The organism is Castellaniella sp. UC4447_H14 (assembly GCF_052978285.1).
In genome coordinates this window covers 3,104,978-3,161,442 of sequence record NZ_CM129666.1, presented here as the reverse complement: position 1 = coordinate 3,161,442, position 56,465 = coordinate 3,104,978, and the positions used below count along the sequence as shown (strand labels likewise).

51 protein-coding genes (2 of these 51 running past the window's edge) are annotated in these 56,465 nt (G+C 65.6%); 35 read left to right on the top strand and 16 right to left on the bottom strand.

What is annotated here, in order from left to right; all coding sequences use genetic code 11:
* The 4 genes from moaA to ACVCMJ_RS15160 form a co-directional block, all read right to left on the bottom strand.
* Positions 1-922, bottom strand: the 5' portion of a protein-coding gene (gene moaA / locus ACVCMJ_RS15175; RefSeq protein ID WP_447082231.1) for a GTP 3',8-cyclase MoaA. 161 nt of this gene lie to the left of the window's left edge; only the first 922 of its 1,083 coding nucleotides appear in the window; its start codon is at positions 920-922; its stop codon lies beyond the left edge, outside the window.
* Positions 923-977: 55 nt separating this feature from the next.
* The gene (locus ACVCMJ_RS15170; RefSeq protein WP_447082230.1) at positions 978-1,439 is read right to left on the bottom strand and encodes a universal stress protein; all 462 of its coding nucleotides are present in this window, start codon (positions 1,437-1,439) and stop codon (positions 978-980) included.
* A gap of 150 nt (positions 1,440-1,589) precedes the next feature.
* Entirely contained in the window at positions 1,590-1,940 is a 351-nt protein-coding gene (locus ACVCMJ_RS15165) for a TIGR01244 family sulfur transferase (RefSeq protein WP_447082229.1), read from the bottom strand.
* Positions 1,937-2,800, bottom strand: coding sequence for a ChbG/HpnK family deacetylase (locus ACVCMJ_RS15160; protein WP_447082228.1), 864 nt, complete (start codon positions 2,798-2,800; stop codon positions 1,937-1,939). Before ACVCMJ_RS15160 ends, ACVCMJ_RS15165 begins: the two co-directional genes overlap by 4 nt.
* Here ACVCMJ_RS15160 and ACVCMJ_RS15155 point away from each other — a divergent pair.
* Complete coding sequence (locus tag ACVCMJ_RS15155; RefSeq protein WP_447082227.1) at positions 2,799-3,191, top strand: GtrA family protein; 393 nt, start codon at positions 2,799-2,801, stop codon at positions 3,189-3,191. The two genes, ACVCMJ_RS15160 and ACVCMJ_RS15155, sit on opposite strands and share 2 nt — an antisense overlap.
* On the opposite strand, the gene ACVCMJ_RS15150 is transcribed toward ACVCMJ_RS15155, so the two are convergent.
* Together ACVCMJ_RS15150 and ACVCMJ_RS15145 are read right to left on the bottom strand one after the other, a co-directional pair.
* Positions 3,151-4,797 (bottom strand): ArnT family glycosyltransferase, encoded by a 1,647-nt coding sequence (locus ACVCMJ_RS15150; protein ID WP_447082226.1) that lies wholly within the window; start codon positions 4,795-4,797, stop codon positions 3,151-3,153. The genes ACVCMJ_RS15155 and ACVCMJ_RS15150 overlap by 41 nt on opposite strands.
* Positions 4,794-5,762, bottom strand: a complete 969-nt coding sequence (locus ACVCMJ_RS15145; protein WP_447082225.1) for a glycosyltransferase family 2 protein — start codon at positions 5,760-5,762, stop codon at positions 4,794-4,796. Before ACVCMJ_RS15145 ends, ACVCMJ_RS15150 begins: the two co-directional genes overlap by 4 nt.
* Positions 5,763-5,903: 141 nt before the next feature.
* Between ACVCMJ_RS15145 and ACVCMJ_RS15140 the strand changes: the two genes are divergently transcribed.
* The 3 genes from ACVCMJ_RS15140 to ACVCMJ_RS15130 are packed head-to-tail and all read left to right on the top strand — an operon-like array spanning position 5,904 to position 8,037.
* Positions 5,904-6,320 (top strand): group III truncated hemoglobin, encoded by a 417-nt coding sequence (locus ACVCMJ_RS15140; protein ID WP_447082224.1) that lies wholly within the window; start codon positions 5,904-5,906, stop codon positions 6,318-6,320.
* The gene (locus tag ACVCMJ_RS15135) at positions 6,301-7,575 is read left to right on the top strand and encodes an NnrS family protein (RefSeq protein ID WP_447082223.1); all 1,275 of its coding nucleotides are present in this window, start codon (positions 6,301-6,303) and stop codon (positions 7,573-7,575) included. Before ACVCMJ_RS15140 ends, ACVCMJ_RS15135 begins: the two co-directional genes overlap by 20 nt.
* A gap of 12 nt (positions 7,576-7,587) precedes the next feature.
* Positions 7,588-8,037: an RrF2 family transcriptional regulator gene (locus ACVCMJ_RS15130; protein ID WP_447082222.1), complete on the top strand. Its 450-nt coding sequence runs from the start codon at positions 7,588-7,590 to the stop codon at positions 8,035-8,037.
* 25 nt (positions 8,038-8,062) lie between these two features.
* On the opposite strand, the gene serA is transcribed toward ACVCMJ_RS15130, so the two are convergent.
* The gene (serA, locus tag ACVCMJ_RS15125) at positions 8,063-9,262 is read right to left on the bottom strand and encodes a phosphoglycerate dehydrogenase (RefSeq protein WP_447082221.1); all 1,200 of its coding nucleotides are present in this window, start codon (positions 9,260-9,262) and stop codon (positions 8,063-8,065) included.
* A gap of 198 nt (positions 9,263-9,460) precedes the next feature.
* Between serA and ovoA the strand changes: the two genes are divergently transcribed.
* The 12 genes from ovoA to ACVCMJ_RS15065 all read left to right on the top strand — a co-directional run bounded on the left by ovoA (position 9,461) and on the right by ACVCMJ_RS15065 (position 22,130).
* Positions 9,461-11,617 carry a 5-histidylcysteine sulfoxide synthase gene (gene ovoA / locus ACVCMJ_RS15120; RefSeq protein ID WP_447082220.1) on the top strand — a complete coding sequence of 719 codons (2,157 nt, stop codon included), beginning with the start codon at positions 9,461-9,463 and terminating at the stop codon, positions 11,615-11,617.
* Positions 11,618-11,679: 62 nt separating this feature from the next.
* Positions 11,680-12,585 carry a LysR family transcriptional regulator gene (locus ACVCMJ_RS15115; RefSeq protein WP_447082611.1) on the top strand — a complete coding sequence of 302 codons (906 nt, stop codon included), beginning with the start codon at positions 11,680-11,682 and terminating at the stop codon, positions 12,583-12,585.
* Between the two features lie 109 nt (positions 12,586-12,694).
* Complete coding sequence (locus ACVCMJ_RS15110; protein WP_447082219.1) at positions 12,695-13,504, top strand: putative hydro-lyase; 810 nt, start codon at positions 12,695-12,697, stop codon at positions 13,502-13,504.
* A 109-nt stretch (positions 13,505-13,613) separates the two neighbouring features.
* The gene (locus tag ACVCMJ_RS15105) at positions 13,614-14,612 is read left to right on the top strand and encodes a TRAP transporter substrate-binding protein (protein WP_447082610.1); all 999 of its coding nucleotides are present in this window, start codon (positions 13,614-13,616) and stop codon (positions 14,610-14,612) included.
* A gap of 78 nt (positions 14,613-14,690) precedes the next feature.
* On the top strand, positions 14,691-15,311 hold the full coding sequence (locus ACVCMJ_RS15100) for a TRAP transporter small permease subunit (RefSeq protein ID WP_447082218.1): 621 nt from the start codon (positions 14,691-14,693) through the stop codon (positions 15,309-15,311).
* Positions 15,308-16,591 carry a TRAP transporter large permease gene (locus ACVCMJ_RS15095; RefSeq protein ID WP_447082217.1) on the top strand — a complete coding sequence of 428 codons (1,284 nt, stop codon included), beginning with the start codon at positions 15,308-15,310 and terminating at the stop codon, positions 16,589-16,591. The genes ACVCMJ_RS15100 and ACVCMJ_RS15095 overlap by 4 nt, the downstream gene beginning before the upstream one ends.
* A 62-nt stretch (positions 16,592-16,653) precedes the next feature.
* Positions 16,654-17,346: a DUF2848 domain-containing protein gene (locus ACVCMJ_RS15090; protein WP_447082216.1), complete on the top strand. Its 693-nt coding sequence runs from the start codon at positions 16,654-16,656 to the stop codon at positions 17,344-17,346.
* Positions 17,347-17,359: 13 nt separating this feature from the next.
* On the top strand, positions 17,360-18,769 hold the full coding sequence (locus tag ACVCMJ_RS15085) for an amidase (RefSeq protein WP_447082215.1): 1,410 nt from the start codon (positions 17,360-17,362) through the stop codon (positions 18,767-18,769).
* A 95-nt stretch (positions 18,770-18,864) separates the two neighbouring features.
* Entirely contained in the window at positions 18,865-19,710 is an 846-nt protein-coding gene (locus ACVCMJ_RS15080; RefSeq protein WP_447082214.1) for a hypothetical protein, read from the top strand.
* Between the two features lie 152 nt (positions 19,711-19,862).
* Complete coding sequence (locus tag ACVCMJ_RS15075; RefSeq protein WP_447082213.1) at positions 19,863-20,666, top strand: amino acid ABC transporter substrate-binding protein; 804 nt, start codon at positions 19,863-19,865, stop codon at positions 20,664-20,666.
* A gap of 34 nt (positions 20,667-20,700) precedes the next feature.
* A complete protein-coding gene (locus tag ACVCMJ_RS15070; protein ID WP_447082212.1) occupies positions 20,701-21,381 on the top strand; it encodes an amino acid ABC transporter permease in 681 nt (226 codons plus the stop codon).
* Positions 21,378-22,130 carry an amino acid ABC transporter ATP-binding protein gene (locus ACVCMJ_RS15065; RefSeq protein WP_447082211.1) on the top strand — a complete coding sequence of 251 codons (753 nt, stop codon included), beginning with the start codon at positions 21,378-21,380 and terminating at the stop codon, positions 22,128-22,130. Before ACVCMJ_RS15070 ends, ACVCMJ_RS15065 begins: the two co-directional genes overlap by 4 nt.
* A gap of 3 nt (positions 22,131-22,133) precedes the next feature.
* Here the strand turns inward: ACVCMJ_RS15065 and ACVCMJ_RS15060 are convergent, their stop codons facing one another.
* Both ACVCMJ_RS15060 and ACVCMJ_RS15055 read right to left on the bottom strand, forming a co-directional pair.
* Entirely contained in the window at positions 22,134-23,039 is a 906-nt protein-coding gene (locus tag ACVCMJ_RS15060) for a DMT family transporter (RefSeq protein ID WP_447082210.1), read from the bottom strand.
* Between the two features lie 167 nt (positions 23,040-23,206).
* Positions 23,207-24,184: a biotin--[acetyl-CoA-carboxylase] ligase gene (locus ACVCMJ_RS15055; protein WP_447082208.1), complete on the bottom strand. Its 978-nt coding sequence runs from the start codon at positions 24,182-24,184 to the stop codon at positions 23,207-23,209.
* A 179-nt stretch (positions 24,185-24,363) separates the two neighbouring features.
* Between ACVCMJ_RS15055 and ACVCMJ_RS15050 the strand changes: the two genes are divergently transcribed.
* Positions 24,364-24,948, top strand: a complete 585-nt coding sequence (locus tag ACVCMJ_RS15050) for a biotin transporter BioY (RefSeq protein WP_447082207.1) — start codon at positions 24,364-24,366, stop codon at positions 24,946-24,948.
* Positions 24,949-24,993: 45 nt separating this feature from the next.
* Here the strand turns inward: ACVCMJ_RS15050 and ACVCMJ_RS15045 are convergent, their stop codons facing one another.
* Entirely contained in the window at positions 24,994-25,506 is a 513-nt protein-coding gene (locus tag ACVCMJ_RS15045; protein WP_447082206.1) for a DUF6314 family protein, read from the bottom strand.
* A 75-nt stretch (positions 25,507-25,581) separates the two neighbouring features.
* Here ACVCMJ_RS15045 and ACVCMJ_RS15040 point away from each other — a divergent pair, with 75 nt between their 5' ends.
* From ACVCMJ_RS15040 to ACVCMJ_RS15030, 3 genes are read left to right on the top strand one after another with little or no spacing between them, the layout of a single operon-like run.
* Entirely contained in the window at positions 25,582-26,367 is a 786-nt protein-coding gene (locus ACVCMJ_RS15040) for a uracil-DNA glycosylase (RefSeq protein WP_447082205.1), read from the top strand.
* Positions 26,368-26,375: 8 nt separating this feature from the next.
* Positions 26,376-27,062: an AzlC family ABC transporter permease gene (locus ACVCMJ_RS15035; protein ID WP_447082204.1), complete on the top strand. Its 687-nt coding sequence runs from the start codon at positions 26,376-26,378 to the stop codon at positions 27,060-27,062.
* The gene (locus ACVCMJ_RS15030) at positions 27,055-27,384 is read left to right on the top strand and encodes a branched-chain amino acid transporter permease (protein WP_447082203.1); all 330 of its coding nucleotides are present in this window, start codon (positions 27,055-27,057) and stop codon (positions 27,382-27,384) included. The genes ACVCMJ_RS15035 and ACVCMJ_RS15030 overlap by 8 nt, the downstream gene beginning before the upstream one ends.
* 379 nt (positions 27,385-27,763) lie before the next feature.
* Here ACVCMJ_RS15030 and ACVCMJ_RS15025 read toward each other — a convergent pair whose 3' ends face one another.
* Positions 27,764-28,159, bottom strand: a complete 396-nt coding sequence (locus ACVCMJ_RS15025) for a PRC-barrel domain-containing protein (RefSeq protein WP_447082202.1) — start codon at positions 28,157-28,159, stop codon at positions 27,764-27,766.
* Between the two features lie 227 nt (positions 28,160-28,386).
* A complete protein-coding gene (locus ACVCMJ_RS15020; protein WP_447082201.1) occupies positions 28,387-28,947 on the bottom strand; it encodes a ferritin-like domain-containing protein in 561 nt (186 codons plus the stop codon).
* Between the two features lie 489 nt (positions 28,948-29,436).
* Between ACVCMJ_RS15020 and ACVCMJ_RS15015 the strand changes: the two genes are divergently transcribed.
* Positions 29,437-30,030 carry a BPSL1445 family SYLF domain-containing lipoprotein gene (locus ACVCMJ_RS15015; RefSeq protein ID WP_447082200.1) on the top strand — a complete coding sequence of 198 codons (594 nt, stop codon included), beginning with the start codon at positions 29,437-29,439 and terminating at the stop codon, positions 30,028-30,030.
* 49 nt (positions 30,031-30,079) lie between these two features.
* Here ACVCMJ_RS15015 and ACVCMJ_RS15010 read toward each other — a convergent pair whose 3' ends face one another.
* From ACVCMJ_RS15010 to ACVCMJ_RS15000, 3 genes are read right to left on the bottom strand one after another with little or no spacing between them, the layout of a single operon-like run.
* A complete protein-coding gene (locus ACVCMJ_RS15010; protein WP_447082199.1) occupies positions 30,080-31,447 on the bottom strand; it encodes a UDP-glucose dehydrogenase family protein in 1,368 nt (455 codons plus the stop codon).
* A gap of 1 nt (position 31,448) precedes the next feature.
* Positions 31,449-31,814, bottom strand: coding sequence for a four-helix bundle copper-binding protein (locus ACVCMJ_RS15005; protein ID WP_447082198.1), 366 nt, complete (start codon positions 31,812-31,814; stop codon positions 31,449-31,451).
* Positions 31,815-31,825: 11 nt separating this feature from the next.
* Positions 31,826-32,431, bottom strand: coding sequence for a DUF4142 domain-containing protein (locus ACVCMJ_RS15000; RefSeq protein ID WP_447082197.1), 606 nt, complete (start codon positions 32,429-32,431; stop codon positions 31,826-31,828).
* Between the two features lie 236 nt (positions 32,432-32,667).
* On the opposite strand from ACVCMJ_RS15000, the gene ACVCMJ_RS14995 reads away from it, so the two are divergent.
* The 4 genes from ACVCMJ_RS14995 to ACVCMJ_RS14980 all read left to right on the top strand — a co-directional run bounded on the left by ACVCMJ_RS14995 (position 32,668) and on the right by ACVCMJ_RS14980 (position 35,874).
* Positions 32,668-32,883, top strand: a complete 216-nt coding sequence (locus ACVCMJ_RS14995) for a hypothetical protein (protein ID WP_447082196.1) — start codon at positions 32,668-32,670, stop codon at positions 32,881-32,883.
* An 83-nt stretch (positions 32,884-32,966) separates the two neighbouring features.
* Complete coding sequence (locus ACVCMJ_RS14990) at positions 32,967-33,734, top strand: endonuclease/exonuclease/phosphatase family protein (RefSeq protein WP_447082195.1); 768 nt, start codon at positions 32,967-32,969, stop codon at positions 33,732-33,734.
* Positions 33,731-34,903, top strand: a complete 1,173-nt coding sequence (gene clsB, locus ACVCMJ_RS14985) for a cardiolipin synthase ClsB (RefSeq protein ID WP_447082194.1) — start codon at positions 33,731-33,733, stop codon at positions 34,901-34,903. Before ACVCMJ_RS14990 ends, clsB begins: the two co-directional genes overlap by 4 nt.
* A 2-nt stretch (positions 34,904-34,905) precedes the next feature.
* Positions 34,906-35,874 (top strand): lysylphosphatidylglycerol synthase domain-containing protein, encoded by a 969-nt coding sequence (locus ACVCMJ_RS14980; protein ID WP_447082193.1) that lies wholly within the window; start codon positions 34,906-34,908, stop codon positions 35,872-35,874.
* Here the strand turns inward: ACVCMJ_RS14980 and ACVCMJ_RS14975 are convergent.
* Entirely contained in the window at positions 35,789-37,729 is a 1,941-nt protein-coding gene (locus ACVCMJ_RS14975; RefSeq protein ID WP_447082192.1) for a hypothetical protein, read from the bottom strand. The genes ACVCMJ_RS14980 and ACVCMJ_RS14975 overlap by 86 nt on opposite strands.
* 146 nt (positions 37,730-37,875) lie before the next feature.
* Between ACVCMJ_RS14975 and ACVCMJ_RS14970 the strand changes: the two genes are divergently transcribed.
* The 10 genes in view from ACVCMJ_RS14970 to treY are tightly spaced (at most 19 nt apart) and all read left to right on the top strand, a layout consistent with a single transcriptional unit that may run on beyond the window.
* Entirely contained in the window at positions 37,876-38,403 is a 528-nt protein-coding gene (locus tag ACVCMJ_RS14970) for a DUF421 domain-containing protein (protein ID WP_447082191.1), read from the top strand.
* 1 nt (position 38,404) lies between these two features.
* Positions 38,405-39,517, top strand: a complete 1,113-nt coding sequence (locus tag ACVCMJ_RS14965; RefSeq protein ID WP_447082190.1) for a mechanosensitive ion channel domain-containing protein — start codon at positions 38,405-38,407, stop codon at positions 39,515-39,517.
* Between the two features lie 19 nt (positions 39,518-39,536).
* Positions 39,537-41,096: a glycogen synthase GlgA gene (gene glgA, locus ACVCMJ_RS14960; RefSeq protein WP_447082189.1), complete on the top strand. Its 1,560-nt coding sequence runs from the start codon at positions 39,537-39,539 to the stop codon at positions 41,094-41,096.
* A gap of 7 nt (positions 41,097-41,103) precedes the next feature.
* Complete coding sequence (locus ACVCMJ_RS14955; RefSeq protein WP_447082188.1) at positions 41,104-44,217, top strand: maltotransferase domain-containing protein; 3,114 nt, start codon at positions 41,104-41,106, stop codon at positions 44,215-44,217.
* A gap of 13 nt (positions 44,218-44,230) precedes the next feature.
* Positions 44,231-47,623, top strand: coding sequence for a maltose alpha-D-glucosyltransferase (treS, locus tag ACVCMJ_RS14950; RefSeq protein WP_447082187.1), 3,393 nt, complete (start codon positions 44,231-44,233; stop codon positions 47,621-47,623).
* A complete protein-coding gene (gene glgB, locus ACVCMJ_RS14945; RefSeq protein WP_447082186.1) occupies positions 47,620-49,806 on the top strand; it encodes a 1,4-alpha-glucan branching protein GlgB in 2,187 nt (728 codons plus the stop codon). The genes treS and glgB overlap by 4 nt, the downstream gene beginning before the upstream one ends.
* Positions 49,806-51,929: a glycogen debranching protein GlgX gene (gene glgX, locus ACVCMJ_RS14940; protein WP_447082185.1), complete on the top strand. Its 2,124-nt coding sequence runs from the start codon at positions 49,806-49,808 to the stop codon at positions 51,927-51,929. The genes glgB and glgX overlap by 1 nt, the downstream gene beginning before the upstream one ends.
* Complete coding sequence (gene treZ / locus ACVCMJ_RS14935; protein WP_447082184.1) at positions 51,913-53,712, top strand: malto-oligosyltrehalose trehalohydrolase; 1,800 nt, start codon at positions 51,913-51,915, stop codon at positions 53,710-53,712. Before glgX ends, treZ begins: the two co-directional genes overlap by 17 nt.
* Complete coding sequence (malQ, locus tag ACVCMJ_RS14930; protein ID WP_447082183.1) at positions 53,709-55,859, top strand: 4-alpha-glucanotransferase; 2,151 nt, start codon at positions 53,709-53,711, stop codon at positions 55,857-55,859. The genes treZ and malQ overlap by 4 nt, the downstream gene beginning before the upstream one ends.
* Positions 55,856-56,465 carry the 5' portion of a malto-oligosyltrehalose synthase gene (gene treY / locus ACVCMJ_RS14925; protein WP_447082182.1) on the top strand. Its footprint extends 1,937 nt past the window's final position, so only the first 610 of its 2,547 coding nucleotides appear in the window; it begins with the start codon at positions 55,856-55,858; the stop codon falls past the right edge of the window. The genes malQ and treY overlap by 4 nt, the downstream gene beginning before the upstream one ends.

The window sequence follows — 56,465 nt, the reverse complement described above, 5'->3', positions numbered from 1 at the left end:
GATCAGCGAACAGGCACGTGAAAAGCTTGCCTTCCGGCGACAATCGCAGGCGGGTGCAGTCGCCGCAAAAAGGCTGCGAAACGCTGGTGATCAAGCCGATCTCGCCAGCGCCGTCGGCATAGGCCCAGCGGCGGGCGACCTCGCCGCGATAATTCGCCTGCGCGGGCACCAGCGGGAACTCCTCGCTGATGCGCCGTATGATTTCGGCTCCCGTCACCACCTCGTCCATGCGCCAGCCATTGCTGTGACCCACGTCCATGTATTCGATGAAACGCAGCACCTGGCCGGTGTGGCGGAAATGCCGCGCCATGGGCAGGATTTGATCGTCGTTCATGCCGCGCCGCACAACCATATTGACCTTGGGGGGCGGCAGTCCAGCCTGCACCGCCGAGTCCATGGCGGCCAGAATGTCGGCCACCGGAACGCCACTGTCGCTCATGCGCTGGAAGATCGCATCGTCCATGGCGTCCAGGCTGACGGTCACGCGGTTCAATCCCGCCTGGGCGAGCGCCGTTGCATGGCGCGCCAATAGCGCGCCGTTGGTGGTGAGCGTCAGTTCCGGCGCGGTGCCATCGTGTGCCCGTAACGGCGCCAGCATCCCGACCAGGACTTCCAGATGCTTGCGCATCAGCGGTTCGCCCCCGGTCAGCCGGATCTTGCGCACCCCCAGCGTCAACGCAATGCGCACCACGCGGGTGATTTCCTCGAAGGTCAACAGCGCGCTGCGCGGCAGGAATACATGATCGGCCCCATAGACCTCGCGCGGCATGCAGTAGCGGCAGCGGAAATTGCAGCGATCGGTCACGGAAATGCGCAAATCCCGCAACGGACGCCCGTAGCCATCCTGGACGGCCTCGCCCATGGCAAGCCGCGGAACGGGGCGGTCCACCCCGTTCTCTTCATGAAAGATCACTCGACTCATGCAACAGCCCGAATCATGACCGATCCGGGCCACAGCACCGGGTCAGGTCAACCCATCAATCGTTTTCCTTGACGCGATACACCAGCGTGGCGACCTTTGCCAGCCCCAGCACCTTCACTGTGACGCTGCCCAGCAGCAGCCGCGACAGGCCGCTGCGGCCATGGCTGCCGATGAAGATCAGGTCGCAGTTCTCTTCCTTCGCCGCGTGGACGATGCCATCGGCCACGTTGAAGTTGGAGACGACCTTGGATTGGGCCTTCACACCGGCTGTGGCAGCACGATCCAGCACCGCCTGCAGGTACTTTTTGGCCTGCTCGGCCGCCGACCGATCATAGTCCTCGTCGGTGATGGCATAGGCCGCGGCCATCCCGTCGAAGCCCACTGTCGCAGCGAATGGCTGTGTCACATGCAACGCCAGAATCTCGGCGCCTATCGTGCGGGCAAAGCATACGCCCTTGTTGGCGGCCTGCGCCGAAAGCTTGGAGCCGTCTGTAGGGATCAGGATTTTCTTGAACATTTGCAGACCTCCAAAAACTATCCACACTGTTCAGCATAACCGCGCCGGGCGGGAAAGAACACTCGTATCAGCCCTGAGTCCGGTCACCGCTTGACACTCGTCAATCCTGGGGGCCGGCCACAGAACCGCCCCTCGACAGGCCAGGGACGCCTACAGATTCCCCAGCTCGTGGGCCGATTCGAACAGCTTGGTGCACCGCCCGCCGGAACGGCAGAAAGCCAGCACAGGCGCCGGCAAGGTCCGCAGGATGCGGGCAAACTCCGCGACATCCGCTTCGGTGATGGAGCCGCTCACGACCGGCTGATAGCGGGCTTCGAGGCCTGCGTCACGGGCGGCGCGCAGCACATCGGCCGACAACGGCTGCTCGGCCCCACCCTCGCCATCCGGGCGATTGATGATGACCGACTTGAACCCCGCGTCAGCCAGCGCCTGCATGTCGGCGGGCTGGAGCTGGGGAGAGACCGAGAAATCCGGGGTCAGGGTACGATAGGGCAAGCTCATGTGAAAGTCTCCCGAGACGCCGCGCCGCGCAATTCGCCGGCACCGGCCACAATCAAATGATAGTCTTCCAGCCACCGGCCAAAGGGCGCGCCGGACAGGACGGACAGTTCGGCCTGACGCTGCTCCGACAGGGGATCACCGGGATCAGGACCCGATGCCGGGTGACACATGAACACGTCCCCCGCCTGGCACTGCGACAACCAGAGGGCCACCCAGCGCTGATAGGCCGAAACGCCACCCTGGAAATCATACACGCCCAGGAACCCCGGATTGCAGGAATATCCCTGCGCCCGCAGTTGCCGCCGCAAAGCGGATGCGCCCAGTGTGGCGATCACCCGCGCCTTCAGCCGCAAACGCAGCGGCAGACCGGACATCCTGGGTCTCCCCGTATGGCGGACCCACGGCTGGTACCCCGGCGACGCGCCGATCACTTCCAGCAGGGCCTCCCGCACGCCTGGCAATTGGTGGACATGCTGATGACCATCGATGTAATCGGGCAATCGGCCCACCAGCGTCTGGAACCGCGCCATCTGGCGCCGAATGGCGGCCACCAGGGGACGCCGGCGCAACTGCCGCGCATAAGCGGCCGGGATCAAGCGGCGCAACGGCTGACACAGATCGGGCTGCCCGAACGATTCGGTCAGATTCAGATGCAGGCCGAGCTGCAGATGCGTCCGGAGCAGGCCAGGCATGTCGCGCGCGGCCATGGGTCCATCCACCAGCACGCTCGTGGCGGACAGCCGGCGCTGTGCGGCCAGCGCCAGAATCCCGGCATCCACCGCGGCATTCATGCCAAAGTCGTCGGCACACAATACAATGCGCCGGTGTTCATGTGCTGCGGGATGAGAATCAGGATCCATGTTGAAGAAGCTCGCTGCCCAGATCGGCTGGTTCATCATTGTAGGCTGCGCGGCGGCCGCAACTCACTGGGCCGTGGCTGTGGCCTGCGTGGCGGGAGCGGGTCTGCGCCCGCTGGTCGCCAACGTCGTGGGCTGGCTGGTGGCCTTCTGCGTATCCTTCTCAGGGCACTACCGGCTGACCTTCCGGCACCAGCACGCCCCGCTGGTACGAGCGGCCGTGCGCTTTTTCATGGTCTCGGCGTTGGGCTTCGCGGTCAACGAAACCGCCTATGCAGCGCTGCTGAAATGGACCACCATCCGCTACGACATTCTGCTGGCGCTGGTACTCATTGCGATCGCCGGCCTGACCTTCATTTTGGGGCGCTATTGGGCGTTTCGCCACAGCCGCTGACAGCCTCGCCCGCCGCCACGCGCCACAACCCCATCTTGGGGGCGAGCGCCTGGGGAGCCAGCCCGGCAAGCACCGGGAAACGGTGAGCCTCATCCAGGTACCCCACCAGCCACGTCGTGGGGTGATCAGGCGCGCACAGGAAGCTTTGCAGGCGCGCCGGCAGCCAGAGCAAGCGATGGCCCGCGTCCGGTTCAAACTGCGCGGCATCGTAAAGTTCCAGCCGCCAGTCGTCGGCCTGTTTCAGGTTGGGATCATCCCAGTTCGAGACCACGGCAATCGGCGCACGCCAATCGGCGTACATCGGCAGGTCATAGGCGTACTGATCCAGCATCACGAGCTGGTCGCCCGGCCCGGCCTGCTTCGCCAGCACCTGGGCCAGCGGCCGCGTGCTGCGCTGGGGGAACACCAGCAACGCAGCCACGGCGAACCAGCAGACAAGGGCGGCAATGACCACATGGCGCGCGATGGAACGGCCGGTGGCCGGCGAGCCCTGCGCCAGTCGCTGCTCGAAGACCTCCTGGATGAACCAGGCAAACGGCGGAAGCGCCGCGATCACGTAGCCCACGAGCTTGGAGGTGGGAATCGAAAAGAACACCAGCACCACCAGCAGCCAGGACAGCATCAGGCCGCGCAACACCCGGCGATCGACCTGCTCCAGCCGGCGCACCGGCGGGACGAACGACGCATCCAACGGCCCGTGCGGTTGAAACCATCGCCAGACCTGGATCGACCAGGGCAGGGTCAGGCCCAGCACCACCGGCACATAGAACCAGAACGGATGCGGGTTGTTGAATCCAGGTTCCAGAAACCGCTGGAAGTGCTGGACCACGATGTAGTAATGAAAGAAATCGGGGTGGCGCACCTGCATCACCACCATCCAGGGCAGTGTCAGAATCAGGAACAGGAGGATCCCGGGCCACCACAGCAGGCGCGCCATGGCATCGAAGCGGCGCCGGGCCAGCAGCCAGAAGAACAGCACTCCGCCCGGCAAGACCACGCCGATGAGCCCCTTGGCCAGGAACCCGGCGGCGGCGGCCGCGTACATGGCGACCAGCGGCACACGGTCTTCCAGGATCTGATCCCGCCGGAAGACGGCATCGGCCCCGGCCATGATGGTCAGGCACATGAGCGCGGCCACCAGCATGTCAAGATTGGCGTAGTGGGCCGCGCCGAACAGGAACGGTTGGACGGCCAGGATCAGGACGGCCAGGCTGGCGGCCCGCCGGCGCGCGTAGCGCCGGAGAAAAACGTAGAAAAAGGTCACCAGAATCGTCGCGGCCAGCACCGAACAGAGGCGCCCCGCCCAGGCATTTTCGCCAAAGAGATGCAGGGAAGCCGCAGTGAGCCAATAGAACAAGGGCGGTTTGTGGAAGAACGGCAAACCATCCAGGCGCGGCGTGAGATAGTCTCCGGACGCGAGCATGTGCCACGCCACCCCGACATAACGGCCCTCGTCGGGCAGCAGCAGCGGATACATCCAGGTGGTGGTCGCCAGCCAGGCGAACGTCAGCGCGAAGATCCAGATCCACGAACGCCGGGTCGCCAGATGCTCCCCCAGCCTCTGGACGCCGGCCATTCCCCGGCGACCCACCGAACGCAGCCTCATGACGGGGTCCCGTCGGGACCTTCCAGCCCCTGGCCGGTGCGCTCCCGCAGCAGATAAACCGGCCGCGCCTTGACCTCGGTGAAGATGCGGGCGACGTATTCGCCCACCACCCCGAGCGACATCAGGTTCACCCCCGAGAAGAACAGGACGACGGTGATGAGCGTCGCCCAGCCCCGGACCGGGTCACCATACAACCAATGGCTGATGATGATGAAGAGCCCATATACAAAGGCGAGGAACGACACGCAGGCACCCACGAGACTCAGCAGACGCAGCGGCCAGGTCGTGAACGCCGTCAGTCCGTCCACCGCAAAGCGCAGCAACCGCAGGGGTCGGAATTTCGTCACGCCGTGCAGTCGCTGCGGGGGAATGTAGGGCAGCGCCTCGGCTTCGAAGCCCACCCAGGCGAACAACCCCTTCATGAAGCGGTCCCTTTCGGGCAAGCGCAGCAGGGCGTCCACCACCACGCGGTCCATGAGGCGGAAGTCCCCCGCGTTTGGAGGCACTCGCAGCCCCGAGGACGTGCGCATCAGGGCGTAGAACATCTGCGAACCCAGCCGTTTGAACCAGCTCTCGTCGTGGCGTGTGGCGCGCACGGCATAAACCATCTGCACACCGGCCCGCCAGCGAGCCAGCATGGTGCGGATCATCTCCGGGGGGTGCTGCATGTCCGCATCCAGGCATACCACCGCATCCCCGCGCGCCGCTTCCAGGCCGGCCGTCAGCGCGGCTTCCTTGCCGAAATTGCGCGACAGGCGCAGATAGACGATTTCGGGGTGAAGGCTCACCCAATGACGCATGAGTTCCGGCGTGCCATCCGTGCTGCCGTCGTCGACCACGATGACCTCGGCGGCACAGTCCTCGCCGGCCAGCGTCGCCAACAACTGGGGTAGCAGCACACCCAGATTGGCCTGCTCATTCAGGCAGGGGATGATGCAAGACAAGGTGGCGGGCACGGCGGACATTCTCGAAACGACTCGAAGAGCCTGATCATAACTGAAGCCCCGTCCGCGACGCCACGGCGCCGCGGGGGCTTTCGAAGTCGTTAGAAGATACCTATAATATGAACCTTTAAAAAATCACTCCTTACCGACGAGAAGGTCCGCATGCCCGACGCCGACATCTGTACCGAAGCAGAAATCACGACTCTGGTCCACCACTTCTACGGACGCGTGCGCCGGGACAGCGTCCTGGGCCCGATCTTCGAGGCCCACGTCGCCGACTGGGACGAACATCTGGAACGCATGGTGCGCTTCTGGTCCTCGCTGCTGCGCCGCACGGGCACTTACAGCGGCACACCGATGCCGCGCCACGTGGCGCTCCCGGGCCTGGAAGGTCCCATGTTCCTGCGCTGGCTGGATTTGTTCGGCCAGACGCTGGCCGAGTTCGACAATCCGCCGTTCGTCGAACAGGCCGGGGAATTCGCACGGCGGGTGGCGCGCAGTCTGTGGTACGGCTACCAAATCAGCCACCACCCCGATCAACCTCCGATGGAACTGCCTCATGTCTCGCCTGCTCAATAACATTGAGGAGCAATCCGCTCCCGCCCCGGCGCAACCCTCCCTTTCCGCCTTCCTGGGGCTGGGGTTTCGCCCGCTGTACCTGGCCGGCACGGCGTGGGCGCTGATTTCGATCGCCCTGTGGATTTACGCGCCTCAACTCCTCGGGGCCCCGCTGTCGCTGCTGGCGTGGCACGCGCACGAGATGCTGTGGGGCTTCATCATCACCATCGCCGTCGGCTTCCTGCTGACGGCCAGCGCGACCTGGACGGGCTTCAATCCGCTGCACGGTGCGCCGCTGGGCGGGCTCACCTTGCTCTGGCTGATCGCGCGCATGGGTTTCCTGTTTGGCGGCCTCGCAGGGTTCTGGATCGCCACAGTGGCCGAATTGCTGTTTTTCCTGACGGCGGCAGCATGCCTGGCCCGCGTGATCCTGAAAGGCCACAGCCGGCGCAACTATGGACTCCCGCTGCTGGTGCTGGCGCTAGGGGTGGCGGATCTGCTGTATCTGCTCGCTGCGCTGCGGGGCGACTACGTCGTGCTCATGCAGCGCTTTGATCTGGGACTCATCGGCATGGCGACGATCGCGCTCCTGATCGCGCGGCGCGTGATTCCGTTCTTCTCGATGCGCATGGTGCCCGGCCTGAAGATCCCCATGCTGACCCGCTCGGGCCAGGCGCAGATGGTGTTCAGCGTAGCCGCCCTGGTGGCCGGTCTGCTGCACCGGCCCGTCGCCATGGCGGCGGCATTGGCGCTCACCGGCCTGATCAGCCTGGTCCAGCTCGTGAGCTGGAATCCCGCTGCCGTGCGCCACAAGCCCATGCTCTGGATCCTGTACCTGGGGTACACCTTCATCGCACTCGGCCTGCTGGCCGCGGCGGTGCAGATCAGCGGCCTGTTCAATCCCACGCTGATGCACGGCGTCTTCGCCCGCGCGGCCACCCACGTCCACCTGATCGGACTGGCGGGCTTTTGCGTGCTCATCATCGGCATGGTGACGCGGACTGCGCTGGGACACCTGGGGCGCCCGCTGGCCCTGGACCGCAGCATGCTCGCCAGCTATTGGCTGATGATCCTGGCCGTCCTGCTGCGGCTGGCCGCGCTCTGGCCGTCAGTGGCCAGCGTCCACCTGCTGCACCTGGCGGCGGCGGCCTGGATCCTCTGCATGGGTCTGTACCTATGGCGCTTCGTCCCCATGCTCATCCGCCCGCGGCCCGGCAAGCCGGGACCGGCGTCAGGGACCATGAAGCCCATCGTTCCGGCTCCCCAAATCCACTGAACGGATTTCGTCATGCGCCTGACGAACATGAGCGATTACGCGGTGCGCCTGCTGATCTACCTCAGCGGGCACCGCGACCGCCTTTGCACCATCGCCGAGATCGCCCGCGCCTATGGGATCTCGGAGCCGCACTTGATGAAGATCACGAACCGGCTGGCCCAGCGCGGCTGGATTCGGACGGTGCGCGGCAAGAACGGCGGCATGGCGCTGGCTCACGAGCCTGAAGACATCCGCCTGGGAGACTTGATCCGTGACATGGAAAATGACCTGGCGCTGGTGGAATGCATGGGGACGGACAATCGCTGCATCCTGAGCGGACGGTGCGGGCTGACCGCAATCGTGGCCGGAGCCCTGCGAGCCTTCATGGACCACCTGAACGCCCACACACTGGCGGACGTGCTGCCGCTGTACCCGCCCAACGACGAGGCGCCTGCGGTCGTGCATGCACGCCGCAGGGCCTAGCGGAAAGTCCGGGCGCGAGGCCGGATCAGACGCGATCGCAGCGGATCGTGATCGGGTGGTTGCGCAGGCCCTCGATCACCTGATCGGTGATGTCGCCCTCGACATCGGTGACGGCGTAGCCGATCTTCCCGCGGGTCTGGAGCTGCTGGCTGACGATGTTCAATCCGTACTCGCCCATCAGATTGCTCAGCGCACCCATGGCGCCTGGCACGTTCTGGTGAATGTGGATGATCCGCGCCGCGCCCGCCATCTCGTGATAAGGGATCTCGGGGAAGTTCACGGCGCCCTTCGTGGTGCCGCTGCCCACGAAACGCTTCAGCTTTTCCGCGACCTCGCGACCGATGTTCTCCTGGGATTCCTGGGTGCTGCCGCCGATGTGGGGGGTCAGAATCACGTTCTGCAGCCCGCGCAACGGGCTGTCCAGGCCTTCTTCGCGGCTCTTGGGCTCCGTGGGGAACACATCGATGGCGGCCCCGGACAGATGGCCGGACTTCAGGGCACGGTGCAGGGCCGGAATGTCGACCACAGTGCCGCGCGAGGCGTTGATGAGAATGCTGCCCGGCTTCATGGCCGCGATGGCTTCCGCATCCATGAGATTGGCGGTTTCCTTGCCGCCCGGCACATGCAGGGTCACCACGTCCACCTGCGCCAGGAATTTCTTCAGCGAGCTGGTGGCGTGCGCATTGCCGATGGGCAGCTTGGCCTCGATGTCGTGATAGAGCACGCGCATGCCCAGTGACTCTGCCAGAATGCCGACCTGGGAACCGATATTCCCGTATCCGACGATGCCCAGTGTCTTGCCGCGCGCCTCGTAAGCGCCCTCCGCGGTCTTGTCCCAGAAACCCTGGTGCACGCGCGCATTCTTTTCCGGAATGCGGCGCAACAGCAGGATCGTCTCGCCCAGCACCAGTTCGGCCACCGACCGCGTGTTCGAGAAAGGCGCGTTGAAGACGGGAACGCCGCGCAACGCGGCCGTTTCCAGGTCGACCTGATTGGTGCCGATGCAGAAACAGCCGACCGCACGGAGGTCAGGCAGACCGGAGAGCACATTCTGATCGAGATGCGTGCGAGAGCGGATGCCCACCACGTGCGCCCCCTGCATGGCTTCGTGCAGGGCGTCGCCTGTGAGCGCGCCCGGATACGTCACGACTTCGTCGAACCCAGCCGCAACGAAGACTTCCTTGGCACTGGCGTGGATGTTCTCGAACAAAACGATGCGTGTCATCTCGACCCTTTCGGCAAGTAAAAAAAACCCATTGTGCAATACAGCAAAGCGCACATGAATATTAACCATTTTAATAAATTGACGAACGATGGTCCCGCCCCGATCATTCGGCGTGCCCCTACGAAGCGCACACGCTGCACACAGTCGCGGTGCCATCGTGGTAGGCTTGTCGGATTACCGAAAGCCATCATCGACATCATGTCCCCTTCCGCCACGCCCGTCCCTGTCCTCCATCCAGTGGCCACCCCCCAGGAACGCTTTCCCCGCACGCCCGATCTGGCGGACCCGGACACCGATCATCTGCGCGCCACGCTGCGCCAGTATTTCCTGTCGACCTTCGACCGCTACGAATCCCTGTTCCAATGCCTGGCCAATGACGAGGCGTACTATGTCAAGCCCATCGCCCTGCGCCACCCGCTGATTTTCTACTTTGGCCATACGGCGACCTTTTTCGTGAACAAGCTCCTGCTGACGCGCCTGATCGACGAGCGCCTGGATCAGCGGCTGGAATCGGTCTTCGCCGTCGGCGTGGACGAAATGAGCTGGGACGATCTGGATGATGCCCATTACGAGTGGCCGTCCGTGGCCGAGGTCCGAGCCTACCGCGACCGCGTTCGAGCGCTCGTCTGCGACCTGATAGATCATGCCCCGCTGACATCGCCCATCGACTGGCAGAATCCCTGGTGGGCCATCATCATGGGCGTGGAACACGAGCGCATCCACCTGGAAACGTCTTCGGTGCTGATCCGCCAGCACGCACTGAAACATGTCAGGCCCGTGGACGCCTGGGCGCCCCACCTCGATTTCCAGGGCGAAGCGCCCGAAAATGCGCCGGTGCGCGTGCCGGCTGGCACGGTGACGGTGGGCAAGTCGTTCAGCGATCCGCAGTACGGCTGGGACAACGAATACGGCCGGCACAGTGCCAAAATCGAATCCTTTCTCGCCAGCAAGTACCTGGTCAGCAACCAGGAGTTCCTGGACTTCGTCGAAGCCGGCGGTTACCGCAACCATCACAACTGGACCGAAGAAGGCCGTCAATGGCTGGACTTCACGCACGCGGAACACCCGACTTTCTGGGTCAAGAAGACGCAGGGCTGGTCGCTGCGGCTCATGACCCAGGAAATCCCCATGCCCTGGACCTGGCCCGTCGAAGTCAACTACCTCGAGGCCAAGGCCTTCTGCAACTGGAAGGCGTCGGAGACCGGCGAACCCGTGCGCCTGCCGACGGAAGACGAGTGGTATCGCCTGTACGACGCCGCCGGCCTGAAGGATCCGACCGACGCGCCCTGCGCCGCCAATCTGCATCTGGACCACGGCGCCTCGTCCTGCCCGGTCAACACCTACGCGCAAGGCGACTGGTTCGACGTGGTGGGGAACGTCTGGCAATGGACGGAAACCCCCACCTATCCGTTCGACGGGTTCGACGTGCATCCCATCTACGACGATTTCACCACGCCGACCTTCGACGGACGCCACAATCTGATGAAGGGCGGTTCCTGGATCGCCTGCGGCAACGAAGCGGTACGCGCGTCCCGCTATGCCTTCCGCCGCCACTTCTTCCAGCACGCCGGCTTCCGGTACGTCATTTCGCACGCGCCCGCCGAGGCGCCGGCCGCCTACTACGAAACCGACAAACTCATGTCGGAATACGGCGAATTCCATTACGGCGACACCTACTTCGGCGTGCCCAATTTTCCGCAGACACTGGCCAGGCTTGCCGTGGAAGCCATGGGCGAGCGGCCGCGCCGCCGCGCACTGGACCTCGGGTGCGCTTCCGGCCGCGCCACCTTCGAGCTGGCACGCGCCTTTGAACGCGTCACGGGCGTGGACTTCTCGGCGCGCTTCATCAACCAGGCGGTGCAACTGATCCAGACGGGCCAATTGCGCTACACGCTGACCGACGAGGGCGAGCTCATTTCTTACAAGGCGCGCAGCCTGGCCGAACTGGGCTTGAAGGACGCGACCGCCCATGTGGAATTCTTCCAGGGCGATGCCTGCAACCTCAAGCCGCAGTTCACGGACTACGACCTGGTGCTGGCGGCAAACCTGATCGACCGGCTGTACGACCCTTCGCGCTTCCTGGATCAGATTCACGAACGGATCGTGGTCGGCGGCCTGCTGATGATCGCCTCGCCCTACACCTGGCTGGAGGAACACACGCCCCGCGAGGCCTGGGTGGGCGGATTCAAGAAGGACGCGGAGAGCTACACCACGCTGGACGGCCTGAAGGCGCATCTGGGATCCCATTTCCGTCTGGTGTCAGGCCCCACCGACGTGCCTTTCGTCATCCGTGAAACACGGCACAAATTTCAGCACACGCTCTCGGAACTCACAATCTGGGAGCGCCTGGCATGACACCCCGGCACCCGGGCTAGCCGCCACGCGGCATCCCGCCGTCGGGCACCCAGACGAACCGCATCATGGACCTCAAGCAGATCAGTTCGTTTGTATGGGTGGCCGAACTGGGCAGCTTCCGGTCGGCGGCTGAAAAGCTGCACACGACTCAACCCACCATTTCGCAACGCATCGCGGCGCTGGAAACGGCGCTGGGCGTGCGGCTGTTCGATCGCAGCCCGCGCGGCATCCGGCTGTCCGAAAAAGGCCAGGAGCTGCTGCCGCTGGCGCAACGCATGCTGAACACCAGCAGCGACCTGCTGCGCGCCGCGCATGAACGCAACGCCGTACAGGGGACCTTGAGGCTGGGATGCGCGGAAACGCTGGTCCACACCTGGCTGGACCACCTGATCGACATCCTGCACCGGCGCTACCCCGCGCTGACCCTGGACCTCCAGGTCGACACCACGCACGTGCTGCGCGGCCAGCTCGCCGCCCACCAGATCGATCTGGCCTTCGTGGTCGGCCCCAGTCAGGATCCACGCGAATGCAGCCTTCATTTGTGCGACTACGGGTTGGCCTGGATCGCCAGCCCGCGCATGAAACTGAACAACCGGCTCATCACCGTCGCCGAACTGGGCTGCTACCCGGTGATCACGTATCCCGCTGTCAGCCTGCCCTACCAGATCACCAAGGCGCTGCTGCTCGAGGCCGGAGTCAAGTCGCCGCGCCTGTACGGCAGCGCGTCGCTGAGCACCATCGTCCATATGACGCAGCGTGGCATTGGCTCCAGCGTCATTGCGCCGGTGGTCATCGAAGAGGAGATCAAAGAAGGCAAGCTCTGCGTGCTCAACGTGGACCGTACTCCCGGCACGCTGGGGTTCTACGCCTGCTGGGTGGACCGGCCGGACAGCTACACGCCGCGCATGGTCGCGACCATTGCGCAAACCGTCGCCCAGCACGAGGCCGGCAGGACCCTGTCGGGCTGATAAGACTTTCTTATCGGCCCGAATCCAAAATAAGAATTGGACAGGCGCCACGCCATACAGTGGAATAGAAGACCTCAAGCACCGCTTTTCCGGACACGTGGGAGGCCTGATGGCAGAAAACCTCGCTCGAGACCGCGGCACAGCCACGTCGGCGGCACACTGCCGCGCGCAGATCCGAGCCGGCCAGCATCCGCGGCCTACCGCAGGCCTTGCGCCCGGTCATGTCCAGGCCAACCTGATGGTCCTGCCGCGCGACCTCGCCGACGAATTCCTGCTGTTCTGCCAGCGCAATCCAAAACCCTGCCCGCTCCTGGCCGTCACGCAGCCGGGGCAGTACGACGTGCCTGATCTGGGCGACGACATCGATCTGCGGACCGACATTCCGCGCTACCGCGTCTGGCGCGACGGCGAACTGATCGACGAACCGTCCGACGTCAAATCCTGGTGGCGCGACGATCTGGTGTCCTTCCTGATCGGCTGCTCGTTTTCCTTCGAGGAAGCATTGCTGGCCGACGGGCTGGATGTCCGCCATATCAGCCAGGGCCGCAATGTCCCGATGTACCGCACCGATATCGCGACGCGGCCCGCCGGGCGCCTGGAGGGCCCGCTGGTAGTCTCGATGCGCCCCTTCCGCGCGGCGGACGCCATTCGCGCCATCCAGATCACCAGCCGATTTCCGTCCGTCCACGGCGCCCCGATCCACCTCGGCGACCCCTCGCTGATCGGGATCCGCGATCTGGACCAACCGGACTACGGCGAGACCGTCGAGATCCGACCGGGCGAAATCCCGGTCTTCTGGGCCTGTGGCGTGACGCCCCAGTCCATCATCCGGCACGTGCGACCCGAATTCAGCATCACTCACGCGCCGGGTCACATGCTGATCACGGACAACCTGAACAGCCGCCTGGCCACGCTCTGAGCCACTGCATGCGCAGAACGATTTTCACAAGAGGAGACTATCCATGTTCGCCAAACGCCCCCTGTTGATGACCCTTGCCGCCGGCCTTCTCGCCGCCAGCACCTGCGCCATGGCGCAGGAATCCGTGCCCAATCTCCCCAAAACGCAGTTGCAGGTGGTGGGTGGGCTGAACAACCTGACCGCCTACCAGGATTTCGAAAGACCCTTCTGGACGGAGACCATCCCCAAGCTGTCGGACGGACGCGTTACGGCGACCATCAAGGGGTTCCCCGAAATGGGCCTGAAGGGACCGGAAATCATGCGCCTCATCGGCCAGGGTGTCATTCCCATCGGCACGGCCACGCTGGCCTATTTCGCCACTGACAACGCCATCAACGAAGCGATCGACCTGGCCGGCCTTTCGCCCAGCGCAGAGACCGCCCGCAAGGTGACGGACGCCTTCGCCCCGGTCTACGCCAAGTACTACGCCAAGCAAGGGGTAAAGGTCCTGGGCTTCTCCACGTACCCTGCCCAGGTCCTGTTCTGCAATGCGGAAATCCATGGCCTGGCCGACATCAAGGGCAAGAAGGTCCGCACCAGCAGCCGCACGCAGGCTGAATTCGTGCAGGCGCTGGGAGGCACCAGTGTGACGCTGCCTTTTGGCGAAGTCGTCCCGGCCTTGCAGAACGGCGTGGTCAACTGCGCCATCACGGGCTCCATGTCCGGCTATTCGGCCAAATGGTACGAGGTTTCGACACACCTGCTGGCGCTGCCGATCAACTGGAACCAGCAAATCCACGCCGCCAACCTGAACTACTGGAAAAAGCTCGATCCCAAGGTGCAAAAATTCATCGAGGACAATTTCCACCTCATGACGGACGCGATCTGGGCGGACGCCGCCAAGGCGACGCAGGAAGGCTACGACTGCAATAGCGGCGCCGCGGCCTGCCCGCTGAAGGAAAAAGGTCACATGAAAGTGGTCGAACCCACTGATGCCGACAAGGCTCTCCTGAAGAAAATCACGCACGACGTCATCGTTCCGAAGTGGGCCGCGCGCTGCTCGGCCGACTGCGTGAAGGACTTCAACGACACCATCGGCAAGGAACTCGGCGTCGTCGCCCAGAAATAAACCTTCCGTGCCGGTGGGGCCGTCTCCGGACGGCCCCACCCGTTCACGAACACATCCACCCACCATGCGAGGCCGCCCATGAACGCCGACATTCGCGGGAACTCCTCTCCGGGGCGCCTGCTGCAGACTGCCACTACTCTATCGCGATGGGCCATCTGGGCCGCAGGCGCCCTCATGCTCCTCACCGTGCTCTACATCGTCGCCGACATCGTGCTGCGGGCGTTGGGCGGCCGTTCCCTGCACTCCGACGAGCTCTCCGGATACGCCTTCGCCATCAGCGTCTCGTGGGCCCTGTCATTCGCCACCCTGCAACGGGCCAACATCCGGATCGACGCGTTGTACCAGACGCTGCCGGTCCGGATCTGCGCGCTGCTGGACTGGGTCTCCCTGGTGGGGCTGGCCGTCTTCATCGCCTATGTGACACGCTATGCGACCAGCGTGGCGACCACGTCATGGGAGAACGGCTCCACGGCCAACTCCATCCTGGCCACGCCGCTGTGGATCCCGCAATTCATCTGGGTCGCCGGATTCGTATGGTTGTGCATCGTGCTGGCGCTCATGCTGCTGCGGGCAAGCACTGCGCTGGTGCGCGGGGATGCGGCCGGAGTGCAAGCCGTCTGCGGCATCCGCAGCACCCAGGAGGAGGCCGAGGAAGAAGCCTTGGCCGGTGAACAATACGTCCGGGGGAACCAGCCATGATCGCGACCAGCCTCATTCTGCTTCTGGTGCTGCTGGGCATCAGCATCCCGGTCGGTGCCGCCCTGGGCGTCCTGGGTCTCGTTCTGGAGCCGCTGTACTCGATGCTGCCGCTGACGCGGGCCATCGGCGAGATCTCCTGGTCCACCAGCAACGAATTCCTGCTGGTGGCCATTCCGCTGTTCATCATGTTGGGCGAAATCCTGCTGCGCTCCGGCCTGGCCGAGCGCATGTACAGCGCCATGAGCCTGTGGCTATCGTGGCTGCCGGGTGGGCTCATGCACGCCAACATCGGCGCCAGCGCGCTGTTTGCCGCCACCTCCGGTTCCAGCGTAGCCACCGCCGCCACCGTGGGCACGGTGGCCATCCCGCAGATCGCCAAACAGGGCTACAACGAATCGCTGTTCCTCGGTAGCCTGGCGGCCGGCGGCACGCTGGGCATCCTGATTCCACCGTCCATCAATCTCATCATCTACGGCGTGCTGACCGACACGTCGGTACCGAAACTGTACCTGGCCGGCATCATCCCGGGCCTGCTCATGGCGTTGTTCTTCATGATCGCCATCGCGCTGGCCTGCATCATCCGGCCGGCCTGGGGCGGGAGACGGATCAGCGCGACCTGGTCGCGGCGTTTCACGAGCCTGGTGGACCTGATTCCGCCGCTGTTCATCTTCCTGCTGGTCGTGGGGTCCATCTATGCGGGCCTGGCCACCCCCACGGAAGCCGCCGCGCTGGGCGTGGCCGGCGCGCTGCTGCTGGCCGCCTGGCAACGCCGGCTCACCCTGACCATGCTGCGCGACGTGTTCGAAGGCACCATGAAGTCCACGGCCATGATCATGCTGATCATCATCGGCGCCGCCTTCCTGAACTTCGTCATGTCGGGGATCGGGTTGACCACCACACTCACACAGGCCATTTCGGGGCTGCACGTGTCGCCGATGACGATGCTGCTGATCATGGTGATCTTCTACCTGATCCTGGGCTGCTTCATGGAAACCCTGTCCATGATGATCACCACCATCCCGATCGTGGCCCCCATCATGATCGGCTTGGGCTTCGATCCGGTCTGGCTGGGCATCGTCATCATCATCATGGTCGAAACCGCCCTGATCACACCGCCCGTCGGCCTGAACCTGTTCGTCGTGCAGAGCCTGCGCACCAAGGGCAGCATGAACGACGTCATGATCGGCAGCCTGCCGTTCGTCATCATGCTGCTGCTGATGGTGGGCATGCTTTCGCTCGCGCCCGATCTGGCGCTTTGGCTGCCCAAGCTATTCGGTTGATCGATTGTCCGATCAGCCCTGCAACCCCGGGGCCCGAGGGGCCCGGACGGAGAGACTCCACCATGAAACTGTCGTTCACGCTGCCACCCGACCACGCCGCGGCGCCCGCTGCCCCCATCGAGGCCGAGATCACCCACTGCATCATCGCCGGGTGGTCGGGACGTGATCGGGACGCCATCGAGCACCACATCGAGGAACTGGCAGCAATCGGCGTCGCCCGCCCCAGTGCCGTCCCCCTGTTCTACCGCGTCGCCGCCAACCAGCTCTCGCAGGCCGCACAGATCCAAGTGGTGGGCGAGGAGTCCTCCGGCGAGGCCGAGGCCTTCGTCTTCTCGCATGGGGGCGCACTGATGGTGAGCCTGGCCTCTGACCATACCGACCGCAAGCTGGAAGCCTATAGCGTGGCGCTGTCCAAGCAGATCTGCGCCAAGCCGGTGGCGCACGAAGCCTGGACATTCGCCAGCGTGGCGGACCACTGGGACGCGCTGGTGCTGCGATCCTGGATCACGGAAAAGGGCCAGCAGGTCCTGTACCAGGAGGGCACGCTGGATCAACTGCGGACCCCGCAAGACCTGATCGGCAACTGCTTTGGCGCGCCCACCCTGCCGGAAGGCCACGGCATGACGTGTGGTACCGTCACCGTGCGGGGCGGCATCCGGCCGTCCGCCGCTTTCACCATGGAACTTCACGATCCGGTCCTGAACCGCCGCATCCGCCACGCCTACGCGGTCACGAGCCTGCCGGAAGTCGCCTGAACCCCACCCTATCATGTCGTCGACTATTTTCGAACTCCAGGCTGCCCTCGCATCGGGTGCGACCACCTCTCTGACCCTCACACAACAGGCGCTGGACCGCGCGGAGGACCCGGCAGGCCAGGGGAAGACCGTCTTTACCCGGATCTACCACGACCAGGCGCTGGCTGCCGCCCGCGCTTCGGACGCGCTGCGCCAGGCGGGTCTGAGCCGCTCGCCGCTGGAAGGACTGCCAATATCCGTGAAAGACCTGTTCGACGTGGCCGGCGAACCGACCCTGGCAGGATCCACGGTCCTGCGGGATGCGGCCCCGGCCCGCCGACATGCCGTGGTCGTGCAGCGCCTGCTGAATGCGGGGGCGGTGGTCACCGCAAAGACCAACATGGTCGAATTCGCCTTCTCCGGCGTGGGTCTCAACCCCCACTACGGGACGCCGGCCAGCCCTTGGGATCGGGAAACCGGCCGCATCCCGGGCGGGTCCTCGTCGGGCGCCGGCGTGGCGGTGGCCGACGGCCTGTCCGTTGCGTCCATCGGATCCGACACGGGCGGCTCCGTGCGCATCCCGGCCGCCTTTTGCGGCGTGGCCGGCTTCAAGCCGACGGCGCGCAGGGTCCCGACCCAGGGCGCGCTGCCGCTCTCCACGTCGCTGGACTCGCTGGGCGGGCTGGCACCGTCCGTCGCCTGCTGCGCGGTGATCGACGCCGTCCTGTCGGACAGCCTGGACCGCGATCGCTTCAACAATGCCGGCGAGGCCGGTCCCGAGGACGCCTCCTTCGGGATTCTCGCCCCCCTGGCGGCAAACCGGCTGAACCTTGCCGTTCCCGCCAACGGGGTCCTGGACGGCGCCGACGATACCGTGCGCGCGACGTTCGACCGGGCACTCCAATGCCTGCGAGAGGCTGGCGCGGCCGTGAGCACCCTCGCCATCCCGGAATTCGACCGTCTGGCCGACCTCAACACCAGGGGCGGCGTCACGGGCGCCGAGGCCTGGGCCTGGCATCAGTCCCTGGTCACGACGCGCGAGGCGGAATATGACCCGCGGGTCGCCTCGCGCATTCTGCGATGCCGCACCCTGACAGCCGCCGACTACATCGAGCTGATCGCGGCACGTCAGGCCTGGATCGCGGCAGTGGAACGGCGGCTCCGGGGGTATGACGCGCTGCTCATGCCTACCGTTCCGATCGTGGCGCCCGCCATCCAGCCACTGCTGGATTCCGATGAGGCCTACTTCGCCGCCAACCGCCTGATCCTGCGCAATCCGACCTACATCAACTTCCTGGACGGTTGCGCGCTGTCCATTCCATGCCACAGCCGGGGCCACGCTCCGGTGGGACTGATGATTGCGGGACCGGCCATGAACGACCGGCACATCCTGAACGTGGGCTCGGCCATCGAACAGGCGCTGAACGCGGTCCGCCATGCCTGAGGCGCCGTTCGACGCGTCCCGCGGCGGCGGCCCCCCGCCCGGAACAGGGATTCACACGGTCCTGCCCTCCCTCACGGCCTGATGGCCGGATCGCGATGCTGGCCTTCCTGCTCTCCGCCATCCCGATGGAAGAAGCGCTGATTCGCCTGACGGCCACAGCATTGGTGATTATCGTGGTGACCTGGTCGGTCGAACTGTTCGGCCCCATGATCGGGGGTGTCCTCGCGGGGCTTCCCATCACGCTCGGCCCGGGCTTTTACTTCCTGGTCGCCCAGGCCTCTCAGCCTTTCGTGGAACGGGCGGCAAGCTACTCGCTGTGGTCGTTGTGCGCCACGCAGTGCTTCCTGCTCGCCTATGTCCTGCGGGGACGCCACGCCTCGCCGGCAAGCACGCTGACTGGCGCCATCCTTGCCTGGGGAGCGGCCGCCGCCATCCTGCGCGCGATGCCGTCCACGCTCTGGCTGGGTGGCTTGCTGTTCGCGCTCACCACGGCGGCCTGCCTGTGGGCCGGCCGCAGGGCCGTTCGGCCGGCGGCACGCGCCGTGGGCAAGCCGGGTCTGAGGTCGCTGCTCCTGCGCGGCATCCTGGCCGGTGCGCTGGTGGCGGGCGTCACCACCGCCAGCCACCGGCTGGGCGCCGCCCTGTCGGGGTTGCTGCTGTCCTTTCCGATCGGCTACAGCGTGATTTCCGTGACCATCCACCAGCACATGGGCCGGCACACGGCCACCGCCACGCTGTACTCGGCGCTGCTGGGAACCACGAGCCTGGCCGTGTTCTGCGCCGTGCTGGCGCTCGCCATCCCTCACCACGATCCCTACACCGCGCTCGGCCTCGCCCTGGCTTCCTCCGCGATCGTGACCACGGCACTGGCGTTGTGGCGCCGCCGCGGCCAACGAGCGGCTCACCCGACCGGCCAGTCCGGCCGCGCCCGTAAAGCATGACCCGGGATCATCCCCGGGCGACGTCCCATAACGGCTGGCGATAAGCAAAGAATCCGAAAACCTTTGCAGGGAAAGTGCGACGTCGATAGAATGAATTGCAATAAAGCGAGGCGATCATATAACGCCACGCATGAATCAGAAGGCTCTCTATCATGAAGAAAATCCATGCATTGCTTATCGCAGGCTTGCTGCCCCTGATGTCGCTTGCGGCATTCACGCCGGCCGCGGCCGCCACCGACGATCTGGCCGCCATCCAGAAGGCGGGTGTGATCCGCATCGGCACGGAAGGCACCTACGCGCCGTTCTCCTTCCACGAAACCTCGGACAACAAGCTGGTCGGCTTCGACGTTGACATCGGCCGGGCCATTGCCAAGGAGCTTGGCGTAAAAGCCGAATTCGTCGAAGGCAAATGGGATGGGCTGATCGCGGGCCTGAACGTCAATCGTTACGATGCCGTGATCAACAACGTGGGCATCACCCCGGAACGCGAGGCCAAATACACATTCTCCAAGCCGTATGTGTCGTCTGAAGCCGTGCTCATCGTCGGCGGAAACAACACGACGATCCACTCGTTCGACGACCTGAAGGGCAAGACTTCGGCCAATACCATCAGCAGCAATTTCGGGCAGCTCGCCCAACGCCACGGAGCGAAAGTCGTCCCGGTGCAGGGCTTCAACGATGCAATCGCACTGCTCACGTCGGGGCGGGTGGACGCAACGGTCAACGACAACCTGTCCTTCCTGGACTTCAAAAAGCATCAGCCCAAGGCCAAGGTCAAAGTCGTGGCATCCGACAGCAGCGGCGACTTTGGCCGCTCGGGGGTTCTGCTGCGCAAGGACCAGCCGGCGCTGAAGGCGGCCGTGGACAAGGCGATCGATGCCATCATCGCGAATGGCACCTACAAGAAAATTTCCGTGCGCTACTTCGGCGAGGACCTTTCTTCAAAAATCCATTAAGCTTTCAGGCCCGTACTCCTGACCGGACGTCCTTGTGCCTGATTGGCTTCATTTGATGTGGCAATCCCTCGGGCCGTTATTGGTCGGAGGGATCAAGTTCACCGTTCCGCTGGCCATCCTGTCATTCGCGATGGGTCTGGTGCTGGCGTTCCTTGCGGCGGTGGGCCGACTCTTCGGACCGCGGCCGCTGGTGGCGGTCATCCGTTTCTACATCTGGCTGGTGCGGGGCACGCCGCTGCTGGTGCAGCTTTTCGTGATCTTCTACGGGCTGCCCAGCGTCGGCGTCGTGCTGGATCCCATGACAGCCGCGCTGATCGGCTTTTCGCTGAACGTGGGGGCGTACAACGCGGAAGTCATCCGCGGCGCCATCGAAGCCATCCCGAGGGGCCAGTGGGACGCCGCTTATTCGCTGAGCATGACGCGCGCGCAGGCACTGCGCCGGACGGTCCTGCCTCAGGCTGCCCGGGTGGCGGTCCCGCCGCTTTCCAATTCCTTCATCGCGCTGGTCAAGGACACCTCGCTGGCCGCCGTCATCACGGTCCCGGAAATCTTCCAGGCGGCGCAGCGCATTGCCTCCGTAACGTATGAGCCGCTGACGCTGTATGTGGAAGCAGCGCTCATCTATCTGGTGCTGTGTTCGTTCCTCACCTCCGCCCAGGGCCGCCTGGAACGCTATTTCGGTCAGCACGCCGTGTTTACCGAGGGCCAGCGATGATCCAGCTTCAGGACATCCGCAAACACTTCGGCGAGCACGAAGTCCTCAAATCCGTCACCGTGGATATTCCGGTGGGCCAGGTGACCGCGCTGATCGGTCCGTCAGGGAGCGGCAAAAGCACGCTATTGCGCTGCGTGAACCTGCTGGAAACTCCGGATTCCGGGGTGCTGACCTTGGGTAGCGAAACGCTGCATCTGACACCCGGCCACCGTCCAGACCGCGCAGCCGTACAACGCATCCGCCAGCAGACCGGCATGGTGTTCCAGAACTTCCAGCTCTTCCCTCACCAGACGGCCGTGCAGAACATCATGGAGGGCCTGATCACCGTGAAGCGCTGGGACAAGGCGCGCGCCCATGCCCGCGCCTGCGAACTCCTGGACAAGGTCGGCCTGCGGGACAAGGTGGATGCCTGGCCCGCCAGCCTGTCGGGCGGCCAGCAGCAACGCGTGGCTATCGCCCGCGCGCTGGCGCCGGAACCCTCCCTGCTGCTCTGCGATGAACCGACTTCGGCGCTGGACCCGGGCCTGGCGGGCGAGGTCGTCGCCGTGCTCAGTGCCCTGGCGACAGAAGGCATGACCATGCTCATGGCTACGCATGACCTGCGCCTGGCCGCACAGGTCGCACGCCAGACCGTGTTCCTGCTGGATGGCGCCGTCGTGGAATCGGGGCCATCCCAGACGATTTTCAGAAACCCGGCCGATTCTCGCACCCGCCAGTTCGTCGCGACCCTGACGGGCGAAGCAGCCTGAGCGTCAGGAATGCGAGGCGTCCTGCGCCTCGGGTGCCGGCACGGGCGTAGCAGCCGTGTATTTGGCGCCCGCCACGCAGGCCACCACGAGCGCGGTCACCAGCAGCATGGTCGGCGTGACCGCTTCATGCAACAGCCAGGCCGCCAGCATCAGTCCCATGAACGGCTGCAGCAGTTGAAGCTGCCCCACCGCCGCAATCCCGCCCTGGGCCAGACCGCGGTACCAGAACACGAATCCCACCAGCATGCTGAAGATCGTGACGTAGGCCAGCCCGCCCCACGCCAGTGCCGGCACCGATACCGCGTCTGACGGAATCAGAAAGACAGATAGCGGCAGGCTGATGGGGAGGGACAGCACCAGAACCCAGCAAATCACCGGCAATCCGCCCAGGCGCCGTGCCAGGCGCCCGCCCTCGGCGTACCCATAGCCGCAGGATACGATGGCCACCACCATCAGCAGATCCGCACCCAGCGAGCCGGAACCATCCTGGCTGAGCGCGAAGCCCGCGACGGAAGCGGCGCCCAGAACGGCGAATAGCCAGAACGCTTTCGACGGCCGTTCTCCCCCCAGCCAGGTACCGAAGATCGCCGTCGCGATGGGAAGCAGCCCGATGAACACCAGCGAATGTGCCGACGTGATGGTGCGCAGCGCCAGTGCCGAAGACAACGGAAATCCCAGCACCACGCCCAACGCCACCCAGACCAGCGTTCGCCACTCGCGAGCCGTGGGGCGGTGCATGCGCGCCAGCAGGACCAAGGCAAGCGCCATCAGCCCCGCCAGCGATGCGCGCGCCGCCGTCACGAAGAAAGGATCCAGACCCAACACCGCCAGGCGCGTGGCCGGCAGCGAGCCGCTGAACATCGCCACTCCGATGAATCCATTGATCCAGCCCTGTGTCGCTACCTTCATGTGAGCCGCCTTCCCCCCATCGATTGAATCCCATGACTGTACCGCGGACGGACCGTTCGGCCGACGGGCGACGCGGCAGCAACCGCATCGAGGCCCGCAGCCATCGGCGGCAGCACCTCCGGTGCCGCAATGTGCGCCCGGGCTCAAGCCCCTGTATCGTCGCGCGGCTATCCCGACCGGCGCACCGAGACCTCGCCGCTGTATAGGGCGGTCACCGTGCCGTCCATGTCCACCCGCAGGGCACCCATGTCATCGATGCCGAGTCCCACTCCTTGCCGCACACCGCCGGGAGCATGAACCAGCAAGGGTTTCTCATACAAGAAATCCAGCGCGGCGAATTCTTCCCTGAACGGCGCGAGCCCCTGCTTCTCGAAGCAGCGCAGCCCATCCCACAGCGCCCGGATGAGGGCAGCCGCGATGCGGTTGCGATCAGGCGCGATGCCGGAACACAGCATCGACACATCCGCCGCCGGCTGCTCCAGCGCAGCCTGGATCTGCGGCGGCAAGCGCACGTTCAGGCCTATGCCGATACGCGCCACCGTGGGTCCCTCCGCCTCCCCATTCACCTCGATGAGGATGCCGGACAGTTTTCCCTGGTCCGCCAGGATGTCGTTCGGCCACTTGAGGCGCAGACCGTCGATCCCGAGCCGAGCAAGCGCCCGTACCACGCACACGCCCACGGCAATCGGCAGGCCGGACAAAGTTGCCGGCCCCCCGGGAAACCGCTTCAGGCAAGACAGACAGATGTTGAGGGCCGGCGGAGCCAGCCACTGGCGCCCCCGTCGGCCCCGGCCACTGGTCTGCCGCTCGCAGAGCACAACCGACAGATCCGGACGCTCGTCCTGGTGCCGCAACAGCTCATTCTGGGTGGAGTCCAGTTTCCAGTACACGGACACGGGCGCGTGTGGCGGCTGGCCCAATGCCTGCATGATGCTGTCCGGATCCAGCAGCGCGGTAGGCCATGGCAGGCAATAGCCCACGCCGCTGCGCGCCTCGACCGGAAGGCCCGAAGCGCGCAAGTCGGCCACGTGCTTCCAAAGAGCGGCCCGGCTGACGCCCAAGCGCGCGGCCAGCTCGGACCCCGAGACAGGCGCCCCAGCGGCGAGTTCCTTCAAAAGGGCCCGGTCCAGCGGCGATCCTGTCATCGCATCCCCGCCCTACGGCCTCTTTGTGCCATCACGGTAAACATTATTTATTATATAAAGTTGACAACTGGTTCACGCCACCGCAGAATGGGCGGCACAACACGGTGCCCCCGAGGCACGCAGCGCCTTTGCGCCGGCACCGCCCCACCTGCGAAGACGAGCGATTCAAGGAGAAACCCATGTCGTCGGGAAGTTCCACTTTTTCAGTACCCCCGGGGCGCCTGGCTCCCACACGGCTGCGGCAAACGGGCCTGATGCTTGCCGGGACACTGGTCCTCGCCGCATCGGCGCAGATCAGTATACCCATGTGGCCCGTGCCGCTCACCCTCGAGCTCTACGCCGTGCTCCTGGTCGGCGCCTTCTTTGGCTGGCGGCTCGGCGCGGCGACCGTTGCGGCCTGGCTGCTCGAGGGCGCACTGGGTCTGCCCGTCTTTGCACACGGCACTGGAAGCGTCGCCAGCTTCGTGGGTCCGACTGCGGGCTATCTGTTCTCCTTTCCGCTCGTTGCCGCCATCGCCGGCCTGGTCGCGGCGCGCGGCCCACGTACGTTGCGGCCGCTGGCCACCTTCGCCATCCTCTGGTTTGCAGGGACCGTCTGTCTGCTGGCCGGATGGGCATGGCTGAGCACGCTGGTGGGCGCCAAGGCGGCCTGGGCGTCGGGCGTCATGCCCTTTCTGTTCGGCGACGGCGTCAAGGCCGCGTTGGCGACTGCCACACTGGTCGCCTGGCGGTCGCTGAAGCCCTCAGTGTCCCGCCGAGCCTGACCGGCGGCCGTATCGGCGAGCGAAGGGCCGTGCCATGCCACGGCCCTAGGCAGAGGTAGTCCGCATCGTGTAGTGCTGGGACAGCCGTTCGTCCTTGTTCGGCCCCGTGATGACCCAGTCGAGCCTGAACCCACTGGCCGTCAGGCGCAGCGTGGCGCGATACTGGTCCAACGCGCACTGATGCGGCTCGCCGCCCTCCAGTGTCGTGTCGTCGACACGGTCCAGACGAAGCAGGAATACGGGTGCGTCGCGACCAAATCGCTCGTGGGACAGCAGCAAGGACGCTCCATCCCGCTGCCACAGATAGGCGTTGCGGACCGCCACGGCCGTCGCGGAATCTCCCGGCCAGAACTGGCCCGACTCGACAAACCGCCGGCTGTCGGGTGTGCTTTCCACATCGACGCGCGCTTCGCCATGGCCCCGCCACAGAGTGCGGGACGCGCTCCCCGGGGACGCCTGAAACGCAAGCCGCGTAATGGATGGCAGCCGACTCCACACCCGCCCAACGGGGTCGTACTGCGAAGCGGCCTCGGACGGACCCACGAAGTTCATCATCATCCCGAAATGATAGACGACGCCGTTCGAGGACGCTCCTCGGCCCGGGCTCCAAAAAGCGTTATGCTGGGCGCCATCATGCCCAAACCATCACCGGATTCCGAAGTCCTCAACGCCTTCCGGGGCTCACTGCTGGCCCAGGCGGAGGCCCTGCCAGGCCCCTGGAAGACTACGTTGGAGGCGCCCCATGTTCGCGCCATTCTGACGAAGATCGATTCGCTGTTGCGCGAGCGTCTGGACGCGGGCGTGCGGATCTTTCCATTGCGGCCCTTTCGCGCCTTGCTGGAACTGCCTCCCGAAAACGTGCAGGTCATCGTCGTGGGGCAGGACCCCTATCATGGTCCCAATCAGGCCCAGGGTCTGGCTTTCTCCGTTCCCGACTTTTGCCCCACTCCGCCGAGTCTGCGCAATATGTTCAAGGAGCTGGCGCTGGAATATGGCGCACCGGCGCGGACGCCACGCAACAGCCTGGTCCGCTGGGCGCGTCAGGGAGTGCTGCTGCTGAATACTGCCTTGACGGTCGAAGCCCATCAACCGGCCTCACACGCCAGGATAGGGTGGGAGCACGTCACCGACGCTCTCATCATGCGGGTGCTGCGCGAGCCTCGTCCCAAGGTCCTGCTGCTCTGGGGCAGCCACGCCCAGGCTCGCAGAGCCTTGCTGGACCTGCAGCCGCCGGCCGGGCCAGTGGAGGTCCTCACCGCCAATCACCCGTCGCCGCTTTCCGCCCAGCGGCCACCCCGTCCCTTCATCGGCTGCGGCCACTTCCGCCAGGCCAACGAGTGGCTGCAGGCCCACGGACAGCCGGGGATCGACTGGATGCTCGACCATACGCCGGCGGCTGCGGCGGGTTACGGAGGCTGACGCCGGCCATGGCACGCACGCCCCGCAACCCGCTTTCCGTCACCAGCCTGACGGCGCCCGTGGCCATGGGCTACATCCCGCTGGGCGCGGTCTTCGGTTTTCTGTTCGTGCAGGCCGGCGGCTCCGCCTGGCTGGCGCTGGCGTCCAGTTTGCTGATCTACGCGGGCGCGGCCCAGTTCATGATGGTCCCCATGCTGGCTGCCGGATTGCCAGTCAGCGCCATCGCAATGGCCACCCTGGTGATCAATCTGCGGCACGTATTCTATGGTCTGTCATTGCTGTCCAGCATGCCAGCCAACCAGTGGCGGCGAGCCTACAGCATTTTCGCGCTCACGGACGAAAGCTACTCGGTGCTCACAGCGCTGCCTGCCGGCGCACGGAGCCAGCGCATGGCGCTGGTATGCGCCCTCAACCAAGCCTGGTGGGTGCTGGGCACGGCCGTGGGCGTATGGCTGGGGGCCCGGGCGCAGATCGGCATCACCGGCATCGATTTCGTACTCGCGGCCCTGTTTGCCGTGCTGGCGGTGGAACAATGGCGAGCCCGCCGCGACGTGGTGCCGATCTGGATTGCTGTGGTGACCTACGGAATCGCACTGGCCCTGCTGCCCGCGCAGGCTCTGGCCCTCGCCATCGCACTCAGCCTGCTCGCAGCGTTGCTGCGGCCTGCGCGCCCCATCGGGACGGCCCATGAATGACGGCGGATATGTCGGGACGGCCATTCTGCTGATGGCCCTCGTGACGGTGGTGCTGCGGGGCCTGCCCTTCGTCGCCGGACGCTGGCTGCGCCGCCATGCGGTGATACAAAAACTGGGCGACAGCCTGCCGTTGTCCATCATGGTGCTGCTGCTCATCGATACCGCAGCGGGGCAGGCACGCGGGCACACCGGCCCGCCGTGGCCGGAGCTGATCTGCGTGGCGGTCGTGGCAATACTGCAATGGCGCACCCGCCAGACGCTGCTCAGCATCGTGGCGGGTACACTGCTCTATGTGGCGCTGCGCGGCTTCACCGGCGGTTGAGGTGTCGTGGCCGGAGCGACCGGATCGCTCGCGGGGAAAGAATCATCCAGTGCATCATCCAACGCGTCCTCTCGTTCCGGGACAGTCTTCTGATGGCGACGGTCCATGTCGGGCGACGACGTTTTGGTGTCGCGGTCGGACTGTGGAGGCGTCGAGGGCTTCCTTTCCCGGTCGGGGGAGCGGTCGCCGTGCCGTTGGCGATCCGCATGCTCGTCGCGGTTCGCTGGGGCGGCAGACGATGATCGTTCGGTTGAAGTGTCGGTGGGTGTCATGATGCCTCTCCTGCTCAAAGACGGGTGAAGAGGCACACTGCCGCCCACCCGGCGAACAGCGGCGGGCGAAGCCAGTCGCCACCGCCGCCGTCCAACCCCATTAGCGCTTACTTGACGGCGGGCAAAGCCTTGAGCTGCTCTTTGGTATAGCCGCTCAGGATCAGCTTCCCGTTCTGGTTGGAGACCTTGTCGAAGGGAATGGCGACGTCATGCTTGCCCATCCCGAGAAAGCCCCCGGCGCCGATCACATACTGAGTGGCCTTTCCATTCGAGACCACCACGTCCTGGACCTCGCCAATGCTGTCACCGTTTTCGTTGTAGACGGTCTTGCCGACCAAGTCTTCCTTCACCGCCGAGCCATTGACGCCCGTTCCGCTATGCGAGGCACCGTTCATCGATTTGCCTGTGTCGGTCGCGCCCATGCCGGCGGCGCCCGTCCCGGAGCCCGTGCCGTAACTGCCGGTTCCACCGGACGTCCCCGAAGGGGCAGTGCTTCCCCCCATGCTGCCACTGCTTCCCGGAGTGGTGGCCGGAGCCGGCGTGGTGGGGGAAGATGAGGAAGACGACGTTTGCGAAAACGCCACGGGCGCCATCAGGGGGAATATGGCACACACGCTCAAGGCAATAAATTTCTTCATAAAGTGCTCCTAGGAAAATGCCGGAAGTGGCTGTGTGCCTCTCCAAGCAAGCCCCGTGCCTATTGAGCCGGGTTCAGCGCCAGAACGGCGCACTATCCCAGCAAATCGCGCATTTCGTCCGCATGCTCTTCTTCCTTGGCGAGAATCCGGGTGAGCATGAGCGTCGTCGTGGGATCGAGATCCCCGATCTTCGCGATCATCTGCCGGTACGATTCGATTGCCACTCGCTCGGCCACCAGATTGGCGCGGATCATCGACTTGATATCCGTCGACTCGTCGTACTCCGCATGGCTGCGCCCCGCCAGCGTGGCCGGATTGAAGTCGGGCTCGCCATTGAGTTGCACGATGCGCTCGGCAATCTCGTCCGCATGCGCCTGCTCTTCCTGAGCGTGCTCCAGAAATTCGTCCTTGATGGCCGTGTTCGTCAGTCCGACCGCCGTGTGATAGTGCCGCTTGTAGCGCAGCACGCAGAGCAGCTCCGTGGCCAGCGCGCCATCCAGCAGCGCCAGAATCTCCTTGCGGTGCCCCGCGTCTGCCGTCGTGACGGCACCATCGTCCACGTTCTGGGCCAACCGTCGGACGGCGGCCGTGTCGATCGGCGTGCCCAACGAAGAGGTCTGTCCGGACGGCGCGGTGGGAATTTGTTCGGTCATGAGTATCCTCCTGTGATCGCTCACAGGACAGCAATTCCCATGCCCGCACAACCTCAGTGCAGCATATGCCGCCGGCGCCGCGCCCATGGTCCGCGAATGACCTGCTGTCGTGGCGATTCGGGCGGTTCGTCGATTTTCTGGGGCTTTTCCCGCGGGGGAAGGTCGATTTCGTCCGGGCTGCCGGGAGGCCTTTCAGGAGGAATATCCTCGGGGACTCCCGGATCAGGCGGGGTGTCGGGGCCTGGTGGGACACCCCCCGGGGGCGGCACGTCAGGTTCGGGATAGGGAGGCTGCGGCACATGCATTTCCTTGCCACCTCCACCGGGCATCGAAAGCCAGAACATCGTCGATCGGTCCATGTCGCTCTCCTGAGAGTCCAGGGAGGCCGCAATCCCCGTGCCTGCGGCCGGCACAGCACTTTTTGCCATCCTGAGTGAAGCGGGCACATGGCTTGCTTCCGGACCGATACCGAAAATCAAGGAGTCAACCATGAAAAACTCGATTCGCAGTTCAGGGAGCCTGCCTCTGGCGGGCGTGGCCATCGCCCTCGCCAGCCTCACATTTGCCGGCTGCACCACGACGGGGCCCAATAGCCAGCAGACGGCATCCCAGCAACGGGGGAACATCGACCAGAGCGCCAATGAGACGCTGAATCGGCTCTACAAGGCCTCTCCTGACTCGCGCGCCCTCGTGCAGCGCGCCAAGGGTGTGCTGATCTTCCCGAGCGTGGCGCGCGCCGGCTTCATCCTGGGCTTCGAGCATGGCGATGGCGTGCTCCGGGTCAATGGCCACGACGAGGGCTACTACACCACGACGGGCGGTTCCATCGGATGGCAGCTGGGTATCCAGTCGCGGGCGATGGTGCTTCTGTTCATGACCGATGAGGCACTGAACAAGTTCCGCCAGAGCAACGGCTGGACGGCCGGTGCGGACGCGACGGTCGCGCTGGCCAAGGTCGGTGCCAACGGTACGATAGACACCAATACGGCGCAGCAGGGTGTCGTGGGATTTGTCCTCACCAATGCGGGCCTGATGGCGGGCGTCTCGCTGGATGGCACGAAGATCCAGAAGAAGAATCTTTAAGGAGGCTTCCCCGACGCCCGCTCAAGTGCGGGCGTCCCCCCCGCAGGGCTCAGGCGGTACCCCGGGACGGCACGGAAAAAGAATCGTGATGGAGACGGCACTGGCCCACGTCCAGATGCGTCAATCCTTGTTGCCTCAGGCGCTCAGCGTCATAGATCTCACGGCCATCCAGCACAAGAGCCGACGACAGGGACCTCGCCACGCGCGAGAAATCGACCGCCCTGAACTCCTCCCAGTCCGTCATCACGACCAGGAGATCGGCGCCTTCGCATGCCGAGTAGAGATCTGTATGCAGTTCAAAACCGAGGTCCGGAATCAGGGCTCTGGCCGCCGGCCCGGCAACCGGATCGTAGGCCTGAATCCGCAGGCCGGCCTTCAGCAATTGACGCGCCAAAACAAGGCTGGGGGACTCGCGTAGATCGTCGGTGCCTGCCTTGAACGCCAGTCCCCACAGTGCCACGCAGCGACGATCGGAAGTGCCACCCAGCCGCGCCACCACCGTATCGAACAATCGCTGCGCCTGAGCGGCATTGACCACCTCCACACCATGCAACAAGGTTGCCGGTTCCCCCTGGTCGCGGGCCATGGCCATCAGCGCGCGGATATCCTTGGGCAGACATGAACCGCCATAGCCCGCGCCCGGTTCCAGGTAGTGCGGACCGATCCTGGGGTCCGTCTTCAAGACCCGGCACACAGCGCGCATGTCCACATCGAGCGAGCCTGCGATGCAAGCCAGCTCGTTGACCATGGAAATACGCGCCGCCAGCGTCGCATTGCAGGCATATTTCGCGAATTCGGCACTGCGCAGGCTCATCACCAGGGTCCGGTCACCCTGTGGATCGAACGGCTTATAGAGCGCGCGCAGAATGTCGCATGCGCGCGGCTCGTCGCACCCGATGACAATACGTTCGGGATGCTGAAAATCCAGTACGGCACGGGACTCGGCCAGAAATTCCGGATTGGACGCCACCACACAGGTGCGCTCCGCAGCCAAGGCCGCGGGACGATCGAAAAGGCCCTGAATATATTCGCAAGTCCCTACCGGCACAGTCGACTTCACCGCGATGATCGCATCGCGCGTCAGTATGGCCGCCAACTGCTCGGCACACTCCAGCAGAGAAGCCAAGTCCGCCCGTCCATCCTCGCGAGAGGGGGTGCCTATCGTCAGGAAGACGACGTCGGCTTGCCCCAGCCCGGCATCAGCGCCCAGGAACGGTTTGAAAGCCAACGTTCCCCGCCCCAGGCCCCGTGCAATGAGCGCCTCAAGCCCCGGCTCAAAGAAGGGCAGCTTTCCGGCCTGCAACATCCCGATTTTCTGCCGATTCCTGTCGTAGCAGGTGACCCGATGGCCGCTATCGGCCAGACATGCGCCCGTCACCAATCCCACATAGCCCGTCCCGATGACCGCGATATCCATCTCACGCACCCCCTACCGACGTCGCCGCCGCGTCCTGTGCGATCATGTGCCGGCAGGCTTGGGCGCAATCGCGGCACGCCTGCGCGCAGCGCTGGCAATGCTCCATCGCATGCTGCGCGCACTCCTCGGCACAGGCATCGCAGACTTCGGCGCACAGGCGGCAAAAGTCCTTTGAGAAGGGGCTGTGCCGTGCCATCAGGGATGCGGCGACCAGACAGGCCTGCTCGCAGTCCAGATCCAGACGGATACACCGAACCATGGTACGCACGTCCTCTTCCCGCAAACAAGAGGCCGCGCAATGTTCACAAGCCGCCGCGCACGCCCGGCAGGCGGCCATGCAGGACTGGAAGTGTTCGAGTGGCATCATGGCGCCCTCCCTTAATGGCTCTTCCTGGCGCCAGCGGCCAGCTTGCGCTTCAGGTCCTTGCCCAGCGACAGGTGGTGCTGCAACTGCGGCAGTACCTTCTGCGCGAACGCTTTGACGTCCGGCTCCGTCGCCTCATGGGAAGCCTTCTCAAACAGCTTCACGGCATCCTCGTGGGCGGAGACGGCGACTTCGTCGACATACGCCCGCTCAAATCCGCCGCGGCGTTCCTTCAAGATCTTGAGCTCGGCCTTTTGCGGCACCGAAGGCTCGTTCGATACGCGGACCCCATGGCGGTCGGCAAGCGCCCGAAGCTCCTCGGCTACCCGCTCGTGGTCGTCCACCATCCGTTGGGCAAACGTCCGGACATCCAGTGTCGTCTTCCGTTGCAGCGCGAGTTTGCTCGCCTCGATTTCAAACGCGCCCGCATGAGCGGCGTCCTCCATGAACTTGCGGTCCTGGGTGGCCCGCGCCGGGGCGGCATGCGGAGTCCTCATACTGGGCGGCACTACTTCGGCGCCTCGGGGCGCCGCAGGCTGTCCCTGGGCCTGCACAGCCCCGGTCATAGCGCCAGAGCAGGCGGCCACAACGGCAATCAGGAAACGATGGGGCGATTTCATAGACACTCCTGCAGATGGGAGGCGCGGCGTGTTGACGGCGTCCACCCCGGCCCGCGCCCGGCCTGGAGGCACCCCGCCGCAGCACGCCCCATGCCCGCAGCCCTTCCCGAAGCATGGGACGGAGCGGGCAAAGTACTTGCTGCAACCAGCCGTTGCTGCAACCTGAAGATTCCTCACCCGTAGACGCCACAAGCCGGATTTCGCCACAGGGTGAAGTTGCGAGGAGGTGCACTCTCATGAAGCCAAACACCATCATCCTGATTCTCTGCCTGGTCATCTTCGTCATAGCGGCGGCCATTGCGACGTCGGTCTACCGATCCCAGCCGGCCAAGGACTCGTCCATGTCCAGCGTGGGGGCCCAGATGCCCGATGACAAAACGACGCGCGAAAGCACTACGCCCGCACCACCAGCCGCCGACACCACGCAGGACACCCAGGAGGGGGCCCACTGAGACAAGCGGCAGGCGCCGTCGGCCCCAGGTAGGTCGGGCACAGGAATTGCTCTCTTTCCTGTGGACACACTCCTGGAGGCTGCATGCAGCGCGCCCGCGACGGAGTCGGCCGGGCCATCCGGGTACTGACCGTCAATACGCACAAGGGATTCACCAGTTTCAACCGGCGATTCATGCTGCAGGACCTACGGTCGGCGCTGCGGGTCGCCGCACCTGACATCGTCTTCCTGCAGGAAGTGGTGGGCCAACACCGTGGCCGGGCCTCAGCCATTGCCGGGTGGCCGGCCACATCCCAATACGAATATCTCGCCGACACGCTGTGGCGCGACTATGCCTATGGCCAAAATGCGGCCTACCCCGCCGGCCACCATGGCAACGCCATCCTCTCGCGCTTTCCGATCGTCCGGTTCACCAATCACGACGTCAGCGTTTCCGGGCGCGAGCCCCGCGGGCTCCTCGAATGCGCGCTGCGGATTCCCGATCTCGCCGTCTCCCTGCACCTGGTCTGTGTGCACCTCGGGTTGCGCGAATCGCACCGGCGCTACCAGCTTCAGCGGCTCTGCAGCCTGATCCGCGAACACCTCCCGCCAAAGGACCCTGTGGTGATCGCGGGCGACTTCAATGATTGGAGCCTGCGCGCCGACGCCATCCTGGCGCGCTGCGGCGCGCGCGAGATCTACACCCGCCAGTTCGGAAAGCCGGCACGCAGTTTCCCGGCCTTCTGGCCGTGCCTGAGACTCGATCGAATCTACGTGAGAAATGTGCGCGGCTCCCGGCCCGAACCCCTGGCATCGCGCATCTGGGCACATTTGTCCGATCACGTCCCCCTGAGCGCGGAGATCGCGCTATGAGCGCGGACTGGTATGCGGGCAACCACTACGAATTGCTCGAAAACGGGGATGAATTCTTTCCCGCCGTGATAGCGGCCATCCGCGAGGCCAAGCGGGAAGTCCTCGTGGAAAGCTTCATTCTCTTTGATGACCGGGTCGGGCAGCACATCCAGGCCACGCTCGCCGATGCTGCCTCTCGCGGGCTGACCGTGCGATTGACCCTGGACGGCTATGGCAGCGGTGAATTGGCCACCGAATTCCTGAACGAAATGGTCAATGCGGGCGTGCACGTCCACCTTTTTGATCCCCATGCTCGTCTGCTGGGGCTGCGGACCCATCTGTTTCGCCGGCTGCACCGAAAACTGGTCGTGATCGATGAACAGGTGGCGTTTGTCGGAGGCATCAACTATTCCGCCGATCATCTCACCGACGACGGCGCCCAGGCCAAGCAGGACTACTCGGTGCGGATCACCGGGCCGCTCTGCGCGCACATCGGCGCCGCCATGCGGCAGTTGTCGAGCACCGGGCCGCGAACCCGATACCGCCCCACCGGGACGGCGGCTCCCAGCGAAGAAGGCGCCGGCCGGCTCATCGTGCGTGACAACCACCGCCACCGGGATGATATCGAACATGCCTATCGGGCCAGCCTGCGAGCCAGCCAGTCAGACGTCCTGATCGCGAACGCCTACTTCTTCCCGGGCTACAGGCTCATCCGCGACCTCACGCGGGCCGCGCGCCGGGGCGTTCGCGTGCGCCTGATCCTGCAGGGCCAACCCGACATGCGCATTGCGCAGTTCGCCGCGTCCATGATCTACGACTACCTCCTGGAGGCCGGAGTGCAGATCTACGAATATCGCCGTCGCCCCCTGCATGCCAAGGTCGCCTGCTTCGACGACGAATGGGTGACCATAGGATCCAGCAACCTGGACCCTTTCAGCCTCGCGCTGAACCTGGAGGCCAACCTGCTGGCGCGGGATCGTTCGCTCAACCAGGCGCTGCGAGACAGCCTGTCCGGCCTGCTGGCACGGGACTGCCATGAAATCACGCGCTCGGCCGATGTGCTGCGGCCGGTGCGCCGGATGTGGGCAGCCGTCGTGGTGTTTCACGTGCTGCGCTGGCTTCCGGCGTGGGCTGGACGCCTTCCGGCGCACAAGCCCCGGGTGGAGCGCATTCGTCCGGATGAGTCCTGATCATGGATTCCCCCCGATCCGCTCTGGCGAGGCTTTGGCACAACCGGACGCTGCGGACCATCGTCGTCGTGGCGTTCATCGGCCTCGTCTCGTACTTTCTCTACCAGTATGCACGGGACATCGAATGGCACCGGGTCTGGCTCGCGCTACTGGCGATCCCTCCGACCACCATCGCCGAGGCGAGCGCCGTCACGGCGGGCGGTTATCTGGCCTATGCCGCACTGGACCTCCTCAGCCAGCGCTACACCGGCCATAAACTGCCTCGCACCGCGGTCACCGGCATCGCGATGCTGAGCTACGCGCTGAACCTCAATCTCGGCGTGCTGATCGGGGGCCTGGGAACCCGCTTGCGCCTCTACTCGCGCATGGGCTGCGACAAGGAAGTGCCTGCGAGCGTCACGCTATTCTCGGGTCTTTCCAACTGGATCGGATTCTGCTGGCTGGGCGGCATCCTGTTCCTCACCGTCTCCGTTCCGCTCCCCCCCGCAGCGGCGGAGGGCGCCAGCGCCCTGCGCATCGCCGGGGGAGTCCTGTTGCTGGCGGCCACCGGCTACAGCGTGATCTGCCTTCGCCATGCGGGCTCCAGCCGGATGTTGAGCGGCATCCTCTTCAAGCTGCCCACTTTCCGCATGGCGCTGGCTCAAGGGGCCGTCGCGGCACTCTCGTGGGCCCTGATGGGCCTGACGCTCCATTTGCTGCTGCAGGGGCGCGCCCCCTACGTCGCCGTCCTGGGCATCCTGCTCTATTCCGGCGTCGCGGCGCTCGTCACCCGCATACCGGGTGGCCTCGGCACGACGGAGGCGCTGTTTGTCGCCGCTTTGGCCGGACAGGTGCCACCCTTCGAAACACTGGGCGCGGTACTCGCATACCGCGCGGTGTACTTCGTCATGCCTCTGATGCTGTCGCTGGTGGCGTTCGCAGCGACCGAGGCTGGGCTGGCCTGGCGGAATCACCGCGCCGCGAGCCGATAAGCCCGCGCGATCCCGACGGCCGCACCTCCGCACGGACACGGCGCACCAGCGGCGGCTGCTCTGAAGTCGCCGCGGACTCCAGGGCGGATCGCAGCAGGTCCGCGAGATCGCGCAAGCCCTGCGTCAAGGTCCCGGTGAACTCCACCGACAGGCAGGGCCGTCCCCGCGATCGAAGCTCCAGCAGATCCGCGCGGGCCTCTGCCGCATGGCACCGGGACAGCTCATCCAGCGTCCGGGTGTTTCCCGTATCCTGACTGCTCATCCGGAGAAACAGATAGGCTCCGCAGGCGGGTCCGCCCTTGTGCAGCTGGCCACAGGAGTGAAGATAGCGGGGACCGAAGCCGGCCACTACGGCGCCCCCACCCAGCCGGCGCAGCCGACGCTGCCACTGCCGCAGCCACGATTCGGTCTGACGTGTCCTGGGAAGATAACCCAGTATTGCGTGATAGCTGATCCGCGGGTCGGACAGCCAGGCCCGAATGATCCGCTCGGGACTCGCGGCCCCCTCTGCGGGATCGCTGCCCATGTCCAGCACCAGGCTGTAACGCCGTTTCGCCCTCCCGGCCAGCGCTGCTTCGGCCGCCGGCGACCGTGCGTCCGGCGCCTTCAGCAACTGGCGCGCGCGGACCTTCGTTGCTTCCACATCCGGCTGGTCAAAGGGATGGACGCCCAGCAGAGTGCCGGCCACGGCGGTCGCATATTCCCACCGATAGAACTCCTGGCCGAGGCTGCGCGGCGAGGCCACGTCGATGATCACGACGGGATGCCCGGCGCGGGCCAATGCGCGTCCTTCCTTCAGCCATAGACCGGACTCCGCCTGGGGACCGCGCAGCAGCACGAAGACCCGGTCCTGGCGGTACTCGCTCATCAGATCGAGCTGTTCGCCACAAACCGGCACCAGCGCGCGCCCGTCCTTGCCCGTGGACTCGGCCAATAGCTGCTCCAGCCACTCGCCCAGGGATGCAAGATCGGCGCTGGCGCACAACGTGATTTTGTCTCGACCCGCGATCGCGGCCTCTCCCAGCAGCGTGCCGAGCCACAGGGCGTCGTTGGGCTCGCTGCCGCCACCGGGGCCGCACCGTCGGCTCATCCATTCCGCATCGTTCAGGAGCGCCAGCGGATCATGCCCCATCAAGGCGAGGGGCACCATGCCAAACGGAGAAAGCACGGAATAACGGCCGCCGATGGAAGGGTCGGCGCTGAAGACGGCCGCGTACCCTTCTTCCAGGGCTCGCCGGTGCAGAGCGGTCCCGGGGTCCGTAATGGCGCAAAAACGGCGGCTGGCTTGCGGTCCATCGAACGCCGCCGCCCGGCTTCGGAAATGCTGCTCCAGCAATGAGGACTCCAGCGTGGTGCCCGACTTGCTGGCGACGATGAACAGGGTGCGGGCCAAGGGCACGCAGGCCTCCAGTTCGCGCACCTGTCCAGGATCGGTCGAATCCAGCACATGCAGTCGCAGGCCGCCGTTCTGTGGACCCAGCACCTCGCTGAGCACGTAGGCGCCCAAGCTCGCCCCGCCCATTCCCATGAGCACGGCGTCGGTCCAGCCCGCCTCGCGCAACGCGGCGCATTTCGGGGCCATGCGGCGCGCCACGGTCTTCTGCCTCGCGGGATTCAGCCAGCCCAGCCATTGGGCCTCGTCGCGTCCGGTCCACAACGAGGCATCGTGCCGCCACAGCCGCTTGCTCCATCCCATGGCGCAGAGCTGCGCCAACCGGTTGATGACCTGTTCCCGCAGTCCTGGCGGGACCAGCACATGCTGCACATTGGCGACTGCCGAACGACGTCCCGCGACGGCTGGATGCCTGGCGGCGGCGACGGGCCGGTCGGCTTGGGCAATTGGGGCAAGCTGCATGGGGGCCTCTCCGTAACTGATTCAGGGGCCGATGAGCAAGCCACATGCCCGGGGAAGCGCTCCCTCCGGCGGCCATTCCGGCTCGGCGTCCCAGCGGCACGCAAATTGCTCCTTCGCCTCCGACTCAACATCCGCAGAGGTCCCCCATGAGCTTTGCCAGCAGCCCCGACTGGGCAGGCATGTTTTCGTTTTCGATGTCGCCGCTGGAACTCATCATTCGCGGCTCGCTGATGTACTGGTTCATCTTTTTCCTGTTGCGCGCAGGCGGACGGCGAGACGTGGGATCCCTGGGCGTGGCCGACATGCTGGTCCTGGTCCTCATCGCCGACGCCGCCCAGAACGGAATGGCGGGCAGCTACGACTCGGTGCTCGACGGGATGATATTGGTGGCGACGCTGGTCGGCTGGACCGCCGCCGTCGACCGGATCGTATTTCATTTCCCGGCGCTGGCCCGGCTGCTGACGGCCAAACGCGTCTGCCTCATCCAGAACGGAACCATTGCCAAACGCAACATGCGCCGGGAATTCATCACGGAAGAGGAGCTCATGAGCGAGCTGCGTCAACAAGGATTCGAGGACGTCGCGCAGGTCGGCCGCGCCTATATCGAGCCCGACGGCAACATCAGCGTGATTCCCATGAACGGTGTCCGTCCCGACGTCGGGAGGAAGCATTGAGATGATCGGCGATTTCTTCGACCGCTATGAATCGGCATGGGGTGCGTGGGTCATCGCCATCGGCCTGGCGCTGATCCTTTACTTTGCCTTCACGACCATCCTGCACTGGGTGCACCGGCGGGTCGTTCGCTTCGCCGCCGGTGACAAGCATCCCTACGCACAGGCCCTCGTCGCCGTACTGGGGCGCAGCAACCGGCTGATCTTCGCGCTCGTCGCCTTGCTGGTGGCCGTTCGCGTCAGCGCCGTGGTCTTCCCCGGCGCGGCGTGGGCCGACGCTCACCTGTGGTTTGCGCTGCTGGTGATCCAGTTTGCCCTGTGGCTGGACAAGGCCTGCAGTTCCACGCTGACCATCGTCGCGACCCGCACGCGCGCCAGCCGGATCACCACCACCCTGCTGGCCTACCTGCTGCGTACCCTGCTCTGGACCGTGACGCTGCTCGCCATGCTGGACAACCTGGGCGTCAACATCACGGCTTTCATCGCCAGCCTGGGGATCGGCGGCGTGGCCGTCGCGCTGGCCGTGCAGACGATCCTGGCGGATCTGTTTGCGTCCATCGCCATTGGCCTGGACAAGCCCTTCGAGGTGGACGATTTCATCGTGTTCGGCCAGGTGGCCGGCAGCATCGAATACATCGGCCTGAAGACCACGCGTATCCGGAGCCTGGGGGGCGAGCAGATCGTGTGCTCGAACACGGAGCTGCTCAAGCAGACCATCCAGAACTACAAGCGCATGGAACAGCGCCGCGTCGTCTTCACGCTGCGCGTTCCCTACGGCACGGCGACCGACACACTGGCCCAATTGCCGGAGGATGTCAGCGCCCAGATCAAGGCCCAGCCCGATACCCGGTTCGACAGGGCCCATATCGCGCGGTTCGGCGACTGGGCGGTGGAGATCGAGGCGGTCTACTACGTCATGAGCGCCGACTATAACCGGTTCATGGACATCCAGCAGGAGATCAATCTGGGCATCCTGCGAGCGTTCGAGGCGCGCGGCGTGGATCTGCAGCCCGTGGAGCGGGCCGTCCATTTGCTGCGTCCTCCTCGCCCCAAAGCCGCCTCCGAGCGGGAGGCCCTAGCGCCGGGCATGAAACTTGCTCCCCTCAGACCTGGATGACAGGAATGAGAGACCCAGCATGATGCAGACCGGCAGAAGTTGTCCTTCACTGATCGTGGCGGCGGAAGCCTATCCACTGGCAAAGACCGGCGGCCTGGCCGACGCGGTCGGAGGTTTGGCGCAGGCGCTGCGCCGCGAAGGCCTGCCGCTGCACGTCCTTCTTCCCGCGTATCGAGGCGTGCTGGAGCGGGTCACCGCCGAGCGTCACTGGGTGCTTGGGTCCCTCCCCGGAGGGCCGGCGCGGCTGGTGGAAGCCCGGTGCCGCGCGAGCGGCCTGCCCTGCCTGCTGCTGGACAATCCGGCGCTCTTCGACCGGGGCGGCATCTATGTCGACGAAGACGGCCGGGACTACCCCGACAACGCCGTGCGCTACGCGGCACTCGCACACGCGGCCGCAGCCATCGCCGCAGGGCTCCCCGACCTGCCGGTCCCCGGCATCGTCCACGCCCACGACTGGCATGCGGGCCTCGTACCGATGCTCGTGAGACATGTCGCGCCCGCGACCAGCACGGTGCTCACGATCCACAATCTGTCCTTCCAGGGCAGCTTTCCGCCGGACGCCCTTCCGCTGCTCGACTTGCCGGCTGGCACTGCCGCCTCCGCCCTGTTCGCGTGGGACAGGCTCAATTTTCTGAAGGCGGGCATCGTGCACGCCCACTGTGTGACCACCGTGAGCCGCAACTACGCGCGCGAGATCATCACCCCGGAAGGAGGATGCGGCTTGCACGACGTCTTGAGGTCGCGCGCCGAGGATTTCGTAGCCCTGCCCAACGGCATCGATACTTCCGTCTGGAGCCCATCGCGCGACGCATACCTCGCGGATTTGCCCTATGACGTCGACACGCCCGAGCGCAAGGCTTACTGGAAATCCCGCGTCCAGTCCGACTTCGGGCTGGACATCGACAAAGAGGCGTTCCTGGTGATCTCCTGCAGCCGATTGACGGAACAGAAGATGGCGGATGTGACCCTGCAGGCAATGCCCCAGGCGCTGGAAACGCTTCCGCGTCTGCAACTTGCGGTCCTGGGCAAAGGCGAGGCGCGCTTCGAAAACGGCTTCGCTGCACTGGCGCGTCAGTTCCCCGGGCGTTGCGCCACCCACATCGGTTATGACGAGCGCGCGGCCCACCGGCTGCAGGCGGCCGCGGACGCCTTGTGGCATCCCAGCCGCTTCGAGCCCTTCGGACTGACGCCGCTCTACGCCATGCGATACGGCGCCCTCCCGATCGCAACGGCGGTCGGAGGAATGGTCGACACGATTCACGACCCCGGCCTCGGTGCCGGCCGCGCTGCCTTGAAGACCGCCAATGGCGTGCTGCTGGACGGTGCCGGCGCAGGCGCCATGATCGCCGCCCTGCATAGAGTGATGGAGTTGCGCGACCACCATACCGTCTGGCGCACCATGCAGCGCAACGCGATGCGGGAGGATCATGGCTGGCCCAGCGCGGTGCAGGCCTACCTGCAACTTTTCGCGGGGATGCGGGGGCACGCGGTGGTAGGTCCCCATCGCATGCGAACCCGGTCCGAAAGGCCAGTCGTACGGGCGGGGCGCACGCGCGTGTCCGTGGCTCCCGGGCTTTAACAAGCCCATGGCGAAGCGCGCTTCCGCAGCGATCGGATGGCCGTGCCTGATCCGGACGTCGTTGCGCGATGCCATGGCTCTGGCCGGGTCATGGAAGAGCGCCGGCATCGACGGCGTCCTGCTGCCGGTGCCTTGGCGTTGTGGCAGCGACCCCCACGATCTGGTGCCCCTGGATGCCGACCAAAGCGACAAGCCCGGGCAATCGTCGAACGACCGCATCCGCGAGGCCGCTGCGCACTTGGCGCGGCAGGGTCTGTCCTGCCATCTGGAACTGGTTCTGGACCGCGTCGCAAGAGCGGCGGTGCCGAGCACGGCACGGGCCGAGTGGCTGCGCGAGGAGCGCATCGATCCGGCCATGGATCCGCGGGTGTCGCGCAGTGCGCTGCTGACGCGGCGGCTCATTGACGTTCCGCCGCCCGCCTTCGTGGAGAGCTGGCGACGGCGCCTGGACGGCTGGGCGGAGCGCGGCGTCCAGGGCTTCTGCTTCCAATCGCCGCAGAACCTGGCAAGTCCGGTCTGGGGGAGCCTCTTCGGCGGCCTGCGCCAAACCCGGCCCGGACTCCAGTTCATCGCCTGGACTCCCGGGCTGTCTCCCCAGGCGCTGCGCGAATGCCAGGGCGCCGGGTTCAATTACACGGTATCGTCCCTGGCGTGGTGGGATGGAAAAGCCGACTGGCTGGCCGAAGAAGACGCACGCTTGCGCGAAGTGGCACCGGTACTGGCTTACGTGGGCGGCCGCCACGATCAGCGGTGGCTTGCGGCGGCGGCCGTGAGCGGTGACGGCATCGTGCTCGAGAGCCCCCTGGAGGCCGCAGCGGCACTGATGCCCTTGTCCCGGTGGCGCCGCGCGCTCGCCCTGACGGGGCCGCTGATCACAGTGGGCGGTCATGCCGGGCGCGCCACCACGATCCTGCGACGGCCGCAGGACGGCGATGCCGCCATCCTGACGCTCACCCCCGAGGGCGAGCCCTCATCGACGTTTGATCGCGCGGAACTGGCCGCGCTGCTGCCTTCGCCCATCGCCAAGGCCCGCGGCGCGCCTGCGGGTCTGGCGCCGCGCGGCGATCGCCTGGAAGCGGCCGCGGGCGCGTTGTGGCAGGCGCTGCCGCAACAGCCCGTCACCTCCGCCGTCCCCGCATCCCCGCTGACGGCCCAGACGCGAAACCAGACGCCTCGGATCAGTATCGAAGACATCCAGCCAGTGGTGGATGGCGGCATGTGGCCGGTGAAACGGATCACCCACGAACCGGTGTTCGTGCAAGCGACGGTGTTCATCGATGGCCACGAGAGCCTGTCGGCCGATTTGTGCTGGCGCGCCTGCGACGAACCGGAATGGCAGCGAGTCCCCATGAAGCCGCTGGGCAACGACCGGTGGGCCGCGCAGTTCCAGCCGACGAGAATCGGGTCGCACGAGTATTGCGTGCTGGCCTGGGCAGATATCTGGGCCAGCTTCTGTGCCGAGTGGCGTGCCAAGTGGGGCGCAGGGCAACCGCTGAACCTCAGTCTGGAGGAAGGCGCGCAATGGCTGGCGCACGCGCTTCAGCAACAGCCGGGAACCGCACTGGAGGAAGCGCGCTGGGCTCGCGTGCGCCGCGTCCTGGCCGCGCTACGGGGGCTCGGGCAGGACACTCCGGACGAACACCTGATGCGCGAGCTGTTGTCCCCCACGTTGGCGGCCGTCCTGCGCGATCCCGGAGAACGGCCATTCAGTTGGGCCACCGCACCGCTGGGCCTGTGGGTGGACCGGCCCCAGGCGCGCTACGCAAACTGGTATGAACTGTTTCCGCGCTCGCAATCCGCCGTCGACGGCGTGCACGGGACTTTCGACGACGTGATCAGGCGTCTGCCGGATATCCGGCAAATGGGGTTCGATGTACTGTACATGACGCCGATTCATCCGGTCGGCACGCAGAACCGCAAAGGCCGCAACAACAGCCTGAGCGCAGTTCCCGAGGATGTGGGAAGCCCTTACGCCATCGGCTCGGCCGAGGGAGGCCACGATGCGATCGAACCGCAGCTCGGCACGCTGGCTGATTTCCAGCGCCTGGTGACGGCCGCACGGCGGCAAGGTCTTGAGATCGCGCTGGATTTTGCCATCCAATGTTCACCGGACCACCCCTGGCTGACCCAACATCCCGACTGGTTTTCCTGGCGCGCGGACGGGACGCTGCGCCACGCCGAAAATCCGCCCAAGAAATACGAAGACATCGTGAACGTGACCTTCTACCAGCATGGGAAGCCGTGGCGGCGCAAGGTGGCGCTATGGCGTGCGCTGCGCGACGTGGTGCTCTTCTGGATCGAACAGGGCGTACGCATCTTTCGTGTCGACAACCCCCACACCAAGCCGCTGCCATTCTGGCACTGGCTGATCACCGAGATCCACGCACGCGACGCCGGGGTTGTGTTCCTGTCCGAAGCGTTCACGCGTCCGGCCATGATGTATCGGTTGGCCAAGGCCGGATTCACCCAATCCTATACCTACTTCACCTGGCGTAACGAGCCATGGGAGATCGACGCCTACCTGCGCGAACTCTCGCAACCGCCGGTGGCGGACTTCTTTCGGCCGCATTTCTTCGTCAACACGCCGGACATAAACCCCGTATACCTTCAGCAGCACGGGCGGCCCGGCTTCCTGGTGCGCGCGGCGCTTGCCGCCACGGGTGCCGGCCTGTGGGGAATCTACAGCGGCTTCGAACTTTGCGAGGCTGCCGCCCTCCCGGGGCGCGAAGAATACGCCGACTCTGAAAAATACGAACTCCGCCAGCGGGATTGGCAAGCGGCGGGAAACATTCGCAATGAGATCACGCAGCTGAACGGCATCCGGCGAGCCAACCCCGCCTTGCAGGGCCATCGCGGCTACGAAGGCATTCCGGCGCAGCCGGAGGGCGTACTGGCCTATCTCCGGCACTCGGAGGGCGATTCCAATGTGCTTCTCGTCATGATCAATCTGGATCCCATGCGAACCATGGACGCGGCAGCCCGGGTGGGTGGCATCACCAGGGCGGTGAATTTGCTGACGGGCGCGCGGGAGCACTGGGAGGACCAGGTGGCCCGTGCGCGCCTCGCGCCCGAGGCTCCCTATGCCATCTGGCGGCTGCCCCAGCGGCCAGATGGCCACTGAAGCAGGGTTCACGATGGACACCATCAATACAACCACGCTCGAGACGGACTGGTACAAGGACGCGGTCGTCTATCAACTGCACGTCAAGTCCTTCTTCGACTCGAACAATGACGGAGTGGGAGATCTCCCCGGTCTGATCGCGAAGCTCGACTACATCGCCGGGCTCGGCGTCAACACGATCTGGCTGTTGCCGTTCTATCCATCGCCGCGCCGAGACGACGGCTACGACATCGCCGGCTACCGCGACGTGCATCCCGACTATGGCCGGCTCGCCGATGTACGCCGGCTGATTCGCGCCGCCCATGCGCGCGGCCTGCGCGTGGTGACGGAACTGGTCGTGAACCACACATCGGATCAGCATCCCTGGTTCCAGCGGGCGCGCCTCGCACGTCCCGGGACGGTCGCCCGCAATTATTACGTCTGGTCCGACACGGACCGCACATACGACGGCACGCGCATCATTTTTTGCGACACCGAAAAATCGAACTGGACCTGGGATCCAGTCGCGGGCGCCTACTACTGGCACCGCTTCTATGCGCACCAGCCGGACCTGAACTACGACAACCCGCGCGTGCTCACGGAAATTCTCAACATCATGCGCTTCTGGCTGGGCATGGGGGTGGACGGAATGCGTCTGGACGCAGTGCCCTATTTGATCGAGCGTGAAGGCACGAACAACGAAAACCTGCCCGAAACGCACGCCATCCTGCGCCGCATCCGCGCCGTGCTCGACGACGAATTCCCAGGACGGATGCTGTTGGCCGAGGCCAATCAGTGGCCCGAGGACGCGCAGGAATATTTCGGACGCGGGGACGAGTGCCACATGGCCTTTCATTTTCCGCTGATGCCGCGCATGTACATGGCCATCGCCCAGGAAGACCGATTTCCGATCACCGACATCCTGCGGCAGACACCGGCCATTCCTCCGGCCTGCCAATGGGCCATCTTCCTGCGCAACCACGACGAACTGACGCTGGAGATGGTCACCAGCCGCGAACGGGACTACCTGTGGAAGGTGTACGCGGCAGACCCCATGGCCCGCATCAACCTGGGCATCCGGCGCCGGCTCGCGCCGCTGCTGGAGGGCGACCGGCGCCGCATCGAACTCATGACCAGCCTGTTGCTTTCCATGCCCGGCACCCCCGTCCTGTATTACGGCGACGAACTGGGGATGGGCGACAACATCCAGCTGGGTGACCGCAATGGCGTGCGCACCCCCATGCAATGGACGCCCGACCGCAACGGCGGATTTTCGCGTGCCGACCCGGAAAAACTGGCGGTTCCGGTGCTCATGGGACCGCTTTACGGGTATGAGGTCATCAACGTCGAAGCGCAGCAGCGTAATCCGCACTCGCTGCTGAACTGGACCCGGCGGCTGCTGACCTGCCGCGCCCGCACCCAGGCTTTTGGACGGGGCACACTCAGTTTCCTATATGCAGGCAACCGAAAGATCCTGGCGTATCTGCGTGAATGGGAGGACGTCACCATTCTGTGCGTGGCCAATCTGTCGGCCTCTGCCCAGCCGGTGGAATTGCCCATGCCGTCCCGCTCCGGAGACGTGCCCATCGAAATGCTGGCCGGCACGGCCTTCCCGGCCATTGGCGAACTGCCCTACCTGCTGACCCTGCCCCCCTACGGATTCTATTGGTTCGAGCTGAGCCACGTGGCGCAGCCGCCGGATTGGCATCGGGAAAAGCCGGAGCAGATGCCGGAACTCGTCACGCTGGTGCTGCGCTCGCGCACGCCGGCTGCGCTCAACGATACGGCGCGCCACTTGCTGGAAAGCGAGGCGCTCCCGGCGTATCTGGCACGCCAGCGCTGGTACGCCGGCCGTCCGCACGCTCCCCTGAAACTGGAGGACACGGTACCGTTGACGTCTGGCTGCCAGCCTCGGGATAAGCGGACCGTCCGCCACTATTGGGCGCTCGTGCACCAGAACGATACCGACGAGAACCGCCTCAGCGTCCCGTTTTCCCTGCGGTGGGGAGAGGAACGCGAAGGCGTCTACCCGATGGCGCGCATCCGTTGCGGCTCCGAGCCAGGGTTCCTGGTTGACGCCTTCCAGGAACCCGATTTCCTTCGGGCACTCGTCTGCGGTCTGTGCGAAACGCCGCTTACGGATCAGAAGCAGGATGAAGGCGCCGACACCGGCGGCATCCGCCTTCAATACCTGCGAGTGGCCGAAGACCTGATGCCGCCGCAACCCGACGCTGCCGTGCGCTGGATCGGCGGCGAGCAGAGCAACAGTTCGGCCGTCGTGGACGAACAGGTGATCGTCAAGGTCCTGCGCCAGAACGTCGCCGGCTCCAACGCCGAAGTGGAAATGGGGCGGCTCCTGTCCCAGGTCGGATACCGCAATACACCGGCCCTGCTGGGGGCCCTGGAGCATCGGGATGCGGCCGGGGTGACCCGCACGGTGGCCATCATGCACCGCTATGTGGCGAACGAGGGCGACGCCTGGCGCTGGACGCTGGAGTTCCTCCACCGCACGCTGGCGGCCGCCATGCTGGCGGGGGACGACGCGGATACGTTCGAGGGCAACCTGTCGGGCTATCTCGCCTTCGCACAGCGGATCGGTCAGCGCCTGGCCGAACTGCACGCCGCCCTGGCCCCGGCGTCCGGGCCCGCGGAGGAGCCGGCGGCATCCAGCCCGCCCGCCGCGACCCATGTGGCGACCGCAAGCAGCCAACGAATACTGGAACAGCTCAAGGCCGCGCTGCGCATTCTGACCTACCCGCCGATCGAGTTGGAAGCCGAGGCGCGCGATGCCGCCCTGTTCCTGAGGAAACAGGCCACCTCGCTCAAACACGCCGTCCGGCGCACCTGCCCCCTGGAGGCCGCCGCGTTCCGGTTGCGGGTCCACGGCGATTTTCACTTGGGGCAGGTGCTGGTTTCACAGGCCGACGCGTACCTGATCGACTTCGAAGGCGAGCCGCTAAGCGACAGCAGCAGCCGACGGGCGCTGTCCACAGCCTACAAGGACCTGGGAGGCATGCTGCGGTCCTTCGACTATGCCGCAGCGCTTGCCAAACGCGAGGTGGTGGTCCCCGCACCGGCCGCCGAGCTCGCCACGAATCCGGCCGGTCCGGCGGCGCCAGGGGTCCAGGGCGGCAGCCTGCGCGACACGCCGCCGGCGTCGCTGGACGCGCTGCTGGAACGGTTCCAGACGCGGGCCGGCGCGGCGTTCCTGGCGGGGTACCGCCAGGCGCGCCCGGACAGCCTCGCCCTCGACGAGACCCACGAGTCGGCCCTTCTGGTCCTCGCCCAGTTCGAAAAAGCCGCCTACGAGGTGTGTTACGAAGCCGCGCACCGCCCCGACTGGCTTCCCGTGCCGGTGAAGGCGCTGGCCCGGCTGGCGACGACGCTTCTCGCGGTTTCCCCGGAGAATGTGGAGGAAGAGGCATGAGGCAGGACCGCGATCCCATTGCTGACGGCGACCGCCAGGCGCTGGTCGGCGGTGTCCATGCCGATCCCTTCGCCGTGCTGGGGCCGCACGGCCCGTGGTTGCGCGTATTGGTACCGGGCGCGCTGCGCGTCACGGTCCGCTGCGCGGATGGCCGCTCGGTCGAACTGCGTCCGTTCAACGCTGCGGACGCCCCGTCCGGCTTCTTCTCGGGCCATGTACCGGACCTGGAAGGACGAGGCCCCGGCGCCTACTCGCTGCGGATCCATTGGCCCCAGGCGACTCAGGAAACCGCCGACCCTTATGCGTTCGGGCCGCTGATGGACGAGGCCACACTGACGCGATTCGCGGGCGGCGACTGGCGCGCAGTGGACGCGCTCGCCCCTGAACGCACCCAGATCGACGGCATCTCCGGACTGCGCTGCGCCGTATGGGCGCCCAATGCGCGGCGCGTGGCGCTGGTCGGTGACTTCAACACCTGGGACCCGCGTCGGCATCCCATGCGGCTGCGCCACCGGGCTGGCGTCTGGGAATTCTTCTTGCCCGGCGCGCACGCTGGAGAACGCTACAAATTTGCGGTGCTCGACCGCAACGGCCTCGTGCAGTGGAAGGCGGACCCGCTGGCACGGCGCACCGAGGCGCCGCCGGGGACGGCATCCGTCATCGACGCCCCCGACGCGAACATCTGGACCGACGCCGCGTGGATCGAAAGGCGCGCGATCCGGCACCAGGTTCGCCAGCCCCTGAGCATCTACGAAGTCCACGCGGGCTCCTGGGCCGCGCCGTGGGACGAAGGCAGCCGCTGGGAACAACTGGCCGAGCGCCTGCCCCGCTACGCACACGCGCTGGGATTTACCCACGTCGAACTCATGCCCATCATGGAATACCCCTTTGGGGGGTCCTGGGGCTACCAGCCGCTGAGCCTCTTCGCGCCCACTGCGCGCCACGGAACGCCGGAGGCCTTCGCTCGCTTCGTGGACCGCTGCCACGCATCGGACATCGGAGTCATCCTGGACTGGGTGCCCTCGCATTTTCCGGATGACCCCCATGGGCTGTCCCGGTTCGACGGAACCGCCTTGTACGAATATGCGGATCCGCGAGAAGGCTACCACCCCGACTGGCACAGCTGCATCTACAACCTGGGCCGCAACGAGGTGCGTGCCATGCTTCTTGCGAGCGCGCACCACTGGCTTTCCCATTATCACGTCGACGGACTGCGGGTGGACGCCGTGGCGTCGATGCTATATCGCGACTACAGCCGCGCACCCGGTCAATGGGTGCCCAACCGGTACGGAGGGCGTGAAAATCTCGAATCCATCGCTTTTCTGCGCGAACTCACCGACAGCGTCCATGCCCGACACGATGCGACGCTCACCATTGCCGAAGAGTCCACCGCATGGCCGGGCGTCACGGCTGACACATCGGCCGGCGGCTTGGGGTTCGACTACAAATGGAACATGGGCTGGATGCACGACACGCTGCGCTACGTGCAGCGCGACCCGATCCACCGGCGCCATCACCATGGCGACATGACGTTCGGGCTCGCCTACGCCTTTTCGGAGCATTTCATCCTGCCCCTGTCCCACGATGAGGTCGTCCACGGGAAGAGCGCCCTGGCGGCCAAAATGGGGGGCGACCCGGGCCGGCGGCTCGACACGCTGCGCGCCTATCTGGCATTCATGTGGGCGCATCCGGGCAAGAAGCTGCTGTTCATGGGCGGCGAGATCGGTCAGTGGCGGGAATGGAACCACGATGGGCTCATCGAGTGGAACCTGCTCGATGAGCCCGCGCATGCCGGCGTGCAGAAGCTGGTACGAGCCCTCAACGGGCTGTACGCCGACGAGATCTCTCTTCATGACGGCGACACGGACCCGGCCGGCTTCTCATGGACGATAGGCGACGACACCAGCAATAGCGTCTTCGCTTTCGAACGCCAGGCCTCCGGCTCGAGGCCGGTTCTGGTCCTGTGCAACTTCACGCCGGTGGCACGCAGTGGCTACCGGGTGGGGGCGAGCCAGCATGGTCCCTGGCGCGTGCTGCTGGATTCCAGCATCCCAGGGGGTCTGCCGCCTGCAACCGTTGCGCCGGTGGCCTCGCGCGACGAACCCGCCCATGGACGCCCCTGCAGCCTGGAACTGGACCTGCCGGGCCTCACGACCTTGCTGTTGACCCCCACGGAGAATTGATGGACACCTATCTGCGCGCACCCGTTTCAGCCGGTCAGCCCTATCCCTTGGGGCCGACGAGCGACGGGCTGGGCGTGAATTTCGCAGTGTTTTCGGCCAACGCCACGGGGATGGAACTCTGCCTGTTCGACCCGAAAGGGCGCAAAGAAGTGCGCCGTGTCATGCTGCCCGAATGCACCGATGAAATCTGGCACGGCTATCTGCCTGAAGCGGAGCCTGGGCTGCTCTACGGCTTTCGCGCACACGGCCCCTACGATCCCTCGAACGGCCATCGGTTCAATCCGTACAAATTGCTGCTTGACCCTTACGCCCGCGCCCTGCAAGGCCCACTGCGCTGGGGCGACGCGCTCTTCGGTTACCGCGTCGGTCATGCCAAGGGAGACATCACCGTGGACCGGCGGGACAGTGCGCCGCTGATGCCCAAGTCCGTCGTCACTTCCCCGGAGCCGTTCAACTGGAGCGATTCCCGCCGGCCCGGCACCGACTGGTCGCAGACGGTGATCTACGAGATCCACGTACGCGGCGCTTCCATGGGCCGCGACGACCTGCCATCGATGCAAAGAGGCACGGCCGCGGCGCTCGGTGATCCGCGATTCATCGAGCATCTGCACACACTGGGGGTGACCGCCATTGAACTGCTGCCCGTCCATGCCTTCCTGCAGGATCGCACGCTCATCGAACGAGGACTTCGAAATTACTGGGGCTACAACACTTTGTCGTATTTCGCCCCTGAGCCGGCGTACGCCCCACAGGGCACCGACGGGCTGCGCAAGACCATCCGGCGTCTGCACGCCGCGGGCATCGAAGTCGTGCTCGACGTGGTCTACAACCACACCTGCGAAGGCAACGAATTCGGCCCCACGCTATCGTGGCGAGGGCTGGACAATGCCAGCTACTACCGGCTCATCCCGGGCGACGAGCGCCACTATATCGACGAGACGGGGTGCGGCAACACGGTCAACCTGTCGCACCCCCGAGTGCTTCAGATGGTGATGGACTCGCTGCGGGCCTGGGCGCAGTCCTATCAGATCGACGGATTCCGTTTCGATCTTTGCGCCACGCTCGGGCGGGAAGGCCAGGGCTTCGATCCGGGCGCCGGCTTTTTCGATGCCATCCTGCAGGATCCCGCGATGTCGCGCGTGAAGCTGATCGCGGAACCGTGGGACGTCGGACCAGGCGGCTATCAACTCGGCCAGCATCCCCCCGGCTTTGCGGAATGGAACGGAGCCTTCCGGGACGGGACGCGGCGCTTCTGGCGCGGCGATTCCGATCAGCGCGGCGGCATGGCCGAGGCGTTGAGCGGATCACGGTCTCTCTTTGATCACCGCCATCGGCGTCCGTGGTCCAGCATCAACTTTCTCACCGCGCACGATGGATTCACACTGACCGATCTCGTCTCGTATGCGGAACGGCACAACGAGGCCAATGGAGAAGACGGGCAAGACGGGGCCAGCGAAAACTTCAGTGCCAATTGGGGGGCCGAGGGTCCGAGCGACGATCCCGCCATCCAGGAGACGCGCCGGCGCGTGCGCCGTGCCCTGCTCGCCACGTTGTTTTGTGCGGATGGCACGCCCATGCTGCTCGCAGGCGACGAATTCGGGCACTCCCAAGCCGGCAACAACAACACTTACTGTCAGGACAATGCCATATCCTGGCTCGACTGGTCGCTCGCCAGCACGGAAGCCGGAAAGGCGGAAATCCGCTTCGTGTCGCGCCTGAGCGCTTTGCGGCGCGACCACCCCAGCCTGCGTATCGGGCGCTACGAGGACCTGGCGGAGGAAATCGTTCCCGGCGTGTCACGATCCGCATGCTTCGAGCCCGACGGTACGCCCATCACCCAGGAAGGGTGGGAAGACGGGGGGCGCCTGGCCTTCACGCTGCGCAGGGCGGCGTGGGGGTCTGAAAAGAACGCGGACGTCACCTTGCTGCTGCTCAATCCAGCCGCGACGGCCCAGTCCTTCACCATACCGGGGCCTGAACTGGAGTGGTCCTCCGAACTGGACACCAGCGACGTGAACGCCACATCCACGCGCGTGGCCGGCCCCATCGACGTCGCGGCCCACAGCATCGTGCTGCTCACCGCACATCCCCTCAGGACTCCTTGCGATGACGGCCCCGACTGACACCGCGGACGCGCGTCCATGGGGCGCGTTCCCGCAAGCCGATGGCGGCACGCTCTTCCGCCTCTGGGCGCCGGATGCTCCTCCGGGGATGACCCTTCATGTCGAGGGACACGCAGCCCTGCCCACCGTCCCGGACGGCGAAGGCTACGCCGAATGGCACGTGGCCGATTGCGGCCCTGGAACCCGCTATCACTACGAGTTGGCGGACGGTACCCGGCTTGCCGACCCGGCATCGCGGCTGCAAGACGGTGACATTCACGACGAAAGCATCGTGATGGGCCCCTCGTCCTATGAATGGCACCATCCGGAATGGCAACCCCGAGTGTGGGAGGAATCCGTCCTGTATGAAGTCCATGTCGGGCTGGCGGGCGGATTCCAGGGATTGCGAGCCCGGCTGCCCGAACTCGCCGCGTTGGGCATCAACCTCATTGAACTGATGCCGATCGCCGATTTTCCGGGACCCCGGAACTGGGGCTACGACGGCGTGCTTGCCTACGCGCCAGACCGCGCCTACGGCAGCCCGCACGAACTTCAGGAGCTCATCGACAGCGCCCACTGCCTGGGTATCGGGGTCATCCTCGATGTGGTCTACAACCACTTCGGACCGGACGGCAACGGCCTGCCTCGCTACGCTGGCCGCTTTTTCCGCGAGGACCGCACCACCCCATGGGGTCCCGCCATCGATTTTCGCGAGCCGGCCGTGCGCCGCTATTTCGAAGATAGCGCGATCCAGTGGCTGGAAGAATTCCGCTTCGATGGGCTGCGCCTGGACGCCGTGCATGCCATTGTCGACGAGGACTGGCTGCGCGCCCTGCCGCGGCGGCTCAGAGCGCGCCTTCCGGGGCGCCGCATCCACCTGGTGATCGAAGACGATGCCAACCGGACCAGTCTTCTGGACGGCGACTACGATGCCCAATGGAACGATGATTTGCATCATGTCCTGCACCATCTGCTGACCGGCGAAGATCACGGCTACTACGGGGACTACCGCCAGGACGCTGGCCGAATTCTCGCCCGGTGCCTGGCCGAAGGCTGGTATTACCAGGGCCAGCCCTCGGAGCATCACGGCGGTGCGCCGCGAGGCGAACCCTCCGGGCATTTGCCGCCCTCCGCCTTCATCTTCTTTCTGCAAAACCACGACCAGATCGGCAATCGCGCATGGGGTGAACGGCTCAGCGTGCTGGTGCGGCAGCCGGAACGGCTGCGCGCCGCCATCGCCCTGCAGATGCTGGCGCCCATGGTCCCGCTGCTGTTCATGGGCGAGGAATACGCATCCCGGGCACCGTTCCTGTATTTCACCAGCCACACGGATCCGGCGCTGGTACAGGCCGTCCGCGACGGCAGGGCGCGCGAATTCGCGAATCAACCGGGCTTCGGCGAATCGAACAACGGGATCCCGGACCCCAATGCCGAGACCAGCTACAGCGCGTGTGCCCCATGGCCCGAAAATGGCGCCCACCACGAGTGGACCGCCTTCTATGCCCGGCTCCTGGATCTGCGCGCCTACTTTCTGGGGTTGCGCCTCGCCCACACATGGTCCAAAGGCGCCGAATGCCTGGGCCCCGCCGCCGCATTGGCCTCCTGGCAGCTCGGGGATGGCGCGGAACTGCGGGTCTACGTCAATCTTGCGCCGGACGCCTGCGCGGTTTCGCCCCAGGCCCGACCCGACGATCTTCAGCCGTGGGTCCTCATTTTCGAAACGTCCGCCGGCGCTCTGGCGTCCGTGCTGGATGGCCAGTTGCCCGGCCATTGCACCGTATGGGTGACCCGGGAAACTCCATGACCACCGAAAGGCAGACGATGCACCGCAACCCAGCGCTTTCTGCCTTGGCCGCCGAGGCCGGGTTGCAAGAGCACTGGATCGACGCTCGACGGCGCCCACAGCGGGTGAGCCCCGACACCTTGCGGGCGCTCCTCCATGCCATGGGCCTGCCTTGCGACTCTCCCGCGGATCTGCGCGCCAGCCGCGCCGAAATGAAATCCCGCCGCGCGGGCGCGCGGGCATCGCTGATCGTGGGCCACGTCGGAGAGCCGCTGTTACTGCCCGCGTCGGCCGTCGGCCACTGCCTGCTGGTGGCTGAGGGGGATTCCCCGTCGGCACAGAGCCCGCAGACCATCGTTTGTGCCGCCGGAAACCGCATGCTGGCCCCGGCCACCCCGGGCCGCTACCGCCTGCATCCGCCCGATGGCAACCCACTCCATCTGGCGATTGCGCCGGCGAACACGGAGTCTGTGGCGGCGCGGATGGCCGCGTGTGGCGCCCGTTTGTGGGGCGTCATGGCACAGGTCTACAGCCTTCGCACCACCCACCGCGATACCGCCCGCTCGACCTGGGGCCACGGGGATCTGGCCGCAGTACGGCAGCTTGCACAGCGGCTCGCCGCCGAAGGCGCGGATGTCTTGGCGCTCAGCCCCATGCACGCGCTATTCAGCAGCGACCCGGCGGCCTGCAGCCCTTATTGCCCGTCCAGCCGCTTGTTCAGGAACGTCCTTTTCGCAGCGCCTGCCGATGTGCTGGGAGACGAGGCGGTCCACGCTGCAATGGCCGCGCTGGCGCCCATGGATTGCGCGGCGCTGGAGGCGGCCGACACAATCGATTGGACACGTACGGCCGCCGCCCGCCTGTCGCTGCTGGCGAAAATCCACGCGCAGTTCCGCCAGCGGGGCGACCTCCGGCTGCGCAGGCAATATGAAAAATTCGTCGAACAGCAGGGCGAGGCGCTGCTGGACCACGCGACATTCGAATGCCTGCAGCACGGCGACCTTGGTGCCGACGCAGGAGGCGGGCAAATCCGGCCGGCCCTTCCGTTTTCCGACAGTCGCCGGCGGGACCCGCGCTCGCGCGAGGTCCAGGACTACCGGGCCCGGCACCCCCGCGAAATCGATTTTCATTGTTTTCTGCAGTGGCTGACCGACGCCAGCCTCGCCGTCGCTCAGCGGGATGCGCGCAGTGCCGGCATGCGGGTCGGACTGATGGGAGACCTGGCGGTGGGGGCGAGCCCCACGGGCAGCCAGGCATGGAGCCACCCGGAGCACTTTCTGAGGGGCGTCTCGATCGGGGCACCCCCCGATATCTACAACCCCCTGGGCCAGGTCTGGAATCTGACGGCCTTCTCTCCCCTGGCGCTGCAGGAACAGGGCTACCGGCCCTTTGTGGAGGTGCTGCGCGCGGGACTGGAGCATATGGGGGGCCTGCGCATCGACCACATCCTGGGGTTCCAACGGCTCTGGGTCGTTCCCGAAGGTGGCGGAGCCGATGGCGGCGCCTATTTGCACATGCCGGCCCGCGAACTTTTCACGCTGACGGCTCTCGAGGCATGGCGCCACCATGCGCTGATGATAGGGGAAAACCTCGGGACAGTGCCCGAAGGCTTCAACGAACAGCTTTGGGAAAATGGCATCTTCGGCATGAACGTGCTGTGGTTCATGCGCCGTCCCGGACAGGACCAGGAATCGCCACCCTTCATTGCACCCGCTCGCTGGCCCCGCGATGCGGTGTCCATGATCACCACCCATGATCTGCCCACCGTGTCCGGCTGGTGGCATGGCACGGACATCGCGCAACGGTCCGAAGCCCGATTGCTGGCGCCGGACGAGGACGCAGAATCGCTCAGGGCGATACGCCAAAACGATAAGGCCGCTCTCTGGCGCGGCATGGGCGCCCCAGGCGCCCCCCCCGGCGAGGCCCCCATTCCCGCCATTCTCCGCTTCGTCAGCCGTACTCCGTCCCCTTTGTTCCTGACATCGCTCGAAGATCTTGCCGGCCTGTCCGAAGCACCCAACGTACCGGGCACCACGGACGAGTTTCCCAACTGGCGCCGGCGCCTGCCCGTGGACGCCGTCGCCGCTTGCGACAGTCCGCAGTGGCGTCCGCGGCTGGAGGCCATGCGGCAAAGAACGGCGCCCCGCCAAGGACGGATGCGTCCATGATCCCCCGCGCCACGCTACGGCTTCAACTGCGCGCGGCGTTCGACTTCGACGCCGCACGGGACATCCTGCCTTACTGCGCAAAGCTGGGGATCAGTCATCTTTACCTGTCGCCGGTGACGCAGGCGAGACCCGGATCGCCGCACGGCTACGATGTCATCGACCCCACCAGGGTCAACGATGAACTGGGCGGACAGGCAGCCCTGCAACGCCTGGCACGGCGGGCGTCCGAACTGGACATCGGTCTCATTGCCGACATCGTACCCAACCACATGGCCGCCGACCCGCGCAATCCGTGGTGGCATGATGTCCTGAAACGCGGCCGGCAGAGCCCGCACGCGAGCACGTTCGACGTCAACTGGGAAACGGGCGATGGCCGCGTGCTGCTGCCGATCCTGGTACGGCCTTACGGCGAGGCGCTGCGGGCCGGCGAGATCCGGCTTGCCCTTGAGGATCACGTGATCACCGTGCGCGCGGGAGGACAATCGCTGCCGGTTTCGTCGTCGGGCCCGCTGCGCCCGCAGGACTTCGACCCGGACGAGGAAGCCGGCCGGGCTCGTCTGCACGCCTTGCTGGAGCAACAGCACTATCGGCTCGCCTGGTGGCGCT

Bases quoted from the DNA above. Each gene is read 5' to 3' on its own strand.
- ACVCMJ_RS14995 (WP_447082196.1), top strand. From the start codon at position 32,668: ATGAAGCCAAACACCATCATCCTGATTCTCTGCCTGGTCATCTTCGTC.
- ACVCMJ_RS15085 (WP_447082215.1), top strand. From the start codon at position 17,360: ATGTCGTCGACTATTTTCGAACTCCAGGCTGCCCTCGCATCGGGTGCG.
- ACVCMJ_RS15170 (WP_447082230.1), bottom strand. From the start codon at position 1,439: ATGTTCAAGAAAATCCTGATCCCTACAGACGGCTCCAAGCTTTCGGCG.
- ACVCMJ_RS14990 (WP_447082195.1), top strand. From the start codon at position 32,967: ATGCAGCGCGCCCGCGACGGAGTCGGCCGGGCCATCCGGGTACTGACC.
- ACVCMJ_RS15010 (WP_447082199.1), bottom strand. From the start codon at position 31,447: ATGGATATCGCGGTCATCGGGACGGGCTATGTGGGATTGGTGACGGGC.
- ACVCMJ_RS15035 (WP_447082204.1), top strand. From the start codon at position 26,376: ATGGCACGCACGCCCCGCAACCCGCTTTCCGTCACCAGCCTGACGGCG.
- clsB (WP_447082194.1), top strand. From the start codon at position 33,731: ATGAGCGCGGACTGGTATGCGGGCAACCACTACGAATTGCTCGAAAAC.
- ovoA (WP_447082220.1), top strand. From the start codon at position 9,461: ATGTCCCCTTCCGCCACGCCCGTCCCTGTCCTCCATCCAGTGGCCACC.
- ACVCMJ_RS14970 (WP_447082191.1), top strand. From the start codon at position 37,876: ATGAGCTTTGCCAGCAGCCCCGACTGGGCAGGCATGTTTTCGTTTTCG.
- ACVCMJ_RS14980 (WP_447082193.1), top strand. From the start codon at position 34,906: ATGGATTCCCCCCGATCCGCTCTGGCGAGGCTTTGGCACAACCGGACG.
- ACVCMJ_RS14975 (WP_447082192.1), bottom strand. From the start codon at position 37,729: ATGCAGCTTGCCCCAATTGCCCAAGCCGACCGGCCCGTCGCCGCCGCC.
- ACVCMJ_RS15150 (WP_447082226.1), bottom strand. From the start codon at position 4,797: ATGAGGCTGCGTTCGGTGGGTCGCCGGGGAATGGCCGGCGTCCAGAGG.
- ACVCMJ_RS15110 (WP_447082219.1), top strand. From the start codon at position 12,695: ATGGCAGAAAACCTCGCTCGAGACCGCGGCACAGCCACGTCGGCGGCA.
- serA (WP_447082221.1), bottom strand. From the start codon at position 9,262: ATGACACGCATCGTTTTGTTCGAGAACATCCACGCCAGTGCCAAGGAA.
- glgX (WP_447082185.1), top strand. From the start codon at position 49,806: ATGGACACCTATCTGCGCGCACCCGTTTCAGCCGGTCAGCCCTATCCC.
- ACVCMJ_RS15145 (WP_447082225.1), bottom strand. From the start codon at position 5,762: ATGTCCGCCGTGCCCGCCACCTTGTCTTGCATCATCCCCTGCCTGAAT.
- ACVCMJ_RS15005 (WP_447082198.1), bottom strand. From the start codon at position 31,814: ATGATGCCACTCGAACACTTCCAGTCCTGCATGGCCGCCTGCCGGGCG.
- ACVCMJ_RS14965 (WP_447082190.1), top strand. From the start codon at position 38,405: ATGATCGGCGATTTCTTCGACCGCTATGAATCGGCATGGGGTGCGTGG.
- glgA (WP_447082189.1), top strand. From the start codon at position 39,537: ATGATGCAGACCGGCAGAAGTTGTCCTTCACTGATCGTGGCGGCGGAA.
- ACVCMJ_RS15065 (WP_447082211.1), top strand. From the start codon at position 21,378: ATGATCCAGCTTCAGGACATCCGCAAACACTTCGGCGAGCACGAAGTC.
- ACVCMJ_RS15020 (WP_447082201.1), bottom strand. From the start codon at position 28,947: ATGACCGAACAAATTCCCACCGCGCCGTCCGGACAGACCTCTTCGTTG.
- malQ (WP_447082183.1), top strand. From the start codon at position 53,709: ATGACCACCGAAAGGCAGACGATGCACCGCAACCCAGCGCTTTCTGCC.
- ACVCMJ_RS15095 (WP_447082217.1), top strand. From the start codon at position 15,308: ATGATCGCGACCAGCCTCATTCTGCTTCTGGTGCTGCTGGGCATCAGC.
- ACVCMJ_RS15050 (WP_447082207.1), top strand. From the start codon at position 24,364: ATGTCGTCGGGAAGTTCCACTTTTTCAGTACCCCCGGGGCGCCTGGCT.
- ACVCMJ_RS15090 (WP_447082216.1), top strand. From the start codon at position 16,654: ATGAAACTGTCGTTCACGCTGCCACCCGACCACGCCGCGGCGCCCGCT.
- ACVCMJ_RS15080 (WP_447082214.1), top strand. From the start codon at position 18,865: ATGCTGGCCTTCCTGCTCTCCGCCATCCCGATGGAAGAAGCGCTGATT.
- ACVCMJ_RS15075 (WP_447082213.1), top strand. From the start codon at position 19,863: ATGAAGAAAATCCATGCATTGCTTATCGCAGGCTTGCTGCCCCTGATG.
- glgB (WP_447082186.1), top strand. From the start codon at position 47,620: ATGAGGCAGGACCGCGATCCCATTGCTGACGGCGACCGCCAGGCGCTG.
- ACVCMJ_RS15060 (WP_447082210.1), bottom strand. From the start codon at position 23,039: ATGAAGGTAGCGACACAGGGCTGGATCAATGGATTCATCGGAGTGGCG.
- ACVCMJ_RS15000 (WP_447082197.1), bottom strand. From the start codon at position 32,431: ATGAAATCGCCCCATCGTTTCCTGATTGCCGTTGTGGCCGCCTGCTCT.
- ACVCMJ_RS15045 (WP_447082206.1), bottom strand. From the start codon at position 25,506: ATGATGATGAACTTCGTGGGTCCGTCCGAGGCCGCTTCGCAGTACGAC.
- ACVCMJ_RS15105 (WP_447082610.1), top strand. From the start codon at position 13,614: ATGGCGCAGGAATCCGTGCCCAATCTCCCCAAAACGCAGTTGCAGGTG.
- ACVCMJ_RS15155 (WP_447082227.1), top strand. From the start codon at position 2,799: ATGTTGAAGAAGCTCGCTGCCCAGATCGGCTGGTTCATCATTGTAGGC.
- ACVCMJ_RS15100 (WP_447082218.1), top strand. From the start codon at position 14,691: ATGAACGCCGACATTCGCGGGAACTCCTCTCCGGGGCGCCTGCTGCAG.
- ACVCMJ_RS15165 (WP_447082229.1), bottom strand. From the start codon at position 1,940: ATGAGCTTGCCCTATCGTACCCTGACCCCGGATTTCTCGGTCTCTCCC.
- ACVCMJ_RS15140 (WP_447082224.1), top strand. From the start codon at position 5,904: ATGCCCGACGCCGACATCTGTACCGAAGCAGAAATCACGACTCTGGTC.
- ACVCMJ_RS15015 (WP_447082200.1), top strand. From the start codon at position 29,437: ATGAAAAACTCGATTCGCAGTTCAGGGAGCCTGCCTCTGGCGGGCGTG.
- ACVCMJ_RS15130 (WP_447082222.1), top strand. From the start codon at position 7,588: ATGCGCCTGACGAACATGAGCGATTACGCGGTGCGCCTGCTGATCTAC.
- ACVCMJ_RS15030 (WP_447082203.1), top strand. From the start codon at position 27,055: ATGAATGACGGCGGATATGTCGGGACGGCCATTCTGCTGATGGCCCTC.
- ACVCMJ_RS15055 (WP_447082208.1), bottom strand. From the start codon at position 24,184: ATGACAGGATCGCCGCTGGACCGGGCCCTTTTGAAGGAACTCGCCGCT.
- ACVCMJ_RS14955 (WP_447082188.1), top strand. From the start codon at position 41,104: ATGGCGAAGCGCGCTTCCGCAGCGATCGGATGGCCGTGCCTGATCCGG.
- treZ (WP_447082184.1), top strand. From the start codon at position 51,913: ATGACGGCCCCGACTGACACCGCGGACGCGCGTCCATGGGGCGCGTTC.
- ACVCMJ_RS15040 (WP_447082205.1), top strand. From the start codon at position 25,582: ATGCCCAAACCATCACCGGATTCCGAAGTCCTCAACGCCTTCCGGGGC.
- ACVCMJ_RS15025 (WP_447082202.1), bottom strand. From the start codon at position 28,159: ATGGGGGGAAGCACTGCCCCTTCGGGGACGTCCGGTGGAACCGGCAGT.
- ACVCMJ_RS15160 (WP_447082228.1), bottom strand. From the start codon at position 2,800: ATGGATCCTGATTCTCATCCCGCAGCACATGAACACCGGCGCATTGTA.
- ACVCMJ_RS15135 (WP_447082223.1), top strand. From the start codon at position 6,301: ATGTCTCGCCTGCTCAATAACATTGAGGAGCAATCCGCTCCCGCCCCG.
- treS (WP_447082187.1), top strand. From the start codon at position 44,231: ATGGACACCATCAATACAACCACGCTCGAGACGGACTGGTACAAGGAC.